This window comes from Halomonas sp. TH-94, assembly GCF_057473365.1.
In genome coordinates this window covers 1-56,401 of record NZ_JBYCKL010000059.1, presented here as the reverse complement: position 1 = coordinate 56,401, position 56,401 = coordinate 1, and the positions used below count along the sequence as shown (strand labels likewise).

Annotated in this window: 54 protein-coding genes and 1 tRNA gene (1 of these 55 cut by a window edge); 24 read left to right on the top strand and 31 right to left on the bottom strand. The window is 64.0% G+C overall.

Features of this window, described 5'->3' with window-relative positions; all coding sequences use genetic code 11:
* The 5 genes from AC2VNO_RS11620 to prfB all read right to left on the bottom strand — a co-directional run.
* Positions 1 to 64, bottom strand: the beginning of a protein-coding gene (locus AC2VNO_RS11620; protein WP_486934271.1) for a BolA family protein. Its footprint begins 245 nt before the window's first position; the window shows 64 of its 309 coding nt (coding positions 1-64); its start codon is at positions 62 to 64; its stop codon lies off the left edge, out of view.
* A gap of 27 nt (positions 65 to 91) precedes the next feature.
* Positions 92 to 1,525 carry an MFS transporter gene (locus AC2VNO_RS11615; RefSeq protein WP_486934270.1) on the bottom strand — a complete coding sequence of 478 codons (1,434 nt, stop codon included), beginning with the start codon at positions 1,523 to 1,525 and terminating at the stop codon, positions 92 to 94.
* Between the two features lie 76 nt (positions 1,526 to 1,601).
* Positions 1,602 to 1,988, bottom strand: coding sequence for a hypothetical protein (locus tag AC2VNO_RS11610; protein WP_486934269.1), 387 nt, complete (start codon positions 1,986 to 1,988; stop codon positions 1,602 to 1,604).
* A gap of 248 nt (positions 1,989 to 2,236) precedes the next feature.
* Positions 2,237 to 3,787 (bottom strand): lysine--tRNA ligase, encoded by a 1,551-nt coding sequence (gene lysS / locus AC2VNO_RS11605; protein ID WP_486934268.1) that lies wholly within the window; start codon positions 3,785 to 3,787, stop codon positions 2,237 to 2,239.
* 68 nt (positions 3,788 to 3,855) lie between these two features.
* A protein-coding gene (gene prfB / locus AC2VNO_RS11600) for a peptide chain release factor 2 (RefSeq protein WP_486934267.1) occupies positions 3,856 to 4,954 on the bottom strand; the annotation gives its coding sequence in 2 pieces (ribosomal slippage) (positions 3,856 to 4,878 and positions 4,880 to 4,954; 1,098 coding nt in all).
* 260 nt (positions 4,955 to 5,214) lie between these two features.
* Between prfB and AC2VNO_RS11595 the strand changes: the two genes are divergently transcribed.
* Genes AC2VNO_RS11595 through AC2VNO_RS11580 form a run of 4 tightly spaced genes read left to right on the top strand, consistent with a single transcriptional unit; the run spans position 5,215 to position 10,292 of the window.
* A complete protein-coding gene (locus AC2VNO_RS11595) occupies positions 5,215 to 6,807 on the top strand; it encodes a peptide ABC transporter substrate-binding protein (protein WP_486934266.1) in 1,593 nt (530 codons plus the stop codon).
* 49 nt (positions 6,808 to 6,856) lie between these two features.
* Positions 6,857 to 7,783 (top strand): oligopeptide ABC transporter permease OppB, encoded by a 927-nt coding sequence (gene oppB / locus AC2VNO_RS11590; RefSeq protein ID WP_486934265.1) that lies wholly within the window; start codon positions 6,857 to 6,859, stop codon positions 7,781 to 7,783.
* The gene (locus tag AC2VNO_RS11585) at positions 7,773 to 8,669 is read left to right on the top strand and encodes an ABC transporter permease (RefSeq protein WP_486934264.1); all 897 of its coding nucleotides are present in this window, start codon (positions 7,773 to 7,775) and stop codon (positions 8,667 to 8,669) included. Before oppB ends, AC2VNO_RS11585 begins: the two co-directional genes overlap by 11 nt.
* A 12-nt stretch (positions 8,670 to 8,681) precedes the next feature.
* Positions 8,682 to 10,292, top strand: coding sequence for an ABC transporter ATP-binding protein (locus AC2VNO_RS11580; RefSeq protein WP_486934263.1), 1,611 nt, complete (start codon positions 8,682 to 8,684; stop codon positions 10,290 to 10,292).
* A gap of 77 nt (positions 10,293 to 10,369) precedes the next feature.
* Here the strand turns inward: AC2VNO_RS11580 and AC2VNO_RS11575 are convergent, their stop codons facing one another.
* On the bottom strand, positions 10,370 to 11,716 hold the full coding sequence (locus tag AC2VNO_RS11575) for an OmpP1/FadL family transporter (RefSeq protein WP_486934262.1): 1,347 nt from the start codon (positions 11,714 to 11,716) through the stop codon (positions 10,370 to 10,372).
* Positions 11,717 to 12,011: 295 nt separating this feature from the next.
* Between AC2VNO_RS11575 and AC2VNO_RS11570 the strand changes: the two genes are divergently transcribed.
* The 3 genes from AC2VNO_RS11570 to AC2VNO_RS11560 all read left to right on the top strand — a co-directional run bounded on the left by AC2VNO_RS11570 (position 12,012) and on the right by AC2VNO_RS11560 (position 15,605).
* Positions 12,012 to 12,458, top strand: coding sequence for a MerR family transcriptional regulator (locus AC2VNO_RS11570; RefSeq protein ID WP_486934261.1), 447 nt, complete (start codon positions 12,012 to 12,014; stop codon positions 12,456 to 12,458).
* Positions 12,455 to 15,055 (top strand): heavy metal translocating P-type ATPase, encoded by a 2,601-nt coding sequence (locus tag AC2VNO_RS11565; RefSeq protein WP_486934260.1) that lies wholly within the window; start codon positions 12,455 to 12,457, stop codon positions 15,053 to 15,055. Before AC2VNO_RS11570 ends, AC2VNO_RS11565 begins: the two co-directional genes overlap by 4 nt.
* Positions 15,056 to 15,185: 130 nt before the next feature.
* A complete protein-coding gene (locus AC2VNO_RS11560; protein WP_228577170.1) occupies positions 15,186 to 15,605 on the top strand; it encodes a VOC family protein in 420 nt (139 codons plus the stop codon).
* Positions 15,606 to 15,644: 39 nt separating this feature from the next.
* On the opposite strand, the gene AC2VNO_RS11555 is transcribed toward AC2VNO_RS11560, so the two are convergent.
* From AC2VNO_RS11555 to ffh, 11 genes are all read right to left on the bottom strand, one after another.
* Entirely contained in the window at positions 15,645 to 16,262 is a 618-nt protein-coding gene (locus AC2VNO_RS11555) for a YitT family protein (RefSeq protein ID WP_486934259.1), read from the bottom strand.
* Between the two features lie 103 nt (positions 16,263 to 16,365).
* Positions 16,366 to 18,171, bottom strand: a complete 1,806-nt coding sequence (locus tag AC2VNO_RS11550; protein ID WP_486934258.1) for a single-stranded-DNA-specific exonuclease RecJ — start codon at positions 18,169 to 18,171, stop codon at positions 16,366 to 16,368.
* A gap of 307 nt (positions 18,172 to 18,478) precedes the next feature.
* The gene (thrC, locus tag AC2VNO_RS11545) at positions 18,479 to 19,873 is read right to left on the bottom strand and encodes a threonine synthase (protein ID WP_486934257.1); all 1,395 of its coding nucleotides are present in this window, start codon (positions 19,871 to 19,873) and stop codon (positions 18,479 to 18,481) included.
* 4 nt (positions 19,874 to 19,877) lie between these two features.
* On the bottom strand, positions 19,878 to 21,194 hold the full coding sequence (locus AC2VNO_RS11540; protein WP_486934256.1) for a homoserine dehydrogenase: 1,317 nt from the start codon (positions 21,192 to 21,194) through the stop codon (positions 19,878 to 19,880).
* 103 nt (positions 21,195 to 21,297) lie between these two features.
* The gene (locus tag AC2VNO_RS11535; RefSeq protein ID WP_486934255.1) at positions 21,298 to 22,053 is read right to left on the bottom strand and encodes a DsbC family protein; all 756 of its coding nucleotides are present in this window, start codon (positions 22,051 to 22,053) and stop codon (positions 21,298 to 21,300) included.
* A gap of 3 nt (positions 22,054 to 22,056) precedes the next feature.
* Positions 22,057 to 22,959 (bottom strand): site-specific tyrosine recombinase XerD, encoded by a 903-nt coding sequence (gene xerD / locus AC2VNO_RS11530; protein ID WP_486934254.1) that lies wholly within the window; start codon positions 22,957 to 22,959, stop codon positions 22,057 to 22,059.
* Positions 22,960 to 23,090: 131 nt separating this feature from the next.
* Positions 23,091 to 23,447: a 50S ribosomal protein L19 gene (rplS, locus tag AC2VNO_RS11525; RefSeq protein WP_228577152.1), complete on the bottom strand. Its 357-nt coding sequence runs from the start codon at positions 23,445 to 23,447 to the stop codon at positions 23,091 to 23,093.
* 167 nt (positions 23,448 to 23,614) lie between these two features.
* Positions 23,615 to 24,376 (bottom strand): tRNA (guanosine(37)-N1)-methyltransferase TrmD, encoded by a 762-nt coding sequence (trmD, locus tag AC2VNO_RS11520; protein WP_486934290.1) that lies wholly within the window; start codon positions 24,374 to 24,376, stop codon positions 23,615 to 23,617.
* Between the two features lie 38 nt (positions 24,377 to 24,414).
* Entirely contained in the window at positions 24,415 to 24,984 is a 570-nt protein-coding gene (gene rimM / locus AC2VNO_RS11515) for a ribosome maturation factor RimM (RefSeq protein ID WP_486934253.1), read from the bottom strand.
* A gap of 23 nt (positions 24,985 to 25,007) precedes the next feature.
* Positions 25,008 to 25,256, bottom strand: coding sequence for a 30S ribosomal protein S16 (gene rpsP / locus AC2VNO_RS11510; protein ID WP_486934252.1), 249 nt, complete (start codon positions 25,254 to 25,256; stop codon positions 25,008 to 25,010).
* Positions 25,257 to 25,500: 244 nt separating this feature from the next.
* On the bottom strand, positions 25,501 to 26,919 hold the full coding sequence (gene ffh / locus AC2VNO_RS11505) for a signal recognition particle protein (RefSeq protein ID WP_486934251.1): 1,419 nt from the start codon (positions 26,917 to 26,919) through the stop codon (positions 25,501 to 25,503).
* Between the two features lie 287 nt (positions 26,920 to 27,206).
* Between ffh and AC2VNO_RS11500 the strand changes: the two genes are divergently transcribed.
* Together AC2VNO_RS11500 and AC2VNO_RS11495 are read left to right on the top strand one after the other, a co-directional pair.
* Positions 27,207 to 28,007, top strand: coding sequence for a cytochrome C assembly family protein (locus tag AC2VNO_RS11500; protein WP_486934250.1), 801 nt, complete (start codon positions 27,207 to 27,209; stop codon positions 28,005 to 28,007).
* Between the two features lie 75 nt (positions 28,008 to 28,082).
* Positions 28,083 to 29,369: an HlyC/CorC family transporter gene (locus AC2VNO_RS11495; protein ID WP_486934249.1), complete on the top strand. Its 1,287-nt coding sequence runs from the start codon at positions 28,083 to 28,085 to the stop codon at positions 29,367 to 29,369.
* Here AC2VNO_RS11495 and AC2VNO_RS11490 read toward each other — a convergent pair whose 3' ends face one another.
* Positions 29,370 to 30,086 (bottom strand): 1-acyl-sn-glycerol-3-phosphate acyltransferase, encoded by a 717-nt coding sequence (locus AC2VNO_RS11490; protein ID WP_486934248.1) that lies wholly within the window; start codon positions 30,084 to 30,086, stop codon positions 29,370 to 29,372.
* Positions 30,083 to 30,700, bottom strand: a complete 618-nt coding sequence (locus AC2VNO_RS11485) for a TetR/AcrR family transcriptional regulator (protein ID WP_486934247.1) — start codon at positions 30,698 to 30,700, stop codon at positions 30,083 to 30,085. Before AC2VNO_RS11485 ends, AC2VNO_RS11490 begins: the two co-directional genes overlap by 4 nt.
* Positions 30,701 to 30,857: 157 nt before the next feature.
* Between AC2VNO_RS11485 and AC2VNO_RS11480 the strand changes: the two genes are divergently transcribed.
* Both AC2VNO_RS11480 and AC2VNO_RS11475 read left to right on the top strand, forming a co-directional pair.
* Entirely contained in the window at positions 30,858 to 31,541 is a 684-nt protein-coding gene (locus AC2VNO_RS11480; protein ID WP_486934246.1) for an SOS response-associated peptidase, read from the top strand.
* A complete protein-coding gene (locus AC2VNO_RS11475; protein ID WP_486934245.1) occupies positions 31,538 to 34,420 on the top strand; it encodes an insulinase family protein in 2,883 nt (960 codons plus the stop codon). Before AC2VNO_RS11480 ends, AC2VNO_RS11475 begins: the two co-directional genes overlap by 4 nt.
* Before the next feature lie 67 nt (positions 34,421 to 34,487).
* Here AC2VNO_RS11475 and sbcB read toward each other — a convergent pair whose 3' ends face one another.
* The 4 genes from sbcB to minC form a co-directional block, all read right to left on the bottom strand.
* Positions 34,488 to 35,978 carry an exodeoxyribonuclease I gene (gene sbcB, locus AC2VNO_RS11470; protein WP_486934244.1) on the bottom strand — a complete coding sequence of 497 codons (1,491 nt, stop codon included), beginning with the start codon at positions 35,976 to 35,978 and terminating at the stop codon, positions 34,488 to 34,490.
* 96 nt (positions 35,979 to 36,074) lie between these two features.
* Entirely contained in the window at positions 36,075 to 36,326 is a 252-nt protein-coding gene (minE, locus tag AC2VNO_RS11465; protein ID WP_010630224.1) for a cell division topological specificity factor MinE, read from the bottom strand.
* Complete coding sequence (gene minD, locus AC2VNO_RS11460) at positions 36,323 to 37,141, bottom strand: septum site-determining protein MinD (RefSeq protein WP_228577118.1); 819 nt, start codon at positions 37,139 to 37,141, stop codon at positions 36,323 to 36,325. Before minD ends, minE begins: the two co-directional genes overlap by 4 nt.
* 52 nt (positions 37,142 to 37,193) lie before the next feature.
* A complete protein-coding gene (gene minC, locus AC2VNO_RS11455) occupies positions 37,194 to 37,922 on the bottom strand; it encodes a septum site-determining protein MinC (RefSeq protein WP_486934243.1) in 729 nt (242 codons plus the stop codon).
* Between the two features lie 278 nt (positions 37,923 to 38,200).
* Between minC and AC2VNO_RS11450 the strand changes: the two genes are divergently transcribed.
* Entirely contained in the window at positions 38,201 to 40,984 is a 2,784-nt protein-coding gene (locus AC2VNO_RS11450) for a DUF349 domain-containing protein (RefSeq protein ID WP_486934242.1), read from the top strand.
* Between the two features lie 62 nt (positions 40,985 to 41,046).
* Here the strand turns inward: AC2VNO_RS11450 and phbB are convergent, their stop codons facing one another.
* The gene (gene phbB / locus AC2VNO_RS11445) at positions 41,047 to 41,793 is read right to left on the bottom strand and encodes an acetoacetyl-CoA reductase (RefSeq protein WP_486934241.1); all 747 of its coding nucleotides are present in this window, start codon (positions 41,791 to 41,793) and stop codon (positions 41,047 to 41,049) included.
* A 198-nt stretch (positions 41,794 to 41,991) separates the two neighbouring features.
* Between phbB and AC2VNO_RS11440 the strand changes: the two genes are divergently transcribed.
* Positions 41,992 to 42,068, top strand: a tRNA-Met gene (locus tag AC2VNO_RS11440).
* A gap of 156 nt (positions 42,069 to 42,224) precedes the next feature.
* Here the strand turns inward: AC2VNO_RS11440 and AC2VNO_RS11435 are convergent.
* From AC2VNO_RS11435 to AC2VNO_RS11425, 3 genes are read right to left on the bottom strand one after another with little or no spacing between them, the layout of a single operon-like run.
* Complete coding sequence (locus AC2VNO_RS11435) at positions 42,225 to 43,118, bottom strand: protein phosphatase 2C domain-containing protein (RefSeq protein ID WP_486934240.1); 894 nt, start codon at positions 43,116 to 43,118, stop codon at positions 42,225 to 42,227.
* A complete protein-coding gene (locus AC2VNO_RS11430; protein ID WP_486934239.1) occupies positions 43,108 to 44,091 on the bottom strand; it encodes a kinase in 984 nt (327 codons plus the stop codon). Before AC2VNO_RS11430 ends, AC2VNO_RS11435 begins: the two co-directional genes overlap by 11 nt.
* Before the next feature lie 29 nt (positions 44,092 to 44,120).
* Positions 44,121 to 44,789: a VWA domain-containing protein gene (locus tag AC2VNO_RS11425; RefSeq protein WP_228577101.1), complete on the bottom strand. Its 669-nt coding sequence runs from the start codon at positions 44,787 to 44,789 to the stop codon at positions 44,121 to 44,123.
* A 196-nt stretch (positions 44,790 to 44,985) separates the two neighbouring features.
* Here AC2VNO_RS11425 and AC2VNO_RS11420 point away from each other — a divergent pair, with 196 nt between their 5' ends.
* Positions 44,986 to 45,918 (top strand): tetratricopeptide repeat protein, encoded by a 933-nt coding sequence (locus AC2VNO_RS11420; RefSeq protein ID WP_486934238.1) that lies wholly within the window; start codon positions 44,986 to 44,988, stop codon positions 45,916 to 45,918.
* A gap of 78 nt (positions 45,919 to 45,996) precedes the next feature.
* Here the strand turns inward: AC2VNO_RS11420 and AC2VNO_RS11415 are convergent, their stop codons facing one another.
* On the bottom strand, positions 45,997 to 47,175 hold the full coding sequence (locus AC2VNO_RS11415) for a MalY/PatB family protein (RefSeq protein WP_486934237.1): 1,179 nt from the start codon (positions 47,173 to 47,175) through the stop codon (positions 45,997 to 45,999).
* 36 nt (positions 47,176 to 47,211) lie between these two features.
* Between AC2VNO_RS11415 and AC2VNO_RS11410 the strand changes: the two genes are divergently transcribed.
* The 7 genes from AC2VNO_RS11410 to AC2VNO_RS11380 all read left to right on the top strand — a co-directional run bounded on the left by AC2VNO_RS11410 (position 47,212) and on the right by AC2VNO_RS11380 (position 50,980).
* Complete coding sequence (locus AC2VNO_RS11410; RefSeq protein WP_486934289.1) at positions 47,212 to 47,646, top strand: hypothetical protein; 435 nt, start codon at positions 47,212 to 47,214, stop codon at positions 47,644 to 47,646.
* 29 nt (positions 47,647 to 47,675) lie between these two features.
* Positions 47,676 to 48,491, top strand: coding sequence for a hypothetical protein (locus AC2VNO_RS11405; protein ID WP_486934236.1), 816 nt, complete (start codon positions 47,676 to 47,678; stop codon positions 48,489 to 48,491).
* A gap of 67 nt (positions 48,492 to 48,558) precedes the next feature.
* Complete coding sequence (locus AC2VNO_RS11400) at positions 48,559 to 48,972, top strand: acyl-CoA thioesterase (RefSeq protein WP_486934235.1); 414 nt, start codon at positions 48,559 to 48,561, stop codon at positions 48,970 to 48,972.
* Positions 48,969 to 49,439: a Cys-tRNA(Pro) deacylase gene (gene ybaK / locus AC2VNO_RS11395; protein WP_486934234.1), complete on the top strand. Its 471-nt coding sequence runs from the start codon at positions 48,969 to 48,971 to the stop codon at positions 49,437 to 49,439. The genes AC2VNO_RS11400 and ybaK overlap by 4 nt, the downstream gene beginning before the upstream one ends.
* An 89-nt stretch (positions 49,440 to 49,528) precedes the next feature.
* Positions 49,529 to 49,858 carry a hypothetical protein gene (locus AC2VNO_RS11390; RefSeq protein ID WP_228577083.1) on the top strand — a complete coding sequence of 110 codons (330 nt, stop codon included), beginning with the start codon at positions 49,529 to 49,531 and terminating at the stop codon, positions 49,856 to 49,858.
* A complete protein-coding gene (locus AC2VNO_RS11385) occupies positions 49,830 to 50,351 on the top strand; it encodes a DUF501 domain-containing protein (RefSeq protein ID WP_486934233.1) in 522 nt (173 codons plus the stop codon). Before AC2VNO_RS11390 ends, AC2VNO_RS11385 begins: the two co-directional genes overlap by 29 nt.
* A 77-nt stretch (positions 50,352 to 50,428) precedes the next feature.
* Positions 50,429 to 50,980 (top strand): LOG family protein, encoded by a 552-nt coding sequence (locus AC2VNO_RS11380; RefSeq protein WP_486934232.1) that lies wholly within the window; start codon positions 50,429 to 50,431, stop codon positions 50,978 to 50,980.
* Between the two features lie 45 nt (positions 50,981 to 51,025).
* On the opposite strand, the gene AC2VNO_RS11375 is transcribed toward AC2VNO_RS11380, so the two are convergent.
* Complete coding sequence (locus tag AC2VNO_RS11375; protein WP_228577075.1) at positions 51,026 to 51,526, bottom strand: hypothetical protein; 501 nt, start codon at positions 51,524 to 51,526, stop codon at positions 51,026 to 51,028.
* Between the two features lie 48 nt (positions 51,527 to 51,574).
* The gene (locus AC2VNO_RS11370) at positions 51,575 to 52,096 is read right to left on the bottom strand and encodes a tetratricopeptide repeat protein (RefSeq protein WP_486934231.1); all 522 of its coding nucleotides are present in this window, start codon (positions 52,094 to 52,096) and stop codon (positions 51,575 to 51,577) included.
* 242 nt (positions 52,097 to 52,338) lie between these two features.
* Between AC2VNO_RS11370 and AC2VNO_RS11365 the strand changes: the two genes are divergently transcribed.
* Positions 52,339 to 53,370: an NADP(H)-dependent aldo-keto reductase gene (locus AC2VNO_RS11365; RefSeq protein WP_486934230.1), complete on the top strand. Its 1,032-nt coding sequence runs from the start codon at positions 52,339 to 52,341 to the stop codon at positions 53,368 to 53,370.
* 117 nt (positions 53,371 to 53,487) lie between these two features.
* Positions 53,488 to 54,267: a peroxide stress protein YaaA gene (gene yaaA, locus AC2VNO_RS11360; RefSeq protein ID WP_486934229.1), complete on the top strand. Its 780-nt coding sequence runs from the start codon at positions 53,488 to 53,490 to the stop codon at positions 54,265 to 54,267.
* Between the two features lie 28 nt (positions 54,268 to 54,295).
* Here yaaA and AC2VNO_RS11355 read toward each other — a convergent pair whose 3' ends face one another.
* Positions 54,296 to 54,871: an isochorismatase family protein gene (locus AC2VNO_RS11355; protein ID WP_486934228.1), complete on the bottom strand. Its 576-nt coding sequence runs from the start codon at positions 54,869 to 54,871 to the stop codon at positions 54,296 to 54,298.
* 97 nt (positions 54,872 to 54,968) lie between these two features.
* On the opposite strand from AC2VNO_RS11355, the gene AC2VNO_RS11350 reads away from it, so the two are divergent.
* Entirely contained in the window at positions 54,969 to 55,781 is an 813-nt protein-coding gene (locus AC2VNO_RS11350; protein ID WP_486934227.1) for a Tim44 domain-containing protein, read from the top strand.
* The last annotated feature ends 620 nt before the right edge of the window (positions 55,782 to 56,401 follow it).

The window sequence follows — 56,401 nt, the reverse complement described above, 5'->3', positions numbered from 1 at the left end:
CCACCGTCACAAAGGTGGGCTCGAGGGCCTGCAGCTTCTCTTCGATGACCGCCTGAATGCTCATGTGGGCTCCTCGATCATGGGTATGGCGTCATTGTACTCGCTTGCTCGTTGACTGCACCCCCGCGGGGGACTTGCCGGCCGCCCCTGCCTGGGCGGCGCCAGCCGATGACATCCGCGCCAGACTGGCCACCAGAGCGAGCAGGCAAGCCAGGCAGCCGACCCACAGGGTGACCTGGACCGGCGCGTTGGCCGCCATGAAGGCGCCCACCAGTGCCACACCGAGAGACTGCCCTACGGTCCGCGTGGTGCTCAGCACGCCCGAGGCGCTGGTGCTCAATTCGCGCGGTGCACTGGTCATCATTTCGCGATTGTTGGGCGGCTGGAACAGACCGAAGCCGATGCCGCACAGCGCCGTGCGCCAGAGGCTGTCGGTCAGGCCTGCATCCATGGGTAGCACTGCCAATGAAGCCAGCCCCAACATCAGCAGCACCAGCCCCAGGCTTGCCATGACGCTGGGATTGATGCGATCGGCCAAGCGCCCCGCAATGGGTCCGACCAGCATGATGGCCAACGGCCAGGGCGTGAACAGCCAGGCGGTGTGCAGCGGCGAAAACCCCATCTCCTGCTGATAGAGAAAGGAGAGCGCAACGAAGGCGAGCCCCTGACCGACGAAAGCCAGCCCCGAAGCGGATACCGCCAGGCGAAAGCGTGCCACCCGAAACAGCGCCGGGGGCAGCAGAGGGTGGCTGGCGCGGCGCTGGCGACGCAGGAAGAGATAGCCGACCACGACGCTGAGTGTGAGCCAGGCAATGGCCTGCCACAGCGGTGCGCCATGGGCCAACGTGTCCATAGCCATGAAGAAGCTGCCGAGCATGATGACCGACCCCAGGGCGCCGCGACCGTCGAAACCGCCACGGCGCCCCTTCTCCCGGGGCAGTGCACGCCACGCCAGCCACAGCGAGACGACCCCCAGCGGCAGGTGCAGGGCAAACAGCCAAGGCCAATCCGCTACCGACAGTACCAGTCCGCCCAGTGCCGGGCCGGCCGCGTAGCCGCCCGCCACCACCAGCGCGGAGAGCCCCAGCGCGCTACCCAGCAGCCGCGTGGGGAAGATCGAGCGATAGAGCGCGGGGCCGATGGAGAGCGTGGCCGCCGCGCCCAGCCCCTGCAGGGCGCGAAATACCAGCAGCCACTCCAGGCTGCGCGAAAGCGCCGCACCCAGCGAGGCGAATACGAACAGCGCCAGACCTGCCACGTAGAGCCGGCGGCGGCTGACCATTTCACTGAAGGAGGCACACACCAGCAGGAAGGCGGCGCAGACGATCTGGTAGAGGTTGGTGACCCACACTGCCCGGGCATCCGATATCTCCAGGTCACGCGCAATGGAAGGCAGCGCGATGTTGACCATGGTGACGTCGACCACCGCCATCAGCGTGCCCAGGATCAGCGCCAGTACCGCCAGTCGTCGCTCGGGTCCCGGCAGGCCGTCATCGCCGGGTCGGGTAGTGAAGAGTCGGCTCATCCTGTTTCCATTACTGCGGGAGCGTAACGAGAAAACCGGCCGCAGCCGGTTCTCGAAGATCAACGAAGGAAGCGGATCAGTCTTGATCGGTTTCCAATAGCAGCGAATCGTCGACCTCGGAGATTTCCAACGCCGTCTCGTCGTCCAGATCGATGGCGAGATAGCTGTGCTCGATCTGCACGAAACGCTGGAAGAGCGCCCAGTCCAGGGCTTCGGGCCACTGCCGCTCATCCTCTTCCCAGGCGCGCAACTCGGTTTCGAGAATCTCCAGGTAGCGCTCCCGCACGAAGGCTTCCAGCGCCTCCGGCGTGTCCATCTCGGGAATCAGATAGACCGTGCTTTCACGCTCGACGTCGTCCAGGGTGAGGTCGTCGTCCCCCATGGTGGGTTCAAGGGCATTGATCCAGTCCACGAAGTGCCGGGTCGGCCTGACGCTCAGGGCGGAGCGGTTGAGCAGTTTCATCGCGGTCTCCTCGACGTCGAAACGGTGATCATTATGGGCGCTAGCGCCGCCGCTTACCAATACTTCCGCCGGTTGGCAGAGAAGCCCGGGCTTGATCTGTCAGAAGAGGTAACGCGACGGGGGAATGCCGGAGAGGAGGTCCGGCGCCATGGATGGCGCCGGTAGCTCCCAGGGATGGGCTCGGTGCGCCTCCTCGAAGGCATGTCCCCCGTCGCTTCAGCGGCTTGCCTGGCCGAAGCGCAGCCCCTTCATTCCACCTCAGGACGCATGGCCGGGAACAGCAAAACATCCCGGATCGAGGCGCTGTCGGTGAACAGCATCACCAGACGATCGATACCGATGCCTTCGCCGGCAGTGGGCGGCATACCGTACTCCAGCGCGCGTACGTAGTCGGCATCGTAGTACATCGCCTCCAGATCGCCGGCATCCTTCTCCGCCGCCTGGGCGCGGAAACGCTCAGCCTGATCCTCGGCGTCGTTGAGCTCCGAGAAGCCGTTGGCGATCTCGCGGCCGCCGACGAAGAACTCGAAGCGCTCGGTAACGAACGGATCGCGGTCGTTGCGCCGCGCCAGCGGGCTCACCTCGGTGGGGTAGTCGGTGATGAAGGTCGGATCCTTCAGGCGATGTTCGACGGTCTTCTCGAAGATCTCGATCTGAATCTTGCCCAGGCCCCAACCATCCTTGACGTCGATGTCCAGACGCTCGGCGATCTGCCGCGCGGCGGCCTCGTCGGAAAGCGCCTCGGCGTGGATGTCCGGGTTGAATTCGAGGATCGAGTCGAACACGCTGATGCGCTTCAGCGGCTTGCCGAAGTCGTACTCGAAGCTCTCGAGTATCTCGCCCTCGGCATTGCGTACGGTATTGACCACGGTGGTGGTCCCCAGCACCTTGAGCGAGATGGAGCGCAGCATCTCTTCTGTAAGGTCCATCAGGTCATGATGGTTGGCATGGGCCTGATAGAACTCGACCATGGTGAACTCGGGGTTGTGGCGCGTCGACAGCCCCTCGTTGCGGAAGTTGCGGTTGATCTCGAAGACCTTCTCGAAGCCGCCCACCACCAGGCGCTTGAGGTAGAGCTCCGGCGCGATGCGCAGGAACATGTCGATATCCAGCGCGTTGTGGTGGGTGATGAAGGGCCGCGCCGTGGCACCGCCGGGAATCGGCTGCAGCATGGGGGTCTCCACCTCCATGAAGCCGCGCTCCTCGAAGAAGCGACGCATGGCGCTGATCACCCCGGCGCGGGTTTCGAACACCTTGCGCGAATCGGGATTCATGATCAGGTCGACGTAGCGCTGGCGATAGCGCGCCTCCAGGTCGGTCAAGCCGTGGAACTTGTCAGGCAGCGGGCGCAGGCTCTTGGTCAAGAGCTTGGCCTCTTCCATCATCACGTAGAGGTCGCCCTTGCCCGACTTGTGCACCGGGCCACGGCCGGCCACGATGTCGCCGATGTCCCACCCCTTGATCTCCTCGAGCAGCTCTTCCGGGAGGCCCTTCTTGTCGACGTAAAGCTGTATCACCCCGCTGGGATCCTGGATCACCAGGAACGGTCCGCGCTTGCGCATGATGCGTCCGGCCACCGCTGCCGGTCGGTTCAGCGCCTCCAGTTCCAGCTTGTCCTTGTCGCCCAGTTCGGCAATCAGTTCGGCCGCCAGGCTGTCGCGGCGAAAATCGTTGGGGAAGGCGCTGCCGCCGATGGCAGCGGCGCGCTCACGCCGTGCCGCCAGCTTGGCCCGACGCTCGGCGATCAGGCGGTTCTCGTCGATCTGGGGGCTATCCGGGGAAGAGCTCTGATTTGCCATCTCGCTACCTGTTAGCAGTCACAATTGCGGTGTAGTAAACGCGGCTCGATCCGCGCGAGCGCAGCAGGCTATAGCCCTTGTTTCAAGCTGGCTTCGATGAAGGCGTCCAGGTCGCCATCCAGCACCCGGTCGCAGTTGCTCGTCTGCACGCCGGTACGCAGGTCCTTGATGCGCTGGTCATCGAGCACGTAGGAGCGGATCTGGCTGCCCCAGCCGATGTCGGACTTGGCATCCTCCGCCTCCTGCTTGGCGGCATTGCGCTTCTGCATCTCGTGTTCCCACAGCTTCGCCTTGAGCTGTTTCATGGCGAAATCGCGGTTGGCGTGCTGGCTGCGCTGGCTCTGGCAGGCCACCACGATACCGGTGGGCTCGTGGGTGATACGTACCGCCGAATCGGTGGTGTTGACGTGCTGGCCACCCGCGCCGCTGGAGCGATAGGTGTCGGTACGCAGATCCGCCGGATTGATCTCGACCTCGAAGTTGTCGTCCACCTCGGGTGACAGGAACACTGAAGCGAAGGAGGTGTGGCGGCGGCCGCCGGAGTCGAACGGGCTCTTGCGTACCAGGCGATGCACGCCGGTCTCGGTGCGCAGCCAGCCGAAGGCGTGATCGCCCTGCACGTGAATGGTGGCCGATTTGATGCCCGCCACTTCACCCGCCGACACCTCGACGATCTCGGTCTTGAAGCCGTGGTGCTCACACCAGCGCAGATACATGCGCAGCAGCATGTTGGCCCAGTCCTGGGCCTCGGTGCCGCCGGAGCCGGCCTGGATGTCGAGATAGGCGTTGTTGGCATCCATCTCGCCGGAGAACATGCGCCGGAATTCGAGCTTGGCCAGGCTCTCCTGAAGCCCGTCGAGTTCCTTCTGCACTTCGGCGACGGTGTCCTCGTCCTCTTCCATCTCGGCCAGTTCGAGCAGGTCGCGGCTGTCCGCCAGGCCCTGGTCGAGCTGATCGATGGTCTCGACGATGACCTCCAGCGACGCGCGCTCCTTGCCGAGCTTCTGGGCGTAATCCGGGTCGTTCCAGACGTTCGGGTCTTCCAGCTCGCGGGAGACTTCCTCTAGCCGATCCTTGCGTTCGGCATAGTCAAAGATACCCCCTCAGGACGTCTGTCCGCTCGGACAGGTCCTTGATGAGGTTGTGAATGGGGTTGGTTTCCAGCATGGGCTCGCTCGCCTGATTCGCTAGGGGAAATCGGCCGCCACCCGAGGCGATGAGGCCCCTTCGGCATACGGCACGGAAAAGGCGCTTATTGTAGCGAACTTGCCCGGGAGGCGCATCCTCACCGAATGGCACTGTCAGCGATCGCTTACGCATTGCCTAGCTGAAGTCTCACAGGGAAATACTGGTTAAATCTACTAAGGTGGAGGCGAGTTGGCAGTGGATTTGCCATCCAATAACAAGATACAAGGAGTAACACACTAATGATCTCGATCGATCGTCTCCGTCTCCCCCCGCTGTTCCGCACCGCCGTTCTGGCGAGCAGTCTTCTCGCTCTGCCGCTCCAGGCCGACACGCTGCGTATCGCCATCATGGGGGAGCCCGCCTCTCTCGACCCCCACAAGATCAGCGGCGTTTGGGAGAACGACGTGGCAGGCGACCTTTTCGAAGGATTGATCACCGAAGCCGCCGATGGGGAACGCATCCCCGGCGTGGCCGAGTCGTGGGAGATCTCGGAAGACGGCACGGTCTACACATTTCAGCTTCGTGACGATGCGCGCTGGTCGGACGGCGAGCCGGTGACCGCCGATGATTTCGTCTTCGCCTTCCGCCGCATCCTCACCCCGGCAACGGCCGCCGACTACGCCTACCTGCTCTACCCGGTCGAGAACGCCGAGGCGGTCTATAGCGGCGAGCAAGATCCCGAAACGCTGGGCATCGAAGCGCTGGATGACCGTACCCTGCAGATCACTCTGGAGCGCTCGACCCCCTACTTCCTCGACCAGCTCTCCCACTACACCGCCTACCCGGTGCCCAAGCACGTGGTGGAAGAGCACGGCGACCGCTGGTCGCGCCCCGGCACCATGGTTTCCAACGGCCCCTTCAAGCTACAGCGCTGGCAGTCGCAGACGCGTATCGAGGCGGTACGCAACGAGCACTTCCACGCTGCCGACAGCGTCGCGCTCGACCAGGTGATCTACTTCCCCATCGAGGAGCGCAACACCGCCCTAAACCGTTTCCGCGCCGGCGAGATCGATGTGGCGAGGGAGTTCCCGACCCAGCAGTACCGCTGGCTGCGCGACAACCTTCCCGATGCGACCCACACGGCTCCCTACCTCGGCATCTACTACTACGTGCTCAACTCACGCGAGGGCCACCCCACGGCCGATCCCCGCGTACGCGAGGCCCTGAGCCTGGCGGTGCGCCGCGAGGTGATCACCGAGCAGATCCTGGGAACGGGAGAGGAGCCGGCCTACAGCTTCGTCCCGCCCGGCGTCAGCCACTACGAGCCGGCAACGCTCGAGTTTGCCGAATTGACCCAGGAAGAGCGCACCGAACGCGCTCGTGAGCTGATGAGCGAAGCGGGCTATGGCCCCGACAACCCGCTGCAGCTGCGTTTGCGCTACAACACCAGCGAAGATCATCGCAAGGTCGCCATCGCCATCGGCGCCATGTGGGAACCTCTGGGCGTCGAGGTCGATCTGTTCAACTCCGAGGTCGCCGTTCACTATGCCGACCTGCGCCAGGGCGACTTCGATGTGGGTCGTGCCGGCTGGATCGGCGATTACAACGATGCTCAGAACTTCCTCAGCCTGCTGGAGGGCGGCGTGGCCAACAACTACGGCGCCTACCGCAACGAGGAATTCGACGCGCTGATGCGGGAGGCTGCCAACACCCAGGATCTCGACCGGCGTGGAGAGATCATGGCCGAGGCCGAACGACTGGCACTCGCCGACAGTGCCACCCTGCCCATCTATTACTACGTCTCTCGCAATCTGGTGAACCCTGCATTGCAAGGCTGGGAAAACAACATCGAGGACATCCATCGCTCGCGCTGGGTCTCCTTCGAAGAGTGATACTTTCCAAGCCTGACGAGGCCCCGGGCGACCGGGGCCGGGAGACGCCATGCTGACCTATTTCTTCAAGCGCCTGTTCCAGGCCGTTCCCACCCTGCTGATCGTCATCACGCTGTCGTTCTTCCTGATGCAGCTGGCACCGGGGGGACCGTTCGACGGGGAGCGGCAGCTGCCGGCCGAGATAGAAGCCAACCTGCGTGCGGCCTACAACCTCGACTTACCCGTATGGCAGCAGTACTTCATCTACCTGGGCAATCTGCTGCAGGGCGATTTCGGCCCCTCCTTCCGCTACAAGGACTTCACCGTCACCGAGCTGATCGCACAAGGGTTTCCGGTCAGTCTCGAACTCGGCCTATGGGCCATCGCACTGGCCATTGCGCTAGGCCTGCCGCTGGGTATCGTGGCTGCGCTACACCGTAACTCGAGCATCGACTACCTGGTGATGGGCACCGCACTTGCCGGGGTCGCCATCCCCAGTTTCGTGATTGCTCCGATACTGGCACTGGTGTTCGGCGTGCTGCTGGCTTGGCTGCCCGTGGGCGGCTGGAACGACGGCCACTGGCGCAACATGGTGCTACCGGTAGTGGCACTGTCGATCCAGCAGATCGCCTATATCGCCCGCATGAGTCGCGCCAGCATGATCGAGGTGCTGGGCAGCCACTACATCCGCACGGCACGCGCCAAGGGACTTTCCGAGCGGGAGGTGATCTGGAGGCATGCCTTGCGACCCTCCCTGCTGCCGGTGATCTCCTACCTGGGGCCGGCCATCGCCGGCATCATCACCGGCTCGGTGGTCATCGAACAGATATTCGGCATTCCCGGGATCGGCCGCTATTTCGTCCAGGCGGCGCTGAACCGCGACTACACCCTGGTGATGGGCACCGTGGTGTTCTACGGCATCCTGATCGTGCTGCTCAACCTGATCGTGGATCTCCTCTATTCCGCCCTCGACCCGCAGATTCGCTATGACGACTGAACACACCGCGACCCACCCAGGCGCCGGCGCACTGCCGGCGGGAGAAAGCCTGGGACGCGACGCCTGGCGTCGCCTGAAGCAGAACCGAGCTGCCATGGTCAGCCTGGTGCTGTTGATTCTCATCGCCACTGCCTGCCTGGTGGGGCCCTGGCTTACTCCCTGGGGGCTCAACGAGGTCAACTGGAACGCCTTCACCGCGCCGCCCAGCCTGGCGGACGGCCACCTTGCCGGCACCGATGCCAACGGTCGCGACTTGCTCACACGCACGTTCTACGGCGGTCAGATTTCGCTTTCGGTAGCGCTGGTGGCCACCTTCGTCTCGCTGGTGATCGGTGTACTGTACGGTGCCGTGGCCGGCTACCTGGGCGGCCGGGTCGACAACCTGATGATGCGCTTCGTCGACATCATGTATTCGCTGCCGTTCATGTTCCTGGTGATCCTGCTGATGGTGGTGTTCGGCCGCAACATACTGCTGATCTATGCCGCCATCGGCGCCGTGGAGTGGCTCGACATGTCGCGCATCGTGCGCGGCCAGACCCTGGCGCTGAAGCGCCGTGAGTTCGTCGAGGCGGCGCGCGCCCTGGGGGTAAGATCGCGCACGATCGTCATGCGCCACTTGATTCCCAATACCCTAGGCCCGGTGGTGGTCTACGTCACACTGACCGTGCCCAAGGTGATTCTGCTGGAGAGCTTCCTGTCGTTCCTGGGGCTTGGCGTGCAGGAGCCGATGACCAGCTGGGGCGTGCTGATCAGCGAGGGCGTGGACATGATGCAGAGCGCCCCCTGGATGCTGCTGGTGCCGTCGGTCTTTCTTGCCGTCACCCTGCTGTGCCTGAACTTTCTCGGCGATGGGCTGCGCGACGCCCTCGATCCCCGCACACGCTGAATGGAGGCCGTCATGCCGAATCCACTACTGGAACTCGACCGTCTGCAGGTCGATTTCGAGCTTCACAATGGCCGGGTGGCCGCGGTGAAGGAGGTGAGCTTCTCTCTTGATGAAGGCGAGACCTTGGCCCTCGTGGGGGAGTCCGGCTCGGGAAAATCGGTCTCCTCCACCGCCATTCTGCGCCTGTTACCGGAATTCGCTTCGACCCGGGGTGCCATTCACTGGTATGGCAGCCAAGGCAAGGAGGATCTGCTGAGCGTCAACCCGCGGCGCATGCGCCGCATTCGTGGCAACGAGATCTCGATGATCTTCCAGGAGCCGATGACCTCCCTGAATCCATTGCAGCGTATCGGTCGCCAAGTACGCGAAGTACTCGACAAACACACCACGCTCAACGGTCAGGCGGCGAAGCGGCGGGTGATCGAGCTGTTCGAGCAGGTCGGCATCCCCGAGCCGGAGCGACGGGTATCGAGCTACCCGCACGAGCTTTCCGGCGGCCAGCGTCAGCGCGTGATGATCGCCATGGCCTTGGCCTGCGAACCGCGGCTGCTGATCGCCGACGAGCCCACCACGGCGCTGGATGTCACCGTGCAGGCGCAGATCCTGACGCTGCTCAAGGAGCTGCAGAAACAGTACGGCATGGCCATCCTGTTCATTACTCACGACCTGGGCATCGTCAGGCATTTCGCTGACCGCGTTTGCGTGATGCGGCATGGAGAAGTCGTCGAGAGTGGGCCGACAAAGGAGCTGTTCACTGCGCCCCGGCACGACTACACACGAATGCTGATCGATGCCGAGCCCCATGGACGTAAGGCGCCGGTACCGGACACCGCCCCGGTGATCATGCAAGCCCGCGACCTAAGGGTCCGCTTCGCCCTGAAGAAGCGCCTGTTTCGACCCAGCGACTATTTCGAAGCCGTGCGCGGCATCGACCTGACCATTCGACAGGGCCAGACGGTGGGCATCGTCGGCGAGTCGGGCTCCGGCAAATCGACCCTGGGCAGGGCACTACTGCGGTTGCTGGCGAGTTCGGGCGACGTGCGCTTCGAGGACACCGACCTGACCCATCTGGACAGCAGCACGCTACGCCCGCTGCGTTCACGCATGCAGGTGGTCTTTCAGGACCCTTTCGGTTCGCTCTCGCCGCGCCTGACGGTGGGCGAAATCGTCAGCGAAGGGCTACGCGTGCACTACCCGGAGCTGACCCGACGACAGCGTATCGAGCGCGTGATCGAGGCGCTCGAAGAAGTCTCGCTGGACCCCGCTACCCGGCAGCGCTACCCCCATGAGTTTTCCGGCGGCCAGCGTCAGCGCATCGCCATCGCCCGGGCGCTGGTACTCAAGCCCCGCTTCCTGCTGCTGGACGAGCCCACCTCGGCGCTGGACCGCTCGGTGCAGGCCACCGTGATCGAGCTGCTGCGCAGCCTACAACAGAGGCATGCGCTGACCTACGTGTTCATTAGCCACGACCTCGCCGTGGTAAGGGCGCTGGCGGATACCGTGATGGTGATGAAGGAGGGCCGTGTGGTCGAGCAGGGCGAAACCGAGGCGCTGTTCAGCGCGCCCCGTGAAGCCTATACCCGCGAGCTGATCCGCGCCGCCTTTCTCGATCAAGCGGCCTAGCAGTAGCGGAACGAACAAGGCCCGGCAGTTGCCGGGCCTTGAACGAACGATTGACTTATATCAAGCGTTTGACTGACTCAGAAGCGGTAGGTCAACTGAGCGCCGAAACCATGGGCTTCGTTCTTGTAGTCGGCGGAATAAGTAGAAGACACGCCTTCTACTAGGCCCCCGGTGCCAGGATTGAAGACCGAATCACCTCTTTGTTGATCAACTCGGGTGCTACGCTCCGTCAAGTAGGAGTAGGCGAAGTCCAGCGTCAGATTGTCCATGGGCGTCCAACCGGCACCGACGGAGAAGATGCGGCGGTCGTCGGAAGGAATCCGTGCGCTGCGGTACTGATCGCTGGTAGGCGTAAAGTCAAGGGTGAGGCCGGCACGCAGCGCCAGCTGCGGATTGAGCTGGTATTCACCGCCGACGCCATAGGCCCAAGCGTTGGAATAGTCCTGCTGCTCAAAGGTAATGGGGGGACCATCCGCATCGTTGGGATCGACCACGCGGATTTCATCGAAGCGGCTCCAGCGGACCCAAGAGGCACCTGCCATGAGCTTCAGGCGGTCGCTCATCTGCTGGGTCACGGAGAAGTTGATCGTTTCGGGAGTTGTCAGGTCCAGTTGAGCATCTCGATTCAAACGCTCAGGGGCAAACGTATCTACAAGCCCGGAGGGATCCGTTGCACGGTAGTCCCCCGTCAGGGTGTAGCTAACCTTGGAGCGATACGTCAAACCAAAGGTAGTTTCCGGCACCGGCTGAAACATGACCCCGAGGTTGTAACCCCACGCATCGTCGTCACCCTCGATACGGGCATCGATATCAGCGTCGGTATTGTTTGGGCTAAAGGGGTTCGCCACCTGCCGGCGCAATTCACCGTCCACTCGGTTATAAGTGATACCCGCACCGATGGACCACTGATCGTTGAAGCGATAGGAGACAGTGGGCTGGGCACTGACGACGCGCAGCTCGGTGTAATTGCCCAGGTTACGTCCAACGAAACTATCTTCGTATTCGGTCTTGGAACCGAACGGCGCATAGACACCGAAACCGAAGGCCAGTTGCTCGTTGACCGGATGCGCATAGAAGGCGAAGGGAATCAGCGTGCCCGGCACCATATCGCCTTCCGAAGTACCCTCGATGGGCACAGGACCGAAACCAAAGTCTCGTGTTGCCTCGGCATTGCGGATCCGGCTATTGACGTTCAGATAGGTGCCGCCAGCGGTGATCTGCGCGCGGTCGAGGAACGACATGCCCGCCGGGTTGCCGAAAACGATGGTGGCATCGTTGACGTTGGAGCTCCGGCCCGCGTGGCCATAACCCTGGCCGCTTACGCTCTGCTCGTTGATCTGGTAACCGCCGGCGTTGGCCTGGCTGGCGAAGGCGGCGGCGGCGATGGCCACGGCCCAGGTGATCCTGTTGAACTTGTTCTGCATGTTTCGACGTCCTCTTCCAGATACGAGCTGGCGCTGGTTATTGTTCCGCTCTCAGCGGAGCGGTGCCCTACCAAGCCAGTTTTCGCCAAACCGCAGCCCGGATCAAGGCCAAACGTTCGTTTTAAAGCCTGAAAACGTCATACTTTAGTCCTGTTCAAGCGTAATTCATTGAACTTTTCACCGGGCCTACGCTTACCCGCCCCTTTTTACGGTATTCGGACAACCTGCTTGACCTTTGTGTTACCCATAGGTTTTACACTGCCAGGCATGGTCCCCAACCACAGGAGACTCTGCCATGAAGGTTAGCGAACTGGCCCGATGCGCCGAGGTCACTGCCGAGACGGTACGCCACTACACGCGCGAAGGCTTGCTGCACCCGAAGCGCGACCCGGAGAACGGCTATCAGCTTTTCACCCAGGCTGACCTGGAGCGGCTGCGCTTCATTCAGCGCGCCCGAACACTGGGATTCAGCGTAGCCGAAATCAATGAAATCCTGGCCCATGCCGACCAGGGGGATTCGCCCTGCCCCATGGTGCGCGACCTGCTGGCCAGCAGACTGCCGCAGATCCGTAACCGCATCCGCGAACTGGAAGCGCTGGCATCACGCATGGAGCAGGCGCTCGACGCCTGGGCCGAGATGCCCGACGGCACCCCTGACGGCCATAGCCTGTGCCGCCTGATCGAAAGCTTCCCCGAGGCGACGCACTCCCACTGCTCCCGAGCCGCCGAGGAAAGGCAATGAACAGCTACGAACACGAGCGCAGCGTCCCCGGCATGAACTGCCAAGGCTGCGTGAAGCGCATGCGCGAGGCGATCCAGGCCCTCGACCCTGAGGCCGAGGTCTCCGGTTTCCCCGCGGAGAAACGCCTGGTGGCAATCACCACCCTCGACGCTAGCCGACTCGATGCCGCCCTCGAGGCGGCAGGCTATCCGCCCGGGGCAGTATCCAGCGGCGAGCCCGACGAAACAGCAGACAAGACGCCAGCCGCCGCAGTCGCTTCCCGGGAAAGCGATGCTGAGCTGGCGCCGCGCCGCGAGGGCGGCGTGACCCACCGCCTGTCGATCTCGGGCATGACCTGCGCCAGCTGCGTGAAGAGCGTTGAACAGGCCCTTTCGCGCACCCCGGGCGTGGCTACCGCCTCGGTGAATTTCGGCACCCGGGTGGCTCAGGTGCATGGCCGTGCCGACACCGAGGCACTGGTGAAGGCGGTGCAGGCAGCCGGCTACGATGCCGAACCCATCGTCGACCTGCGCCAGGCCGAAGAGGCGCGTACTGCCAAGGATGCCGAGACCTATAAACGTCGGCTACGAGGAAGCGCATGGTCGCTGGCACTCGCCGTGCCGCTGATGGCCAGCATGTTCGTCTACCATCCGCACCCCATGGGCATGGGACGGCTCTACTGGCTGGTGATCGGCCTGCTGACGCTGGCAGTACTGGCTGGCCCCGGCCGGCACTTCTTCGTCAACGCCTGGAAGAACCTCAAGCATCACCAGGCCAATATGGACACTCTGATCGCCATGGGTACGGGCACCGCCTGGCTCTACTCCATGGCGGTGGTGGCCTTCGCTCCCTGGCTGCCGGCAGTGGCGCATGGAATCTACTTCGAGGCCTCGGCGATGATCATCGGCCTGGTGCTGCTGGGCAACGCGCTGGAGCTGCGCGCCCGCGGCCGCACCAGCGAGGCGCTAAAGCGCCTGCTCGACCTGCAGAGCCGCACGGCGCGGGTGATCCGCGACGGCGACGAGCGCGAGCTGCCCATCGAGGAGGTGCGTCAGGACGACCATATCCGCGTGCGGCCCGGCGAGCGGCTGCCGGTGGACGGCGTGGTGACCAGCGGCGCCAGCCACATCGACGAGTCGATGCTCACCGGCGAGCCGCTGCCGGTGAGCAAGGGCGAGGGCGACGAGGTCAACGCCGGTACGGTGAACGGCCGCGGCGGCCTGGTCTATCGCGCCACCCGCGTAGGTACCGACACCCGTCTGGGACAGATCACCGAACAGGTGGCGCTGGCGCAGAACTCGCGTCCGCCCATCGGCGAGCTGGCCGACAAGGTATCGAGCATCTTCGTGCCCACGGTGATGATCGTCGCCGTGCTCACTGCACTGGCTTGGTTCAACTTCGGCGCCGAGCCGCGGCTGATCCACATGCTGGTCACCGCCACCACGGTACTGATCATCGCCTGTCCCTGTGCGCTGGGTCTGGCCACGCCCATCTCGACCATGATCGGGGTGGGCAAGGCCGCCGAGCACGGTGTGCTGGTGAGAAGCGGCGAGGCGCTGCAAACCGCCAGCCGCCTCACCACGCTGGTGGTGGACAAGACCGGCACCCTGACCGAGGGCAAGCCACGCGTTACCGAAGCCCGCTTTCTCTCCGGCGAAAAGCGCTCGGGCGACGCGCTTCCGGACGACGAGACGCTGCTGCTGGGGCTGGTGGCGGCGCTGGAGCGCGGCTCCGAGCACCCCTTGGCAGCCGCCCTTTTGACGCACGCCGAACAGGCCGGCGCCGAGGCCGCGGACATCAGCGACTTCGACAGCGTCACCGGGGGCGGCGTCAAGGCCACCGGGCCTGGCGGCGAAGCTCTACTGCTGGGCAATGCGCGACTGCTGCGCGAGGCCGGTATCGACCTCACCGCCGGCAATGAGCTTGCCGGCGAACTGGAGCGCAAGGCACGCACCGTGGTCTATCTCGCCGTGGCGGGAAGACTCGCCGCGCTGTTCGGTATCAGCGATCCGCTGCGGGCCGATACCGTGGCGGCGGTCAAGCGGCTTCAGGCCGATGGTCTCAAAGTGGTGATGCTCACCGGTGACAACGAGCACACCGCGGCGGCCATCGCCCGCGAGGTCGGCATCGACGACTTCCGCGCCGGGCTTCTGCCCGAGGACAAGCATGCCGAGATAGAGCGCCTGCAGCAGGCTGGTGAATTGGTGGGCATGGTAGGTGACGGCATCAACGACGCCCCGGCCCTGGCCCGGGCCAACGTCGGCTTCGCCATCGGCCAGGGCACCGACGTGGCCATCGAGAGTGCCGGCATCACGCTGATGCGCAGCTCCCTGCACGGCATTGCCGATGCCATCGAGATCAGCCGCATGACCCTGCGCAACATCAAGCAGAATCTGGTCGGCGCGTTCGGCTACAACGTGCTGTGCATCCCCATCGCCGCCGGCGTGCTCTACCCCTTCACCGGCATGCTGCTCTCCCCCATGATCGCAGGCGCGGCCATGTCGCTCTCCTCGATCACGGTGGTCAGCAACGCCAATCGGCTGCGCCTGCTCAGGACCCGCGGCGACCACCAAGGCGAACGCCCGACGCAGACCGCGTCGAAGGAGGTACTGTCATGAGCTGGATCGTCAACCTCGCGGGCCTGACCCTCATCGCCGCCATCGTATGGTGGTTCTGGTGGCGCCGCTGAGCCGGCCCACCGAGAGCACCTGCTAAGCTGAAAGCATATGGCTGAAGGGGAGTGATGCCATGCCTGGACTCAATGGCGTGCTGGAAACCGCGCTCTACGTCGACGACATGGACCGGGCGCGGGTCTTTTTCGAAGGGGTGATGGGGCTCGAGCCTTTCAACGCCGACCACCGCTTCACCGCCTATGACGCCGGTGCCGGCTCGGTGCTGCTGCTTTTCCTCAAGGGTGAGACGCTGGAAACCGTGGTGCTGCCCAATGAGATGGGAACCATTCCGCCCCACGACGGCAAGGGGCGGGTACACCTTGCCTTCGCCATCGCACAGCGGGAACTTGGCGCCTGGGAGCGTCAGCTAGACGATCACGGGGTTGCCATCGAAGGGCGCACTCACTGGCCCCGCGGCGGCAAGAGCCTGTACTTTCGCGATCCCGACGGCCATCTCATCGAGCTGGCGACGCCGGGCGTCTGGCCCAACTACTGACAAGAGCCTGCCCACCGTGCGGCCGAGCGCACACTCTTGTCAGCTCACACCCATATAGCGGCCTGGCTTGTGATTCAAGGCAATGATCAGGTTGAGCGCCACCGCCCCCAGCACCGAGAGCCCTACCCTGTCGGCCGGCAGCACCAGGAAGGCGGCGAGCATGATCAGCCCGTCGATGCCGAGCTGCACGTAGCCTGCTCGCAGGCCATAGCGCCCTTGCAGGTAGAGCGCAAGAATGTTGATGCCGCCGAGGCTGGTACGGTGGCGAAACAGCACCAGCATGCCGATACCGATCAGACTCCCGCCCATCAACGAAGCGTAGAGCGGATTGAGGGAATCGAAGCTCACCCACTTGCCGGTCAGCTCGGAGAACAGCGATACCAGCGCGATGGCGACGAAGGTACGCAGGGTGAACGACCAGCCCATGCGTTTCACCGCCAGGTAGTAGAACGGCAGATTGATCAGAAAGAACCATATCCCGAAGCGCCAGCCGGTGGCGTACTGCAGCAGGAAGGCCATGCCCGCGGTACTGCCGGTGAGCAGCAGCGCCTGGGTGTAAAAGCTGACACCGAGAGCGACGAATAGCGTGCCCACCAGCATGGCCATCAAATCTTCATAGGGACGATGGGGGTCGGTGGGGAGATCTTGTGGATCCATTCACGTTTCCTTGGACAGGAGAAGGCAAGCCAAACGGAGCGGATTCTAGCGTCTGAGCTCAAGGAAATCATTGACCGCGCTCACCGCAGCGCGGATTAGCCCGTCAGTGTTCCAGCGGTTCGGCGTACTCCACCATCAGCTGCAGCGACTCCTGACCCCGCCAACGGTTACGGCTGAGCCGGAAGGCACAGCGCAGCTTGTCGCCCATGTCGAAGGGGGGCAGCTCCCCGGGGGTGAGCGCGCGAAACCAGATCGCCTTGAGGCTCGTCACGCCCGTAGAAAGGTGCATCGAGAGATGGGTGCCTTCGGCACCTACCGAGCGCATCGACTCGATCAGGAACTCGCCATCGAACAGCGGGGCATCGAATTCACGCCCGTAGGGCCCCAACGCCTCGAGTTCGCCCAGCGTAGCCAGTTGGAACTGCTCCGGCAGAAGCGAACCGTCGGTAAGCACATGGGGGAAGAGTTCGGCACCGGCCAGTTGCTCGTCCACCGCCTGCAGGAAAGCTGCACGGAAGCTTTCCAACCGATCGGCCGGCACGCCGACCCCGGCCGCCCCGCGGTGACCGCCGAAACGCGGCAGCGCCTCGGGGGCGAGTTCGAAGGTGCGCTGCAATGCGTCGCGCAGGTGCAACGCCTCGATGGAGCGTCCCGAGCCGGTAAGCATGCCGGGGGCTGCCGCCGGCGTCAGCACCAGCGCGGGGCGCCCAAAGGACTGCACCAGGCGCGAGGCGACGATGCCCTGCACGCCCGGATGGCCGCTTTCGAGGAACACCACCAGCGCCACCTGATCGGCTTCGAGCTGCGGCATGGCCAGGGCACGGGCCTCTTCGACCATTTCCGCCTCGATCGCCTTGCGCGACTGGTTGTCGTCATCCAGCGTCTGCAGGTGGCGTATCGCGGTACTGTCATCCGCCGCCAGCATGAAGTGCAGCGCGGCGTAGGGGTCGTCGAGGCGAGAGCGGGCGTTGATCCGCGGCCCCATCTGGAAAGCCAGCGTCTCGGCGGAAAACGGTACGCTGTCCTCTCCCAGGCGTGTCGCCATGGCGCGCCAACAGGCAGCCTCCATGCGATTGATCAGTGTCAGGCCATGGCTGACCACGGCGCGGTTGGCCGGGCTCGCCCCCAGCGACACGCAGTCGGCCACGGTGCCCAGCGCCACGTAGGAAAGCCAGGCGGAAAGTTTGGGCGTCGTGGTGGAAATCGCGCCCCACTCGATCAGCACACTGCGGGTGAGCGACATGACCAGCCAGGCAACCATGCAGCCGGCAATGGTGCGGTCGGGGTATTGGCAATCGTCGCGCGTCGGATTCACCACCGCATGGGCCGAGGGCGGCGGCCCTTCCACCGGCAGGGCGTGGTGGTCGCTCACCACCACGTCGACACCCGCCGCCTTGAGCCGGGCGATGCGCGGCTCGTCGGAGCTGCCGCAGTCGGCAGTGATGACCAGGCTCGGTCGTGGCTCGAGCCCCAGGGTGCGCTCCACCAACGGCAGACTGATGCCGTATCCGTCGTGGATGCGGTGCCCGATAAGGCTGTGAAGTCGCGACTCCGGAACCCCGAAGAGCTCAACCAGGGTACGCCGGATCACCACGTGGGAAGTGATGCCATCGACATCGTAGTCGGTGAGGATGCCGATATGCTCGCCGTCCACTACGGCCTGGGCGATGCGCTCGGCGGCGCGTCGCCCGTCGGCCAGACGCTCCGGGTGCTCGAGATAGCGCAGGCTGGGCTGGGTGAGCGGTGCAAGCTCCCCGTCGTAACCGGCAAGGCGGCCGGCCAGCACTCGGGCCTGCAACTCGCTTAGCCCTTCGGCGAGCGCGCGGGCGTAGAGTGCCTGATTGCGGGGGCGCAGGAGCAGCCGCGGTTTGAGTCGGGCGTGCAGATCGGGCGGCGCGGTCGCGTCCAAGCGTGGCTCCTGTTGCATGACGGGTTTTGCGGCCGGCTCATGGTATCTCGGCGCGGCCTCTCGGGCTGCCTCGAAACGAAGGGCGCAGGGCCTATCTTAGCCGACACTGACCACCGCTCGGGCTAGCCGGCGACAGGTCTACGAGGAGGCGCTGTAAACCCATCCCTGGGCGCTACTTTTGCCATCCATGGCAAAAGACCTCCTCTTCGACCTGTCCCCTATGCCCTCGCTACCTCGGCGGGCACATTCTGGGAGTTAGCAACGCCTTCCCGGGTTGATCCGGCGCCCCTCGCCTCAGCTTCGGCCTTCAGTGCTGGCGCCGGTTCTCGGCCACGAACGCCTGCACCTTAGCCAGCTCCGCCGGCAGCACGGTGTAACGCTCCTCGCGCTCCAGCAGGTCGTCCATGTGCGGCGGCAGCGGCACACCGGGGAAGCCCGCCTTGACCACCGCCTCGGCGAACTTGGCCGGGTGGGCCGTGGCCAGGGTGATCATCGGTGTGGCGGCATCGGCCCGGGCGCGCTCGGCGGCGCGATAACCGGTAGCCGTGTGCGGGTCGAGCACCTCCTTGGTACGGTGGTGCGCTTCGCGGATCACCTCGAGGATGGTGGTGTCATCCACGCTGTGGCTGGCGAACAGCGCCCGCAGCCGCTCCAGCGGCGCCTCGGCCAGGGCCGTGGGCTCGCTCTGGAAGCGTTCGAGCAGTGCCGCCACGGCATGGCCGTCGCGCTCGTAGGCCTCGAACAGCAGGCGCTCGAAGTTGGACGACACCACGATGTCCATGGAAGGCGCCAGGGTCGCCTTGAGTTCCTGCTTGGAGAAATCGTTTTCGGAAATCGTGCGATGCAGGATGTCGTTGGCGTTGGTGGCGATGATGAACTGCTTGACCGGCAGACCCATGCGGTAGGCCATGTAGCCGGCGAAGACATTGCCGAAGTTGGCCGAGGGCACGCAGAAGCTGACCTGACGATGCGGCGCACCCAGCGCCACACCGGCCGCCACGTAGTAGACGATCTGAGCCATGATACGCGCCCAATTGATCGAATTCACCGCCACCAGACGAGTGCCTGTGAGGAAACCCTGGTCGGCGAAGCTCGCCTTGACCATGGCCTGGGCATCGTCGAAGTTGCCTTCGATGGCGATGTTGAAGACGTTGTCGGCAAGTACCGAGGTCATCTGGCGGCGCTGCACCTCGGAGACGCGCTTGTGCGGGTGCAGGATGAAGATATCGAGGTTGTCGCAGTGGCGGCAGCCCTCGATCGCCGCCGAGCCGGTATCGCCCGAAGTGGCACCCATGATCACGGCGCGCTCGCCGCGCTTGGCCAGGAAGTGATCGAGGATACGGCCCAGCAGCTGCAGAGCGACGTCCTTGAACGCTAGCGTCGGGCCGTGGAACAGCTCGAGCAGGAAGTGATTGGCGTCGAGCTGGTTGAGCGGCACCACGGCGTCGTGGCTGAAGGTGGCGTAGGCGTCGCGCACGATACCGCGGAACGTCTCGTCGTCGATCTCGCCGTTGACGAATGGCTGCATCACGCGAAAGGCGATCTCGGCGTAGGAGAGCCCCGCCATCGCCGCGAGATCCTCGCGCGTAAGCTGGGGAATCCGCTCCGGCACGTAGAGGCCGCCATCGCTGGCCATGCCGGTCAGGACGACCTCTTCGAAGGAGAGCGCAGGCGCCTGCCCGCGGGTACTGATGTAGCGCATGCCCTTACTCCTGCTCGTCCAGAGACTCGACGCGAATCCGCGTGACCGGCCCGGCGATGTCGGCCATCGCCTCGATCTGACGGATCGCCTCGTTCATGTGCTTCTCGCGGCAGCTGTGGGTCAGCAGGATGATCGGCACCAGCTCGCCCTCGGTGGCTTCCTTCTGCACCAGTGCCTCGATGGAGATGCCCTGCTCGGAAAGGATGGTCGCCACGCGCGCCAGCACCCCGGGGCGGTCCACCGCCAGCAGCCTGAGATAGTAGGCGGTGACGATGTCCTCCATCGGCAGGATCGGCATGCCGCCGTCGCCTTCGCCGATGCCGCTGAAGGCCAGGTAGGGCACTCGATAGTGATGATCGGTGGTGATGTCGCGGGCCACGTCGAGCAGGTCGGCGACCACCGCCGAGGCGGTAGGCTCGGAGCCGGCACCGGCACCGTAGTAAAGGGTCGGACCGACGGCATCGCCCATGATGGCGATGGCGTTCTTCACCCCGTGCACATTAGCCAGCAGCCGCTCCTTGGGAATCAGCGTCGGGTGTACGCGCAGCTCCAACCCATGCTCGGTGCGCTTGGAGATTCCCAGGTGCTTGATGACGTAGCCCAGGTTGTCGGCCTGTTGCACGTCATCGAAAGTGACTCGGGAAATACCCTCGGTATAGGCCTTTTCGAACTGCAGCGGAACGCCATAGGCGATCGAGGCGAGGATGGTGAGCTTGTGGGCGGCATCGATACCTTCGACGTCGAAGGTCGGGTCGGCTTCGGCGTAGCCCAGCGCCTGGGCTTCGGCGAGCACGTCCTCGAAGGCGCGCCCCTCTTTACGCATGTGCGTCAGAATGTAGTTGCCGGTGCCATTGATGATGCCCGCGACCCACTCGATGCGGTTGGCACCCAGCCCTTCACGCAGCGACTTGATCACTGGAATGCCGCCGGCCACGGCGGCCTCGAAGGCGACGATCACACCCTGCTCATGAGCCGCCTTGAAGATTTCGTTGCCGTGCACGGCGATCAACGCCTTGTTGGCGGTGACCACGTGCTTGCCGTTGGCGATGGCCGTAAGCACCAGCTCGCGGGGGATGTCATAGCCACCCAACACCTCCACGAGGACGTCGACGTCTGGGTTGCGCGCCACCTCGAAGACATCGCTGGTGGTCTTGATACCGGTGAGGTCGCACTCCGGGTTGGTGCTGCGCAGTGCCACCTGCTCAATGACGATCGGACGGCCGGCACGCCGCGCAATTTCGTCGGCGTTGCGCGTCAGCACGTTGAAGGTGCCGCCACCGACGGTACCCAGCCCACAGATTCCCACTCTCACCGGTTTCAATGTCCTGCTCCCCTGATAGTGTCAATGTCCAGCGTTCACGTAAAAATTGGCAGCTCTCTGTCTGCCGTCACTTGTCATTCCACTCGTCACTCAACTCTTCCAATCACTCGGCCAGACCAAGCATGTCGGCCAGGCGCTCGGCGGGTACGTAGCCCGGCACCAGCCTGCCGTCGGGCAGAACGATGGCTGGCGTTCCCTGCACGCCCACCGCCATGCCCAGATGATACTGTGACTCGACCGGATTGTCGCAGTCGCCGCTTCCCGTCAGCGCTTCCTCCCGCTTGGCTGCATTCATGGCTTCACTGGCATTGTCGGCGCACCAGATCTGCTCGAGGATACGCGCGCCCTGTGAGTTCATGCCGGCGCGCGGAAACGCCAGGTAGTGCACTTCGATGCCCATCTCGTTGAGCTTCGGCACCTCCTCGTGGAACTGCCGGCAGTAGGGGCAGGTGGTGTCGGTGAATACGAAGATCTTCGCCCGAGACTCGGCCGTGGTGCGGAACACGACCCGCTCGCTCTCGGGCACCCGGACGAGCTGCTCGGCGCGCTCGTCGTTACGCGACTGCTCGGTCAGGTTGGTCAGCCCGCCCTCGCCGTTCTCGTAGAGATCGCCGACCAGAAAGAACTTGCCCTCGGCATCGCTGTAGAAGGCTTCACCGGTTTCCAGGCGTACCTGATAAAAGCCCGGCAGTGGGGTTTCGTGAACGCTGGCCACCGGCATTTGCTGGCCATTGACTTCCAGGCGCTCTGCCAGTCGTTCGGCGCCGCTGGCCAGCGCGGCGGCAGGCAACAGGAGCGCGGCGAAGGGAACTGCCAGAGTGAACAGGGAAACGGCAAGGCGATGAGTTAACGCAGTCATGGTTCAGCCTCGAGGATGATGGTCGGCGTGCAGGGCTTCGAGTCGCGCCTGCGCAACGTGGGTATAGATCTGCGTGGTCGACAGGTCACTGTGGCCGAGCAGCAGCTGTACGACACGAAGATTGGCCCCATGATTCAATAGATGTGTGGCGAATGCATGCCGCAGCGTATGTGGCGACAGCGGCCGCATGATGCCCGCCGTGCGCGCATGTGTCTTGATCCGGTACCAGAACGTCTGGCGCGTCATACAGTTATCGCCACGCCCGGGAAATAGCGCCGGCCGTGTCACGTCGGTCATCAGCGCGCCACGGGCGCTACGCAAATAGCGTGTCAGCCAGTGTACGGCCTCTTCCCCTAGTGGGACCAGTCGATCCTTGTCGCCCTTGCCGCGCACCCGCACCACGCCCTGGCGCAGGTTGACGGCATCCACGCTGAGACCCACCAGCTCCGACACGCGCAGTCCGCAGCCGTAGAGCACCTCGAGCATGGCTCGGTCGCGCAGGCCGATGTCGGTGGCAAGGTCGGGGGCAGCCAGCAGGCGCTCCACCTCATCCTCTTCAAGGGTGTCGGGCAGGTTGGGACGCACCCGCGGCAAACGCACCTCGGCCAGCGGATCGCGAGCGATACGCCCCTCGATCAACGCCCAGCGGTAGAAGCCGCGCAGAGTCGATAGCAGCCGAGCATTGCTGCGCAGCTGGTAGCCCGCTGCGCGGCGCTCCTCGAGCCAAGTTGGCAGCAGAACTTCGTCTGGCGCGAGCAGTTCGCTGCCCGCCTCTCCCAGGCGTGTAGCCCAGGCCTCCAGATCGCGCCGGTAAGCCGCCAGGGTGTGCTCGCTCGCGCCACGCTCCAGCCACAGGGCATCGAGGAACGTTTCGATCAGGGCGAGGGCTCGGGTGTCACACGTCATGCCCTACTCTCCTTACGCTGGCACCACCCAAGACAACGAAGCCCCGCCCCGCGTGAGCGGTGACGGGGCTTGGCGACACAACGAAGTGCGAGCGGGCCGTGGCACACGGGCTCGGCCCAGGCACGCAATCGTTACGACAGCTTTTCCTTGATACGAGCAGACTTGCCGCTGCGCTCGCGCAGGTAGTACAGCTTGGCCTGGCGCACGTCACCGCGACGCTTGACCTCGATGGAGTCGACCAGCGGGCTGTAGGTCTGGAAGGTACGCTCGACGCCGACACCGTGGGAGATCTTGCGCACGGTGAAGGCGGAGTTGAGGCCGCGGTTACGCTTGCCGATCACCACACCTTCGAAGGCCTGAAGGCGCTCGCGGTTGCCCTCCTTGACCTTGACCTGAACGATGACGGTATCGCCCGGGGCGAAAGGCGGCACCTGCTTGCTCATCTGCTCGGCTTCGAGCGCCTGGATCACCTTGTTCTTGCTGCTCATGACAAAACTCCTCGATATTCGGCATCGCCACTGTCTAGAGGTAAGGGCGATGCGTGATCCCGGCGCTCGAACCTGACTCGAGAGCGCGGGAGATGGTGGGTGACGCAGGTCCACGGCTCTGTGAAGCCGGTGTCCTGCACCGCCGCCCTGCCAACCCGATAGGTGAGCTATCCGGTAGAAAGGGCGTATTCCTCGATGAACTCCTCGAGCAGCTTCTGCTGCTCGGCATTCAACGACCTGCCTTCCAGCAGGTCGGGGCGCCTCAGCCAGGTCCGCCCCAGCGACTGCTTGAGCCGCCAGCGCCGGATCTCGCCATGATGCCCGCTGAGCAGTACATCCGGTACCCGCCGCCCGTCGATCTCCTCGGGACGCGTATAGTGCGGGCAATCCAGCAGCCCCTCGTTGAAGGAGTCCTCGACCGCGGAATCATGATGTCCCAGCACACCGGGAACCAGTCTTGCCGCGGCGTCGATCAGTACCATGGCGGGCAGCTCACCGCCGCTCAGCACATAGTCGCCGATCGACCATTCCTCATCGATGTCGCTCTCCACGATGCGCTCATCGATGCCTTCGTAGCGGCCGGCCACTACCACCAGTGGCGGTCCGGCAACCAGCTCGCGTACGCCCTGCTGATCGAGCCTGCGCCCCTGGGGGGACAGGTAGATGACCCTGGGCCGCTGCCCCGTGGCCTCGCTCGCCCGCTCGCGGGCGGCATGAATGGCCGCACGCAGGGTGTCGACCTTCATCAACATGCCGGGACCACCGCCATAGGGTCGGTCGTCCACGGTGCGATGCCGATCGGTGGCGTAGTCGCGGGGGTTCCAGAACTCCAGCGCTACGCGCCCCTGGGCGACTGCCCGACCCGTGACGCCGTGCAGGGCGATGGCCTCGAACATCTCCGGGAAGAGCGATACCACGCCGACCCACATGCCCAAGGACTCGCCAGGCTGGGTATCAACCTCGGCGCTCAAAACTCCGGATCCCAGTCGACGGTCATGCTGCCGCCCGCCAGATCCACCTCGATGATGACATCGTCGGGCAGGAACGGTAGCAGGCGCTCACGGTCGTCGATGGATGGCGGAGTACCCTGTGGGTCGCCCCTGACCACCAGCACGTCATTGGCACCGGTTTCGAACAGATAACCGACGCGCCCCAGCACCGCGCCTTCGCGAGTCACGACGGTGAGCCCTTCCAGCTGGTGCCAGTAGTACTCATCGCCGGCAAGCTCGGGCAAGTCGGTCTTGGGCAGCAGAATCTCGGCGCCGGCCATCTGCTCGGCAGCTTCGCGCGAGTCGATGCTCTCCAGCAGGGCAACCAGCCCCTTGCCTTGACGCCGCCCCTGTATCAGCCGCACACGCCTCTGGACAGCACCCTGTCTCAGCACCCACTCCGGGTACTCGAGAATGCCTTCCATCGGGCTGGTGTGGGAGTAGATCTTGATCCACCCCTTGACCCCATAGGGGCTGGTCAGCTTGCCCAGCACCACATGGTCGTCGCGATGGACGTCGCGTTCGCTGCGTTCGACCTGCTCGCTCATGACGTCACCGGTACGCGACAGGCTCAGGCCTGCTTGCGGGCTTCCTTGACCAGTTCGGCCACGCGGTCGGACATCTGCGCGCCCTGGTCCTGCCAGTGAGCAATACGCTCCAGATCGACGCGCAGACGCTCTTCCTGACCGCGGGCGATCGGATTGAAGAAGCCCAGACGCTCGATGAAACGGCCGTCACGGGAGTTGCGTGAATCGGTCACGGTCAGGTGGTAGAAGGGACGCTTCTTGGCGCCACCACGTGCCAGACGAATGGTAACCATGGCGATGACTATCCTTCGGTTGAGGTTACGTTTAATACCGATATGCGCCGGACCCGGCTAACGGCCGGGTTCTCGGCATCTGCCAGGAAAGCGGGTCCGTGGACCCGCTTTCGCGTCATTCGGTCACTTTCCTTTACAGGCGTGCAGCCGGGCCGAAGCCACGGTCCTGCCATGAAGACGCAGCATTCTACGGAAATCAGCCCCGCTTTGAAACCCTTTTCTCGGGCCCCGCCGCGTAGTGGCCTTACCGCCAAGGGAAGCCGCCGGGGCCACCCATACCGCCCATGCCACCCATGCCGCCGGGGCCACCAGGACCGCCGCCGCCCATCATGCCGGACATGCCGCGCATCATCTTCTGCATGCCGCCCTTCTTGCCCGCCTTCTTCATCATCTTCTGCATTTGCTTGTGCTGCTTGAGCAGGCGATTGAGATCAGGCACTTGCAAACCGGCGCCGGCAGCGATGCGCCGCTTGCGCGAGCCGTTGATGATATCGGGCTTGCGGCGCTCCTGGGGCGTCATCGAGTTGATCAGCGCCTCGAGCTTGCCGAGTTCCTTCTCCGGGCCCGGCCCCTGAGCCAGCTCTGCCATCTGCCCCATGCCTGGCAGCTTACCGAGCAAACCGCCCATGCCGCCCATCTTCTTGAGCTGCTGGAGCTGATCGCGGAAGTCCTCGAGATCGAAGCCCTCGCCCTTCTTGACCTTCTTGGCCAGCTGCTCGGCTTTCTTCTTGTCGACGGTGCGCTCGGCTTCCTCGATCAACGAGAGCACATCGCCCATACCGAGAATGCGCGAAGCCACCCGATCCGGGTGGAAGGGCTCCAGGGCGTCGATCTTCTCGCCCACGCCCATGAACTTGATCGGCTTGCCGGTGATATGGCGTACCGACAGCGCGGCACCGCCGCGGGCATCGCCGTCGGCCTTGGTCAGGATCACACCGGTCAGCGGCAGCGCCTCGTGAAACGCCTTGGCCGTATTGGCAGCGTCCTGGCCAGTCATGGCGTCGACCACGAACAGGGTTTCCTGCGGCTGGCAGGTGCGATGCAGCTCGGCGATCTCGGCCATCATGGCCTCGTCGATGGCCAGGCGACCGGCGGTGTCGACGAGGAGCACGTCATGAAACTGGATCTTGGCATGCTTTATCGCCGCCTGGGCGATGTCTACCGGCTTCTGATCGCTGCGCGAGGGAAAGAAATCGACCCCCACCTCACCGGCCAGCGTCTCGAGCTGGTCGATGGCCGCCGGGCGATAGACGTCGGCGGAGACCACCAGTACCTTCTTCTTTTCTCGCTCCTTGAGGTAGCGGGCCAGCTTGGCCACCGACGTGGTCTTGCCCGCCCCCTGCAAGCCGGCCATCAGCACTACCGCAGGCGAACCCTTGAGCGAGAGGCCCTCGTTGGCCTCGCCCATGATCGCCTCGAGCTCCTGCTGGACGATCTTGACGAACTGCTGCCCCGGCGAAAGGCTCTTCGATACTTCCTGACCCACGGCGCGCTCGCGCACCCGCTCGATGAATTCCTTGACCACCGGCAGGGCGACGTCGGCTTCGAGCAGCGCGCGGCGCACCTCGCGCAGGGTGTCCTTGATGTTGTCCTCGGTCAGGCGTGCCTGACCCTTGATGGACTTGAGCGTATGGGAAAGGCGCTCACTGAGATTCTGGAACATATGCCACTCCGGCTGTCAGGCTGTCGGTTCGGCGCGTCGATCGCGGCGTTTTGGGTAGCACCTGCGGCAAAGCGTCACGCTCGTCGCGAATGACGCCCTTCGGCGACGGAACAGCCCGAATAAAGCGGTTTTAGAGTCTGGAGCACATTATACGCCCTGCGGCGACCAGTCTCCATGCATGCGGTCCTCGTGCACGGCTGTGCGCCGCAGCGAGGATTGGGTATAGTGGCGAGTGCAGACTCCCCATCCACTCGAGATGCACTGGCGACGGCGCACGGACGACACTGATGCAGGCGCTACCTCTGGCCATCATGGCCCTCATCCTTTACCTGGGCGCGGCCTCCTGGCAAGGCCTCACGCTGCTGCGGCGTGTACCGCAGCGGCCCACTCTGGTGCGCGCGCTGGGCCTGCTGGGCCTGCTGTTTCATCTTCCCGTGGCCTTCAAGCTGATCGATCAGAGCCCCGGCCTGATGCCGGGCCTGTCGACCAGTGCCGTGGTGCTCACCGCCATCATGGTAATCCTGCTGCTCGCCGTGAGCCTGGCCAAGCCGGTCCTCAGCGTGGCCGTGGGCCTGTTCCCCGTGTCCGGCCTGGCGCTGCTGCTGGCCGTGGGCCTGCCGAGCCCGGAGCGCACCGGCGGCATGACCCCGGGCATCGCCCTGCATGCCATGAGCTCGGCGCTGGCCTTCGCCATCATGTTCATTGCCGCCTGCCAGGCCATGCTGCTCGGGCTACAGAACCATGCCCTGCGTCACCACCGCATTCGCGGCGTGGTGCAGGTGCTGCCGCCCCTTACCACCATGGAGCGAGTGCTGTTCGAGCTGATCTGGGCCGGCATGGCGCTGCTCACCCTGTCGATCGCCAGCGGCTTCGCGTTCGTCGAGAGCATGTTCGCTCAGCACCTGGCTCACAAGACCATCCTGTCGCTGGCCGCTTGGGTTATATTCGCCATTCTGCTGATCAGCCATCATGTGCTGGGCTGGCGAGGCATGCGTGCCGTACGCTGGACCCTCGGCGGCTACGCCGTGCTTCTGCTGGCCTATTTCGGCAGTAAATTCGTGCTCGAGGTCATTCTCAACCGCACCTGAAACATAGGTCGCCTTGACACTGGCGGACCTAATCCCTACAAACGGGGCTGACACGCCAGCGAGGATTCAACCACCTTGAGCGACGACTTCCCATTGGGATTGCTGTTCAGCCTGCTTTTTCTGCTCGTCTGCCTTTCCGCGTTCTTCTCGAGCTCCGAGACCGGCATGATGTCGATCAACCGCTACCGCCTCAATCACGAGGCCAACAGCGGAGACAGCCGGGCCCGTCGTGTCCTGCGGCTGCTTGCGCGCCCGGACCGACTCATTGGCGTGATCCTCATCGGCAACAACCTGGTCAACAACCTGGCTGCCGCCATCGCCACGGTACTTGCCATTCATTTCTTCGGCGAGGTGACCGGGCCGGCCATCGCACCGCTGCTGCTGACCATCGTGATCCTCATCTTCGCCGAGGTCAGCCCCAAGACCTATGCCGCGATCAAGCCCGAACGCATCGCCTACCCCGCCTCGCTGATCCTCGAACCGCTCCTCAAGCTGCTCTATCCGCTCGTATGGCTGGTCAACGCGATCTCAAACGGCCTGCTGCGGGTGCTCGGCGTGAAGGAGATCGAGGGCGGAACCCACAGTCTTTCCCGCGACGAACTGCGCACCGTGGTGCACGAAGCGGGCACTCTGATTCCTCATCGCCACCAGGCGATGCTGCTGTCGATCCTCGACCTGGAGAACGTCACCGTCAACGACATCATGGTGCCGCGCCACGAGGTGGTGGGGATCGACCTCGATGACGAGCTGGACACCATCCTGGCCCAGATTCGCACCAGCCAGCACACTCGATTGCCGGTATTCAAGGGCGACATCAACAACATCATCGGCATGCTGCATCTGCGCAATGCCGCGCGCTTCCTGTCGCGGGCCGAGGTGACCAAGGCGTCGATCGTGCAGGAGGCCCGGGAACCCTATTTCATCCCCGAGTCGACCCCGCTGCATACCCAGTTGCTCAACTTTCAGAAGCAGAAGCGGCGCATCGGCATCGTGGTGGATGAGTATGGCGATGTGGAAGGCCTGGTAACGCTGGAAGACATCCTCGAGGAGATCGTCGGCGAATTCACCACCGACGTGGCTGGGCAGGATCAGGAGATTCATCGTCAGGATGACGGCAGCCATGTGATCGACGGCACCGCCACCATCCGCGACATCAATCGTGCGCTGGGCTGGAAGCTCCCCACCGATGGCCCCAAGACCCTCAACGGCCTGATCCTGGAGCATCTGGAGGCTTTCCCCGATGGGCCGACCTGTCTGCAGATCGGCAGTGTGCGCATGGAGATCATCGAAGTTCGCGACAACTTGATCACATCGGCACGCTGCTGGCAGGCGGTTCGCGCCGGTCGTCAGCGCCAAGTCTGATCAGCGACGCGAAGGCTCGGCGATAGGCTGGACCCAACCGTCGGCCTCGGCCTTGAGGGCACGCACCTGACTCTCGAGCCGGTCACGCTGAGCCAGCCTGGGTGGGATCGGCCTGCCGAAGTTGAGCGCCACCTTGGCACGGAAGCGGCGCGGCCGCCCGGAGAGGGCCGGGCCATTGCCGTGAGAGGTCCAGGACCCCCATAGTCCGGCAAGGCCTGCAGGAATCACCGGCACGGGATCCCGGGCAAGGATCGTCTCGAGGCCGCGCCGGAAGGCGTGTACCTCGCCGTCCGGCGTCAAACGCCCCTCGGGAAAGAGCATCACCACCTCACCGCTGCGCAATGCCCGACTGACCTCGTCGAGCGCACGCCGCACGCTGCCGGGATCGCGTCGGTCGGACTCCACCGGAATCGCACCTACCAGTCGGAACAGCCAATTGAGCCAGGGCGACTCGTAAATAGGCCTGTCCATCAGAAAGCGCAGCGGGCGCGGACTCGCCCCACCAATGACCAGTGCATCCATGAAGCTGACATGGTTGCATACCACCACGGCCGCGCCTTTGGCAGGTATGTGATCGAGCCCGCGCAGGCGCAGCCGGTAACAGCAAATGACCAACAGGAAGATGAGATAGCGAATGAACGGCCGCGGTGCGCGAAGAATGCGCCAACCTGCCACCAGCACCAGCAAGGCGATCAGCCCGAAGAGGACAAGCTTCACGCGATATCGGACCTGTTATGCAGACCGGCGAGAATGGTGGCCAGCAGTTGATCGAGCAGCTCCGGCACCTCGAGCTGCTGACCTTGCCAATAGCCCAGACGCTCATTGAGCCCCAACTGCACCAGACCGTGCACGCTGCCCCACAGAGTACGCCCGAGCCGCCTGGCCTCGAGATCGCCCAGCGCCGGCTGATACTCCTTGAGGCCGTTCTCGACGCGCAGGAAGAGCGCCTCGATCATGTCGGACTGACGCTGATCCAGCTCGCCCTCCTGGGCCAGCGGATAATCGAACAGCAGCTGCCAGCGAAAGGGCTCGCGCTGGGCGAACTGCCAATAGGCCAGCGCCAGGGCGCGCATCTGTTTTTCCGGCGCAACGCCCTCGGTCAGGGGTTCGATGACCATGCGCAGGCGCGCCAGGGTTTCGATGTTCACGTGCTGCAGGAGGTTGCCGAAGCTGCCATAGAGCTTGAGCAGGGTGCTCGGGGCACAGCCCACCTCACGTGCCAGGGCCCGCAGCGAGAGCGCATGCACAGGGTTACCCTGCAGCCAGTCATCGCAAGCCGCCATGACCTGGGCATGGAGCGCTTCGGGCGCATGCTGTCGGGGACGAGCCATCGAGTTCCTCGCAGGAAGTATAAGTCTCGTGGGCGGATGCTAAGCAAGATAGCGTAGGATAGCGCACATCGAACACTGTTTTCGACCATTGCGAGTCAAGCCTTTTCAGCGCTCTTCGACTTGGCTACTCTGACGCCACCCGCCATCAGGAGACTTCATGGTCGGCCGCCTCTACGTTCCCCCGCTCGACTTGAAGCCCCTGCTGCCCGAGCTGCGCCAGGAGTCGCCGCTGCTGACCGCCATGAACCTGGCTCCCAGACGCCCGCTGTCGATCCTACGGCGGGAGGCGGACAGCACCTTCATGGGCCTCGCCTTCTGGGGCCTGACGCCTTCCTGGTTGACGGTACTCGACCATGCCCCGCACTGTGCTCGCGCCGAGTCGCTCGATGCCCGGCCCATGTTTCGTGAAGCCTTCGCTGCGCGGCGCTGCCTGATACCGGCGGGCGGGATCTACCTGTGGAAGATGCAGCCGCGCTTCAAGCAGCCGTTCCTCGTTACGCGCGTCGACCGAGGGCCGCTGCTGCTGGCAGGGATCTGGAGTCGTTACCACACGACGCTGACGGAATATGCCGACTCGATGGCACTGGTGACGGTGCCGACCAATGACTTCCTTGCCCCGCTGGGCGACAGGCTTCCGGCCATGATCGGCGCCGAAGACGCCCCGCAGTGGCTCGACCCGAATACGCCGCCCAATACCGCACACGCCCTGCTGCGTCCCGCTCCACGGGAACTGTTGGGCGCCTTTCCGGTATCAAGAAGGGTGAACGATCCTGCCAATCAGGATCCCGCCTGCGCACATCCCACAGGTCCCATGCTGCGCTGGAACGAACAGGAGACATGATGCCCAAGCCCTGCCAACCCCGCCCTCGTAACGAACGCCAGCTACTGCGCTCCTGGCTGGCCGGCGTGCTGCTGACCGGCCTGCTGACGCCTGGACTCATCCTGGCGCAGCCGACGGATGGCGCCGCCACAGACGAGGCGATAGACGAAATCGTCGAGCCTCATGTCAGTCCGCATGACAGCCGCGACTATCGAGTACTGATACTCGAGAACGGCCTGACGGCGTTGCTGGTCAGCGACGTGGAAGCCGATCGTGCCGCCGCCTCGATGAATGTCGGTGTGGGCAGTGCCCAGGATCCCGAAGACCTGGCCGGGCTCGCTCACTTCCTCGAGCACATGCTGTTCCTTGGCACCGTGCCCTTCCCCGAGGCCGATGCCTACCAAGGTTACCTGCGGCGTCACGGCGGCAGTCACAACGCCTTCACGGCCCCACAGGACACCAACTACTTCTTCGAGATCGAGCCTGCCGCGCTACCCGGCGCTCTGGATCGCTTCAGCCAGTTCTTCCTCACGCCGCTGTTCAATCCCGACCAGCTCGAGAGCGAGCGCAATATCGTGCACTCGGAGTACATGGCACGGATCCGCGACGATGGCCGCCGCGAAAACGACGTACTCAATCAGGTACTCAACCGCGAAAACCCCACCACGGGTTTTTCCGTGGGCAGCCGCGAGACGCTGGCCGACCCGGACGAGGGCGAACCCACCCTGCGCGAGCGAGTCATCGATTTCTACGAACGCTACTACGACGCCAACGTCATGCACCTTACGCTGGTCGGCCCGCAGCCGCTTGACGAGCTCGAAACGATGGTGGCAGAACGCTTCGCCGACATTGCCGACCGGGGCCTGGAACGCCCGGTGATCGAGGAGCCGCTGATCGAGGCCGAGGCCCTGCCCCGCCAGGTGGAGCTGCAGTCAGTCCGCGACAGCCGTCACGTTCGCTTCATGTTCCCGGTACCGGATCCTCTCCAGCACTATCGTCACAAGCCCGCCGACTATCTGGCCCATCTCCTGGGGCATGAAGGTGAGGGCAGCCTGTTTGCCGTTCTGCGCGATGCCGGTCTGGCCGATGGGCTATCCGCCGGGGCAGGGCGCGGCGACGAGCGTCACGCGCTGTTCACCGTCAGCGTCAGCCTGACACCGGCCGGTGCCGAGCGTATCGATGAGATCGAGGCCACCCTGTTTGCCGCCATCGAGCAGATCCGCGAACAGGGACTGGAGGCGTGGCGCTACGACGAGCAGGCTCAGCTTGCCGAGCAGCAGTTCCGCTTCCAGCAGCATGGTTCCGCCCTGCAGAGCGCCATGCGCCTGTCGATGAACCTGGCGCGGTTCCCGGTCGAGGACGTACAGTACGCCGCTTATCGTATGGATGGTTTCGAGCCCGAACTGGTCGCTGAGTATCTCGACGCACTTCGCCCCGAGTCACTGCTGCGTATCTACAGCGGCCCCGAAGTGGAGGGAGAGCACACGTCGCCCTGGTTCAACACGCCCTGGCGCGAAGTGGAGCCTGCAGCAAACACCTCTCAGCCCCTCGCGGGCCTCGCCCTGCCCGCGCCCAACCCGTTCATCGCCGAAGACCTGACACTGCTCGAGGCACAGGACGCACGCCCCTCACAGCTGCTGGAGGAGCCTGGCTTCAGCCTCTGGCACATGGCTGACGCCAGCTTCAACACACCCAAGGTCGAGTGGCGCTTCAGCCTGCAGAACCCCAGCGCCAGCAGCGACCCTCGCCACGCCGTACTCTCTCACCTGCTAGCCACCTGGCTGGACGACAGTCTCAACGAGGAGTTCTATGCCGCACGACTGGCAGGGCACGAGGTGCAGGCGTACCCTCACGCTCGCGGCATTACGCTGGCCTTTTCGGGCTGGCGCGATCGCCAGGACCGAGTCATGCACCGTACTCTCGAGCAGCTGATGGAAGGCGATATCGACGAAGCGAGCTTCGAGCGAGTGCGCTATCTGCTGCAGCGTGAGTGGCGCAACGCCCCTCAGGCGGCGCTGTTCCGTCAAGGTCACCGGACTCTGGCCGAGGCGCTGATGCGCCCTCAATGGCCGACTCAGAGCCTGCTGGAGGCCAGCCGCGAGCTGACGGTGGAGGATCTGCGCGATTACCGTGAGGCCTTCCTTGGCGAGCTGCGTTTACAGGCTCTCGCCATCGGCAATCTCGATGCCGACCTGGCCAGCCGCGAGGGGCGGCTGGTGGCCGAGATGCTGCAGCCGCAGCTCCCGCAGGACGCGATTCCCGACCTGACGCCACTGCGCATCGATGACGACCTGCCAAGGCTGCACCCGCTGACGAGCCGCGAGGAGTCGCTGGTGTTGCGTTACCTGCAGGGCAGCGATCGCTCGCTCGACAGCCAGGCGCGCCTATCGGTACTGGGCCAGGTCATCGACACGCCTTTCTACCAGCGTTTGCGCACCGAGGAGCAGCTGGGCTATGTGGTCAGCGCCGGCTATTCGCCGCTGCTCGACGCCCCGGGACTGAGCCTGCTGGTACAGTCACCCGATTCCACCAGCGGTGAAATCGAGAGCCATATCGACGCCTTCCTCGACGCCTTTGGCCAACGTCTGGCGGAAATGGACGATGCCGACCTGGCGCCCTATCGGCAAGCGGTGCACGATAGCCTGCTCCAGCGCGACACCAGCCTTCCGGGCCTGACCAACCGGCTATGGCGAGCCCTGTCGTTCGGCGACACCGGCTTCGACCGTCGTGAGCGGCTGGCTCAGCGCGTCCTGGCCGTCACCGCGGAGGACCTGCGCGAAACCTGGCCGGAGTTGATGGCGGCAGCGAGTGCCACCATTGCCTACGACCCAGGTGACGAACCCAGCGATGTCGCGGCCCTGACCCGGCACCTTCTGCCGCTACCCGAAGCCGACTACTGAACCCGGCTCATTACCAAAACAGTGCGCCCGGCCAATGGCCGGGCGCATTCGTATCCGCTGTCGACGTTCAGCCGAAAGCTTGGGCCGGCATCATCGCTTCCACGTGCATCACGAGCTCTTCGAGAATCAGGCGATCACGATCGCTCAACGCGACCTGATTGAGACGCTCGATTTCTCGCGCGAAGTCCTTCAGCGTAAAGCCGGACACGGCCGCATCGTTCATGCGTTCCCAGCGGTAAGCCTCCCAGCGTGCCTGCTCCTCACTACTCAAGGTGTCGGGATAGCTGCGCGCGCGAAAACGAAACAGCATCTCTTCCAGGCGTGGATCCTGGAAGGCGAACCGCGCATCGACGAGATCCCAGGGCGAGGCGTCGCGAACCCGCTGCATCTCACGGCGATCGGCTGGCGAGAAGAACCCGCCGCTGTAGAGCATCAGGTCCGGGTCGTGAGGGCCCTCCGGGGGCGGCTGGGCGAATACCGCGGCCACCTTCCGCCCCACATCGGGGCTGGCCATGAGACGCTTCCAGTGGGCGCGACAGGCCGCCAGATCGAGCCCCAGGCGTGAGACGATCTCGCCGTACTCTCCCTGCCTCGGGCCATCGGCGTCCTTCAGTGCCGCGCTGGGCAAGATCACCGGACTGCGATTGATATGGATGACCTTGAGCGGAATCCGCGCCTCGCCCTCGGCGAGATCGTCACTGCTGACGAAAACGCGCTGGCGAATCTGCTCGGGATCCATCTCGATCAGAGCCTGGGGGTCCACGGAGAGGTCGTAGACGATGACACCATTGGGGTTGGTGGGGTGCTCGGCAAGCGGCATCACCAGCGCACTGCAACCCCGGCTGGCGGGGTAGCGACGCGATACGTGCAGCACCGGTTTACGCCCGGGAATATCGAGACGTCTGGCCACCTCGCGCTTGCTGCGCAGCGCCAGCAAGTGATCGAACAGACGCGCATTGCGCTGCTTGAGAAGGCGCGCCAGGGCGATGGTGGCGCGCACGTCGGCCACCGCGTCGTGAGCGCCCTGATGGGCAATGCCATTGGCGGCCGTGAGGTCCTCGAGCCGGAAGCTGGGCGAGCCGTCCTCGCGGCGCGGCCACTCGATACCAGCCGGACGCAGGGCATGGAAGGTGCGCACTGCGTCGATCAGATCCCAGCGCGAATTGCCGTTCTGCCATTCACGCGAGTAGGGCTCGAGCAGGTTGCGATAGAACAGGCAGCGGCTTACTTCGTCATCGAAGCGCAGCGAGTTGTAGCCCAGCGCACAGGTGCCTGGCTCGCTCATCAGTGCGTGGATGCGACCGGCAAACTCCGCCTCAGGCAGGCCGCGCCGACGGGCCTGCTGCGGCGTGATACCGGTGATCAGGCAAGCCTGGGGCTGCGGCAGATAGTCATCGGCCGGTTTGCAGAAGAGTTCCACCGGGTCGCCGAGCTCGTTGAAGTCGGCGTCGGTGCGTATCGCGGCAAACTGCGAGGGTCGATCGCGGCGAGGATCGGCGCCGAAAGTCTCGTAATCGTGCCACAGAAAGGTCATCGGGGCGGCATCTGGCTTCGCCATGGGCGCGGTGTCTCCTGACTGCGTCCTGAGCGGCACAGCCTATCACAGCCCCGCCCGCGACTCAGCCGAGGATACGCTATGTGAACGCTCTTGCTCCTAGCTGCGCGGCAGCGTGACGTTGAGCTCCAGTACCGAACAGTTGTCTTCGCTGTCCAGGCTGATGTTGATGGCGTCGTCGTCCACCTGGACGTAACGGCGGATCACCTCCAGCAGCTCCTTTTCCAGCATCGGCATGTAGTCGGGCTGACCGCGCTGGCTGCGCTGATGCGCCACGATGATCTGCAGCCGCTCCTTGGCTACCGAGGCGGTCTTTTTGCGTTCACGCTTGAGAAACTCCAGCAACTTCACCGGCGACCTCCTCCGAACATGCGGCTCAGCAGGCTCTTCTTCTGGGTTTCGTGGAAGCGCAACGGCACTTCCTCACCCAGCAGGCGCGAGACGGTATCCATGTAAGCCTGCCCCGCATCGCTATTGTCGTCGTGGGTCACGGGCACGCCTTGGTTGGAGGCGCGCAGCACCGCCTCGGACTCGGGAATCAGGCCGATCAGGTCGATGGCGAGAATTTCACGAATGTCGTCGAGGTTCAGCATATCGCCGTGATCCACTCGCGCCGCATTGTAGCGAGTGATAAGCAGATGCTCCTTGATGGGCTCATCGCCACGCTCGGCGCGACGTGTCTTCGAAGCCAGCAGCCCCAGGATGCGATCGGAATCGCGCACCGAAGAAACCTCGGGGTTGGTGACCACGATTGCCTCATCGGCATAGTGCATGGCCAGTTGGGCGCCACGCTCGATCCCGGCCGGGGAGTCGCACAGGATGTAGTCGAAATCCTTGCTCAGCGTTTCGAGCACCTGCTCGACTCCCTCGGAGGTCAGCGCATCCTTGTCCCGGGTCTGTGAGGCCGGAAGGATGTGCAGGTTATCGACCCGCTTGTCGCGGATCAGCGCCTGGTTGAGGCCGGCCTCGCCCTGGATCACGTTGACCAGGTCATAGACCACGCGTCGCTCGCACCCCATGATCAGGTCGAGGTTACGCAGCCCCACATCGAAATCGATGACAACCGTCTTGTTCCCCCGCAGCGCAAGCCCAGTGGCGATAGCCGCTGCGCTGGTCGTCTTGCCGACCCCACCCTTGCCTGAGGTCACTACGATGATCTTGGCCAAGTTATTCGTTCCTTTGGATAACGATGAAAGACAAAAGCTGCAGGGGCCGCGGCTAAACGAGAGATGTTATGCCCAGCTGAGCATCGCGCAGTACGACCTGCACCGAGGCGCCCAGCAGATGCGGATCGATGTCCTCGAGCCGCTTGTAGGTACCTGCCACCGAAAGCAGCTCGGCACGCAGCTCGCGGCAGAAGATACCGGCATCGGTATCGCCATGGATACCGGCCAGTGCACGACCGCGCAGAGCGCCATACACGTGGATGCTGCCTGCCGCCAATACCTCCGCCCCAGCATTGACGGCACCGATGACCACCAGATCGCCCTCGGGCGCACTGACCTGCTGCCCGGAGCGAACCGTACCGCGGTAGATGCGGCCGCCGCTCGACGCGACGGACTCGCTGGCCGCCGCCACCGCCTCGATGGGCGGCACCTCTTCAAGGGTGCGAGCACGTGGCACGTCGGTAGGCGGAAACCAGCCCAGCCCCAGCGCCCAGGCCGACTGCTTCACCGGGTCGGCGCCACCGCGTACGGCCACAGGCAACAATTTGTGAGACCGGCAGACCGCACATATCCGCTCCAGGGCGAGGTGGGGCTCATCCAGCTTCTCGACGCTCAGCACCACAGGAGTATGTTGAAAGAAAGCGGGGGACTGGCTGAGTTTCCCTGCCAATTGCTCACGAATCCGTTCAGGATCGGCGCTTGCCAGCTCCATGACGGTCATGGGCAGCATGCCCCCCTTGAAGGTGAATGCCATCTCTGCCCTGTCCACTTTGAGGCTCATTGCCGGACTCCACTCGGGTGTTGTCGGGTCGTGGGACTAAAGCTAAGCGACTCCCATCCCCCCTGCAACTGGTGATACGGCCAGCCGTAGCTCTCCGGCTCTAGCCGACGCTTGTCGGTGCTTATCGCTACTGACTCGCACCCTGCTGTTCCGCCATACTTTTCCACAGCCGCGGTGCGTGATTAGATAACATACATTAGACGAAAGACGCCGCTTGGACAGTAACAATAACGGCCTGCGCAGTCTCCACGTTGCGCCACTCACTCTCAGGATGCCTCATGCCCGGATTTCTCAGCCGCCTCTTCGCCCCGCGCTGGCAGCACCCCGATGCCCAGGTACGGCGGCAGGCCGTCGATCGGCTCGACCCGGCTCGGCCCGAGCAGCAGCAGGCACTGCAAGCGCTGTGCCTCGACTCCGATGTCGCGGTTCGCCAGGCGGCACTGGAGAAGGTCGATTCGATCGACACTCTGCTTACATTGACACGGCAGCAGCCCGACCAGCCAGAGCTACATCGACGACTGGTCGCCCTGCTGACCGGCCAGGCCGGTAGCCTGGAGCTGGCCCAGCGCCTGAAATTCGTCGAAGGGCTCGACGAGCGCCTGCTACTCTCTCGCGTGGCATTGGAGGGTGACAACCAACAGCTGCGCCTGGCCGCCGTGGCACGCCTGACGGAGGAGGCGGACCTTATCGAGCAGGCCTGCGACAACGGTATCGCCGCGGTTCGCCATGCCGCCGCCGCACGCGTGACCAGCGAATCAGGCCTACAGCGCCTGGCCCAGCAGGCACGTCGTGACCGCCAAGTGATGCGCCAGGCGCGTGAGCGGTTGAGCCGACTACGCGCCGATGCCGCCACCCTGGTGGCCGCTCGCGAACAGCGCGACGGCCTGCTGGCAAAGCTCGAAGCCCATGCACGAGCCCCTTGGGAGCCACTCTATGCCGGCCGCTACCGACACCTGGCACGCGCCTGGGAGGCCCTCGCCGACATGCGCGACGCCGAACAGGAGCGCCGCTTTCAGGAGGCATGCCTGCGCTGTCGCAAGATCATATCCGACCATGAGGCTCAGGAGCACGCCAGTGCCGAAACGGACCGCCGCCGTGAACGGGCGGCTGAAGCCCGCGAGTCGCTGCTCGAAGCGTTGGAAGAGAGCCTGGCCAGCCTGCCCCGTGGCGACCGCCTGACGGGGCAGGACATTGCCAGCTTGCGCTCGCAGAAAGTGCTGTTGGCCAACCGCTGGCAGACCCTCTCCGACCTCCACGTCGCCGACGAGGTGCTGCGCCAGCGCTACGATGCCGTATTGGCCGATTATGATCATGTGCTACGCACCTGGGAGCGCCTTGAAGAGCATTCCGCTGATATCGAGCAAGCTATCGAGGAGCAGGATGGCGAACGCCTGGCGGCCGCCATCGACGCCTGCCAGTGGCCTGACGCGCTTCCTCCCGCCCCCCTGTTGAGCCGAGCTCAGCAGATGCTTGCCGGCCAGAAGCAACCCGATGAAGAGGACATGGCGGCACGTCTCGAGCGTTTCGCCCAAGACCTGTCGCAACTGGAGAAATTGCTGGATCGAGGCGCCTTCAAGGGGGCCAGCCGGCTGCACCAGAGCCTGAAACATCGAGCCGATACGCTGCCGTCATTGAAGCTTCGTCCTCACCAGGCAACACTCAAGCGTCTCGGTGCAAGACTGGCTGAGTTACGTGATTGGCGCGGTTTCGTTGCCGGCCCCAAGCGCGAGCAGCTGTGCCAGGCCATCGACCAGTTAGCCAACGACACTGCCGTCACCGATGCCGAGCTAGACCGTCGTCATCGCCAGCTGGTGCGTGACTGGAAAGACCTGGGAGATGCCGCCGCCAGCCGCGAGCTCTCGGAGCACTTTCGCAGCGCCTCGGATAAGATCCACGAGCGTCTAACACCCTGGCGCGAGCGTCAGACCCAGGAGCGAGAGCGCAATCTCGGCGCACGCATCGCCCTTTGCGAGCAGCTCGAAGCCCTGCTCGAGGCACCTGCCGAAGACGCCGACCCGGACGCGCTGCGACGCATCCGCGACCAGGCTCGCGAGGAGTGGCGCCGCCACTCACCGGTGCCACGCGACCAGGCCCAGGCCATTGGGCGGCGCTTCGGCAGGATTCGCTTCGCCCTGCAAGGCCTGATAGACCAGCGCGCCAAGCAGGTGGCCGACGCTAAGCACGCGCTTATCGAAGAGGCCCGCAGCCTGGTCGAGCGCCCGCTTTCTTCCGACGGTCGCGCAGCGCAAGCCAAGGCCCTGCAGCAACGCTGGCGAGAGCTGGGACGGGCTCCACGCGGAGAAGAGCATGCGCTGTGGCGCGAGTTTCGCGCAGCCTGCGATCAGATATTTGCCCTTCGCGACGCCCAGCGTGACGATCGCACCCAAAAAGCGCGCCAGCGGCTGGATGAGATGCAGGGGTTAATCGATCGCCTGGATGCCTGGCAACCGACCCGCTCCGCCGACAGCCGCACGCTGGAAGAGGCGATCGATCAAGCGTCGGCCCTGGAGCCGCTGCCCTCGGGGCGGCGCACGGAAGGCATGCGACGCCGCTGGAGCGGAATCGTACGTACCCGCCGCGAGCGGCTGGCTCGCTTGGCAGTAATGGAGGAGATACAACGCTGGCAGGCCAGCCGACCGCTGCTCGACGCCCACCTGGCGGCAGATGCCGACTGTCTCATGCGGGAGGAGTGTATCGAGATACCGCTCGAGGCAGCGCCAGGCCTGCCCGAGGATATGCATAGCGCGCACGCGCAGCGCAACGCATCACGGCGAAACCCGCCGCCTGCGGAGGTGGTTGGCGAGCAGCTCGCACGCCTGCGTGTCCACCTGTCGCTGCTGGCCATGGGGCGCATCAGCCAACATGACGAGCCGCTGCGCCTGGCGATTCAGGTCGAACGTCTCAATGAAGGCCTGGGCCGCGAGTTGAGTCGTGCCGAAGAGGTGCGCATCGTGTTGCGCAACCTGCTGGCCACCGGCCCGGTTTCGCCCGAGCAGTGGGAACGGGAAGTGGGCGAACTCGATTCATTGCTTACACGGCTCACACGCCTGCCGCCGCCCTGAGCGAAGCCAGCAGACATGAAAAAGGGAGGCCTTCGCCTCCCGCCAGCGTCTTCCGACAGCCTTCACCCCATGAATTGGCCGCCGTTGATATCGATATTGGCTCCGGTGATGAAACCGGACTCCTTGTCAGCCAGGAACACCACCAGGCGTGCAATCTCCTCTGGCGTGCCATAGCGCTTGACCGGAATGGTCTCGCGGATGGCTTCTCGCACATTCTCGGGAATCTTCATGATCATGTCGGTGGCGATGTAGCCAGGTGACACGGTGTTGACGGTGATGCCCTTGGTGGCAGTTTCCTGGGCCAGCGCCATGGTCAGACCGTGCATACCGGCCTTGGCCGCCGAGTAGTTGACCTGACCGAACTGGCCCTTGCGACCGTTGATCGAGGAGATGTTGATGATGCGCCCATGCTTGTTTTCGAGCATGTTCTCGATAACGCTGCGGCAGGTATTGAAGACGGTGTTGAGGTTGGTGTCGATCACCTCATGCCACTGTTCGGGCGACATCTTCTTCATCGTGCCGTCACGGGTAATGCCGGCACAGTTGACCAGAACACTGATGGGCCCATGCGCTGCCTCGATCTCCTTGACCCCGGCCTCACATGCCTGATAGTCCGTCAGATCGACCCCCGAAAGGGAAATGTTGTTGTACCCGTCAGCTTTCTGGGTTTCGAGCCAGGTCTTGGCCTTTTCCGGATTGTGGTAACCCGCCACCACGTGGTAGCCCGCTGCCGCCAGAGCGCGACAGATCGCCGAACCGATCCCCCCGGTTCCGCCGGTGACCCACGCTACGGGTGCTGATTGAGTCATATTCCGTCTCCCTGATCATGACACTTTGTAGTCGCATTGCTTGACCTAACGCAGCAGGCCAACGATAACAGGATGCTGGCTGAAGGCATCGCCTTCAAGCTCCCTTTTATGATTATGGACATTAGCACCGCACTTGCACGAACAACGTCGCATGCCTTGACACAGCGCAGAAAATACGTAGAATACGCCACACGTTGATGCGGGGTGGAGCAGTCTGGTAGCTCGTCGGGCTCATAACCCGAAGGTCGTCGGTTCAAATCCGGCCCCCGCTACCAAATACGAGAACCGAGGCCAAAAGCCTCGGTTTTTTTATTGCCCCACGTCGGCAATTGCCCCCACGCGGCATTGAACCGACGACCGTCGGTTCGCTCTTCGTTTCAAGCTCAGCGGCCCCGCTCCCCAATACGAGAACCGAGGCCAAAAGCCTCACCTCACAGAAAATCCAATCCACGGGCTGCCAACGCTATGCTGCGGTCGTCACCACTGGTACCGCGACAGAAGCTCTCACTGTAGAAGCGACGCACAAGATCTCGCTGGCGCAGCGTTCCACGGCGCAGGTCATCCAGCCAGTGGTTGATCTGCCCCGACACGGACACTCCATCATGCGATACCAACTTTTCGGCAGCGCCATCGCTCATCAGGGCAATGCCGGTCAGGCTTGCCATCGCCTCGCAGCCATACTGCACCTGCCCGAAGGTCAATTGATCGTCGACGAAGCGTGTCTGATTGGCAAACTCCCCTTTGCCACGCTCCCCCAGCGTAAAGAGCTTCGGCATAAGCTCGTACGACTCGTCCCCTTGGCCCTCGCTTGGCTCTTCGGTCTTTTCCTCTTCAACTTCCGCCAAGGGTACTGCGCGCTCCACCACGAGCTCCCCATCGCCCACCTTGAGCCATAGCAGCCTCTCGCGCCCCATCAGTGCCAGCAGCAGGGTGCAACGCAGGTCGCGCGCCGCCCGCCCCTGCTCGGCAGCGCGGTCCATCAGCGTCCCCCTGGCGTGGCTAAACAGCAGTTCGGCAAATTGCTCCAGAGCTACCGGGGAAGGCGCTTCTTGCGTATCGAGCAACCAGGCCAGCTGCGCCTCGAGAGAATCGGCAAGACGCAACATGCCGGTAACCAGCGTACGTGCCCCCAGGTCCGACGCCGGCGAGCTGCCGGCACCGTCGGCCACTACCAGCACGGGGCGCGGCTGCGATACCCCGCCTGCCGCATCCTGGCAGGGTATGGCCGGCACCTTCTCCAGGTGAGCCAGGCCGGCGGTGGCGACAGCCAGAACCGACCAGCGCGATGTCGTCTCACAGGTAAGAGCGGGAGACTCAGCGGGCATGCAGCACCTGCGTGCGTTGCGGTCTGCCAGGAGTCGTGAGGTGCACGGCGTGCTTGCCCGCTGCCAGCGCGTCGCGATAGTCGCTCAGGGCTGCATGCCACTGTGCCAACGTGGCGCGCTGAATGGGCGCGTCGGCTCCTACCGTGAAGGTGGTGACGAACATGTCGCGGATGGTATCGGGCAATTCGCGCCAGAGTTCGTACCACACGCCTTGAGGCACCTCGCGCTGACCGCGCCCATAGGCGAAGTTGCCTCGCCTCAGGTTGCGCACCGGGTCGTCACCGCCCACGATGTCGTAAGGGTGGCGCCCCAGCATCAAGCACTTGAACAGCACGATCGCCAGCGAGAAAGCTTCGCTGCGCGGCGTGCGCACGGTATGGCGAAAGGAGACGCCCTGGTGCTCCCTGGGTGTCATGTCGGGACTGCCCACGGGGCAGGGGTAAAAGGTGCCTTCCACCCGAAGTTGAAAGCTGTCGCAGTCGATCAGCGTGACCTGATCGGACGAAGGTACGCAGAACACATTGTTGAGGTTGTAGTCACCGATGCAGACCCCGGCCTCATGCAGCTGCTGAACGATCTCGACGAAGCGAATCAGGTAGCCAACGAGACGGCGGCGGTCGAGCCCGGGAAAATAGCGCTGATAGAGCAGAGCGTGGGCAAGGAAGCTCATTTTCACACCACGCGCCCGATACATGGCGAAACCGATCCAGCGATGCTGCTCGTCGAAGACTCGGATCAGCGGCCAGCAAACGTCGCGGGTCATGTGCGCGTCGCGTAGGCTGCGCATGGCCTCGACCTTGCGATGCAGCTCCTCGCCGCGCTTGTCGAGCACCTCGGAGTAGTACCATTTGACGATCACGTCAGGACGGTCGCGCAGGGCGAATATTTCGCCCTCGCCGCCGCGCTCGAGACGCTTGCCTAGGCGTCGCTGCTTGCCCTGAGAATCGGTGACCACTCGCGACCGTGCTAGCACTCGACCTCCTTCGACGTCATGCGATCGTCCTAGATGCTGTCCCAGCTGTCGGTGGGTGGCAGTTTGACCTGATCGGTAGTGGACGAAGAGGCCGACACCCGACTCATGCTGGCCGAAAGCCAGAGGAAGAATTCGCGAAATTTCAATCCGTCGAGACGCTTGGCCGGTCGCGTGGAGAAGGCACTGAGCGCTTCGAGATCGGCCTCTTCGACGCCAACCGGCACCACGACCAGCTTACGCTGCTGAGCAAGGGTCCGTGCGCGCGCCGATACGGCCTGCCACTGGTCCGTCGGCACGCCGTCGCTGATCACCACCAGCCAAGGCTGGTAATAGGCCACACCGGCCTTGCGGTAGGCTTCGGTGCGCTCTTCGAGCCGGTCCAGCGCCAGCTCCATGGCTCCGCCCAGCGGAGTGAGGCCCGAGGCGGTGAACTGCCGACACTGGGAAATGTTCATCGCCGTGGTAAAGGGCAACTGCTCGGTCACCTTGCCCCCGGCGGTGATGACGCCGAGCTCGACCGAGCAGGCCGCCATGTCGTCTTCCTGAATGGCCGAGATGAAAGCCTGAACCCCGGCATTCAGTTCGCGAATCGGCGGACCGAACATCGACGCAGAGGTGTCCAGCACCAGCATGCACGCGCAGCGAGGTGAAGGGTTGTCGATCAGGTCGCTGTCGCCATTCAGTCGGTAAGTTGCCATCCCACGTTCCTCGAGTCTGGGCGTCCGACCCCGTTACGGCCGAACGAACATGAGACTATCACAGCCCCGGGCCGGATGCCGCGCCCACCACGATCTGTTGGCCAACGCGGCACAAGCGAACTTTCCGTCCACTTGAATCCGGCCGCCTTTACCCGCATCTTTCGAACAAACTCACCCCTTACACAAGGCCAACGCCATGTCCATCGTCGACCCACGCAGCGGTGCTCCCCTGACGGCACCCCAAGACGCTACCGCTTCCGCTCCGCAGGAAGCGCCCAGTGATGAGCAGCTGATCATCGATGTGGACCGCAACAACATCCAACAGCTGCTGGAATTCTCCATGCAGGTGCCGGTGCTTCTCGATTGCTGGGCCCCCTGGTGCCAACCGTGCAAGGTCCTGATGCCGATCCTGGAGAAGCTGACGCGGGAGTATCGCGGTACTTTCATTCTAGCCAAGCTCAACATCGAGGAGAATCAGGAGATTGCCGCCCAGCTCGGCGTGCGCTCGGTGCCGGACGTCAAGCTGATCAGCCAAGGCGGGCTGGTGGATCACTTCCAGGGCGCGCTGCCCGAAAAGGAGATTCGCGAATGGCTGTCACGCTACTTCCCCGCCCCCGAAGATGCCCCTGCCAGCCCCGAAGAGCAGGCCGCCGAGGCCTTGGCCCAGGGCGACACCGCCACCGCCCGCGCCCTCTATGAGCAGCTCGTACAGCAGAGCCCCGAACACTACCCCTATCAAGTGGAACTGGCCCGTACGCTGGTGGCGGAAGGTCGCAGCGACGAAGCGCTCGCCTTGCTCGACGCTCTGCCGCCCGAGGAGCGCGACTCGGCGGCGGCCCGTGGCGTGCGTGCCAGTATCGAGTTTCGCGAGGAGGCGCCTGACGATGAAGAGCTGGCTGGTCTGGCCGGGCGGGATGACAGTGAGGCGCAGTACAAGCGGGCGCTGCGCCAGGTCGCCGATGGCGACTACGAAACCGGTCTCGAGGGGCTGCTGGCAGTGATGCGCAAGGATCGCGGCTACGAGGACGACGCGGCGCGCAAGACCCTGTTACGCGTGTTTGACGCGCTGGGGGCCGACCACCCACTCACCGTCACTTATCGTCGCAAACTCTTCACTCTGCTGTACTGACGAAAACGGGTAAAACCCGGTAAAGGCGAGCGGCAGGGCCGGCCACGACTGGCCGCTCCTGCCGTCGCACGCATTCGCTCAGCGCTTCAGCGCGCCGTCGAGTCGGCCCAGGGCCTCTTCCAACTGTGACGCCGTGGTCCCGAAGTTGAGCCGAACGAAACCCGGCCAGCCGAAATCGGCGCCATCCGAGAGTGCCACCCCGGCTTTATCCATCACGATCTCCTGAGGCGCCCCTTGGTAGGCGGCGAGGCCTTGGGCATTGCGCATGTCCAGCCAGGCCAGGTAGGTCGCCTCCGGTGCACTCATGGCTACCCCCGGCCACCGTTCCACCCGTTCGATCAGCATCTGGCGGTGTCCTCGCAAGGTCGTCAGCAACGCCTGGCGCCAGGGGTTGCACTGAGCGTAAGCAACCTCGGCAGCGACCAGGCCCAGCACGTTGACATCCGGCAGCAGGCCGCGGGAAGCCGCCGCGAAGCGCTGCCGCAGCGAAGCATCCGAAATGATGGCGCAGGCAGCGGTAAGGCCGGCAAGATTGAAGGTCTTGGAGGGTGCCCACAGCGTGATGATGCGTGCTGCAAGTTCGGGGAACGCCGCGGCCAGCGGCCGATGTACGGCACCTTCATCCAGCAGCAGGTCGCAGTGCAGCTCGTCGGAGACCACCAATAGGTCGTGACGTTCGACCAGCGCCGCCAGGCCGGCAAGCTCCTCGTGGCGCCACACGCGCCCGGTGGGGTTGTGCGGCTGGCACCAGAGCAGAAGCCGCGTCTCGGGCGTGATTGCCGCCTCCAGCGCCGCCAGGTCGAGTCGCCAGGGTTCGCCGGGACCGGACGGTTCGGCAAGTGACGCCTGCTGGGCCAGGCGCCCGGTACGCTCGGCCACCTTGAGGAACGGTGGGTAGATCGGCGTGACCGTCAGCACGCCATCACCCGGCTCGGTCAGCGCCAGACTGGCCACGTGCAGCGCTGGCACCACCCCGGGGATCCACAGCTGCCACTCCGGCTCGATCGCCCAGCCGTATTCCCGGGCGCTCCATTCGCAGAGGGTGCGCTTGAGGCTCTCGGGAACCACTCCGTAACCATATACACCGTGGTCGACGCGTGCTTGGAGCGCCTCGATCACCGCCGCAGGAGAGCGGAAATCCATGTCCGCCACCCATAGCGGCAGGATACTGGCATCATAGCGATGCCACTTCTGCGACGGCCATTCGCCCCGTTCGGGGTGGCGCCGCTCGATGGGCGTGGCAAAATCGAACTCCATGATCTCTCCTCGGGAAACAGCGTTATGAGCGAAACCATGCCGGAAAGCGGGTTCTATGCCAAGGTACGCCGCGGCATGCCTGCCCTGCTCGACCAATGGCGCCTGCTGGGTCAGGGAGAGCCGGACCGCCTCGCCCTGATCCTGACCGAAACGGCTCGCGTGGCCCGCCTGGGCGAGCCCGGCGCCACGCCCGATGGCGACACGTTGGCGGCCTGGAGCCAGCCCGACGCAGGCGACGACATTCCGCTGTGGGCAGCTCGCACTGCCGCCTTCCTGCTCATCCAGATGCCGGCGCGCCCTGTGCCGACGAGCGACGATGAGGCCTGTGCCTGGGCTTACTGCTGGCTGCGCAATCGTGAGTTCGCCAGCGTGGATGAGGCCCGCACCGCTCTGCCTGACCATCTCCAGGAAGCTCTGACCCATGCAGTTGGCGCTGCCTGGGCAGATCGACAAGGGCTGCGGCTGGTCTAGCCTCGCCACTTACATTACAAGGAAATCCTATGGACGTCCCCTTGAGCTGGCAGCTGGCCAAGCTCGCGGTATCGATCGGTATCGTGCTTGGACTTTCGATGGTCGCCGAGCGTGTCAGCACCCGCGTGGCGGGACTTCTCGCCGGTTACCCGCTGGGTACGGCGATTGCACTGTTCTTCATCGGGCTGGAGATCTCGCCGGGCTTTGCCGCCGAAAGCGCCGTGTTCAGCCTGGCGGGGTTCACCGCCACTATGGCACTGGGGGGCGGCTATCTCATCTGCGGACGCCGCGATGGGTTGATCGGCGTGCTATACGGTACCGCGGGCGGCCTCGTCGCCTGGTGGTTCACGAGCCTGGTGCTGACGCGCTTCGAGTTTGACCGAGTGAGCGGCACCCTGGTCACGCTGCTGGCTATCTTCGTCTTCACCTGGCTCTATCGCCGCCTGCCGGAAACGCGTGCCTCGGTGCGTCGCGGCGGTTCACGCTGGCAGCCGCTTGTGCTGCGCGCCTCGCTCGCCACCGCCATCGTCTTTATCGTCACCGGCCTGGCTCACGTATTGCCGCCTTCCTGGGCAGGTATGCTGGCGGCCTTCCCGATCTCCATGTATCCGCTGCTGGTCATCCTGCACCTCACTCACGGTGCGGCGCCGGCGGCCACGGTGATCAAGCATTATCCCGCCGGGCTCGGGGCGCTGCTGTGCTATACGCTCTGCGTGTCGCTCACCTATGCCACCCTAGGCCTGCTATGGGGCACGTTGGCGGGATTTGCCGTGGCCACTCTATGGCTGCTGGGATGGATGCGGTTACAGGCCTGGCACAGTGCAAGACAGGCCCCAGGCGCTTGACCTAGCGTTTGCTCGGGGCAATGCTGTCTGCCTCAGCAACGCTACAAGACCAAAAAAGGAAACCTTCATGTTCGTGCGTTCCGTCGAGCCCGCCTTCTATGACACCGACGCCCTTGGCCACGTCAACAACACCCGTCTGCCGGCCTGGTTCGAGCTGGCACGCAACGACCTGTTTCGCCTGTTCACCCCCGACCTGGATCCACGCAAGTGGAAGCTGATCATGGCGCGCATGGAAATCGACTATCGCGCCGAGCTGCACTATGGCAACGATATCGAGATTCGCACTTACGTTTCGCGTCTCGGCAACAGCTCCTTCACCGTCACTCAGGAAGCCTGGCAAAAGGGGGCACTGACCAACCTGGGCCATACCGTCATGGTTCACTTCGATCACGACGCCAAGCGCGCCGTACCCATCGAGGGTGAATTGCGCGCCGCACTCGAGACCCACTTGCGGACGGAAGAGGAGCCGACCGACGCATGACACCGGCGGTCAAGGTGTTGGAGCGCGACGGCGCCGCCTTCGAGCTGCTCAGCTATGAACACGACCCTCGTGCGCCCGCCTATGGCGAAGAGGCGGCCAATGCCCTGCAGCTCGATCAACGTACCGTGTTCAAGACGCTAGTTGCACGCCTCGACGACGGTCGCCTGGTAGTGGGCATCGTGCCGGTCGTCGCCCAACTCGACTTGAAGGCGCTGGCCAAGGCAGCGGGGGCTCGACGTGCCAACATGGCCGAAGCCGCTGCCGCCGAGCGTGCGACTGGCTATGTGCTGGGCGGCATCAGTCCGCTGGGCCAGAAGAAGCGCCTACCGACGTTTCTCGACGTCAGCGCCGAGACGCTCGCTTGCGTGCACGTCAGCGGCGGGCGTCGCGGCCTGGAAATCGCCTTGGCCCCTGCCGACCTGGTCCGGCTGTGTGGCGCAACTCCAGTGCCCTTGGCACGTGGTTGAGCCCACCATGAGCCGATTTCGGTCGTCTGTGGTCAAAAACCCATGACCCGTCTTTGAGGCGGGCCATTCACCGCCGCCAGGAGTCCATCATGGCCATCCGCTACAACCTCTGGCTCGATCCCGACAACGTGGCTCAGCACCGCGAAGTGGAAGCGGACCTGGAGCGCTACTTCATGGAGCGGTTCGCCGACTACCCGCATATCCGCTTGTTCGGCGAGGACCCCTACGATTATGATGCGCCGTTCAATCGCCTCTATGACGTGCTGATGGCACGGGCCAATGAGTACTGCGAACGCCAGTGGCGTGGCTACGTGCCCTCGCCCGAGCAGCTCAACCGGACCTTCTTCCGCGCCGTGGGCCGCTCCAACAAGTTCGTACGGGACCGCTACGATGGTGATACAGACCGACCAGATGCCTGATACACGCCAGCTCGCCATCATCGCCGAGCAATTGGGGCGTGCACCGCGGGGCATCGAAGCGGTGGCGGCCGTGGATGGAGAGAACACTCCTCTGGTGCTGCGCATGGCGCCCATCGTCGATGGCAAGCCATTCCCCACTCTCTACTGGCTCAGCTGCGACCGCCTCAAGGTCGAAATCTCGCGAATCGAAGCCAGCGGCGTGATCAAGCAACTCGAAGCCAGGCTAAGAGACGACCCCGATTTCCTTGCGGCTTACCACGCCAGCCATCGCGATTACGTGGCAGCGCGCTGGCACCACATGAGTGACGCCCAGCGCGCCGAAGTCGAACGGCTCGGTTACGAAGGCGTAATGCGCGAGCGCGGTATCGGCGGGATTACCAACTGGGACCAGGTGCGCTGTCTGCACACCCAGTATGCCCATCACCTGTGCGGCCACAACGTGGTCGGCCAGTGGCTCGACGCCGAGTTCAACGTGGCCGCCTGTCTGCCCTGACGTTCTCTCAACCCGTTGCCCAAACTCTCCCCAGTGGCCGTCAGCTGCTAGGATAGGGGCTTTCCGAGGAGAAGCGCATGTCGAGATTCTGTGTCTACCTGGGCTCCCGCGATGGCCGGAGCCCAGCCTTTCTTGAAGCCACCCGAGCGCTCGGACACGAGCTGGCCCTGCGCGGCCACGGGCTCGTCTACGGGGGCGCCCGTATCGGTCTGATGGGAGCCCTCGCCGACGCCGTACTGGAAAAGGGGGGAGAAGTGATCGGGGTGATGCCCGACCACCTCGTAGAACGCGAACAAGCCCACCAAGGGCTGCCAACGCTGATACGCGTCAACAACATGCACGAACGCAAGGCCAGCATGGCCGCCCATGCCGATGCCTTCATCGCTTTGCCCGGCGGCATCGGCACCCTGGAAGAGCTGTTCGAAGCCTGGACCTGGCAGTATCTGGGGCTCCACGACAAGCCCATCGGCCTGCTCGACACCGCCGGTTTCTACTCGCCGCTGTTGGGCTTCCTCGACAGTACGGTGGAGCACGGCTTCCTCAACTCACGCACGCGCGACTGTCTGGTGGATGCCGAATCACCCACAGCACTGTTGGACGCACTGGAAGCCAGGCTTACCAGGAGCTGAGACCGCTCACTCCAGCTACCCAAGGGAAAAACATGTTGCTCGAGCCTAGCCCCCGGCAGCCTGCTCGAGCGTACGCAGGTAGGTCAGCTGCAACAGGCGAGCATCGTCGCCGGCACGGTGCCGGCTGATCCCCAGCTCCTTCACCAGCGCCTCACGGGTCGTGTGCCAAAGGGCGAGTTGGCGCTCGCTGAGGAGTATGCGCAGCGCCTCCAGGCGGAAAGCGGGTAGCATGCCGGCATGATGGAACAGCAGCGACAGCCAGGTATTGTCGTAGCCCCAGCTGTCGCTGTAGGCCAGGCCTATCTCGCCAAGCTCATCGTTGAGCCAGCGCGCCACCTGGTCTATCGGCAAGCCCTCGCGCAACAGGCGCGCCCGGGAGATACCGTGCAGCAGCTCGGCTTTGGGATCCCAGTGGGTCCACTCATTCAGGGGTAGGACGAGAAAGGCGCAGCTGCTGCCGTCGGCCCGTGCCAGGCCGATTTCGATGGGGTAGCTACCGCGCCCGAACCCGGACGCCTCGATATCCAGCAGTGTGGGCAGCGTCACGAATGGGCATATCCTCGAAAGCAGGGCTGCTTGGCTTGGCAGAAGGGGTTAGTGTCGGGCCTGAACATCGTCATTGTCCAGCTCCACGCTTTCTTCCAGGCCCGCATGACGGTCGGCAAGGGTCTGCCAGCGCTCGGCCTGAATGCGATCGACCGGTAACCCCAACTCACCCAAACGGTACGCTCTGGCCAAGCGATTGGCGGCCAGCGGATGGCCTGCCTCGCCGGCTCGGGCATACCAGGTGACGGCTCGCTCCTCGCGACGCGGATACTGGGCACAGCCAAATTCGAGAATCCTGCCGGCTTGGTATTGAGCCTTGAGGTTACCGGCCTGAGCAGCCTCGAGAACGTAGCGCGCACCGCGTGCCTTGTCCTGGGGGCTTACCCCACGCTGGAACAGCATGTGCCCGTAGAGCGACAGAGCGCCAGGATGACCGGCGTCGGCACAGCGCTCGAAGAGATGCATGGTCAGACGCTGGGTCCGTGGAGAACGAGGTAGCCAACGCGTATGGAATAACTGTTCTGCAAGACGGTATTCGAGTCGGGTGAACAGTGATGATGCCTGCGTCATTGTGCAAACAACCTTGCTTTCGTCTTGAAGCCGGCGACATGACGTGGCCCCACCCTGTGGTCTCGTCATGGCCTGTCTTGAGCTCGCCGCGGAACTCCGCCGGGCCCGCCTGAGGGTCGCCAGCATACGCCCGCCCCGGCGCCGACTCAACCCCCTAGATTTGCTGCCTTGGTAGGCCTCGGCTAGCATGGCTTGGAATACACAACCAGAACGTGACCGAACCCACCCTTACAGGAGCGACGATGCAGACGCGACCGCTTGGTGACACGGGCATCGAGGTCAGCCGCCTGTGCCTGGGCACCATGACCTTCGGTGAGCAGAACAGCGAAGTCGAAGCCCATGAGCAGCTCGACCGTGCCGTAGCCTTCGGCATCAACTTCATCGACACTGCCGAGATGTACCCGGTACCGCCCCGCGGCGAGACGCAGGGGCTTACCGAGTCCTATATCGGCAGCTGGCTCAAGCGGCGCGACAGTCGCGATGACGTGATCATCGCCACCAAGGTCACCGGCCCCGGGCTCGAACACATTCGTGGCGGTACCCGTCTGACTCGTGAGCAGATTCGCCAGGCACTCGATGCAAGCCTCAAGCGCCTGAAGACCGATTACGTCGACCTTTACCAGCTTCACTGGCCCGAACGTTCGACCAATTATTTCGGCAAACTGGGCTATGAGCATGACGAAGAGGAAGCGACTTGCTCGCTGGAAGAGACGCTTGGTGTGCTCAAGGAGCTGGTCGATGCCGGCAAGATTCGCGCTATCGGTCTTTCCAACGAAACCCCATGGGGTGTGATGAAGTCACTGCAGCTCGCAGAGCGACTCGGCCTGCCGCGGATCGTCTCGGTCCAGAACCCCTACAACCTGCTCAACCGGGCCTTCGAAGTCGGCCTGGCCGAGATCGCCCATCGCGAAAATGTCGGCTTGCTGGCCTATTCCCCGCTGGGCTTCGGTGTGCTTTCAGGCAAATACCTCCAGGGGGCACGTCCGCAAGACGCTCGCTTGACGCTCTTCGAACGTTTCAAGCGCTACACCTCACCGCTGGCAGAAGAAGCTACCCAGGCCTACGTCGATATCGCACGCGAGCACGACCTGGACCCGGCGCAGATGGCGTTGGCCTTCGTCAACTCACGCAGCTTCCTGACCAGCAACATCATTGGCGCCACCACGATGGAGCAGCTCGAGGACAACCTGAACAGTGAGTCGCTCAAGCTCGAGCAGAGTACGCTCGATGCCATCGAAGAGGTGCATCGGCGCATCCCCAACCCCTGCCCTTGAGTGATGCCGATTACGAGTATGGCGACGGGCTATCGCGGCGATAGCCCCGTCTTCCAGTCACTGCTGATATAATTGCACTCAATCCCGATTCGCCTTATTCAGGTACAGGAGTGCTCCATGCTGAGCGTGATCTCGCCGGCCAAAACGCTGGACTTCGAGACCCCGGCCACTACGCCCCTTCACTCGCAGCCGGACTTTATCGATCATAGCCTACGGCTGATAGGCATCCTGCGCGACTACTCGCCGCAGCAGCTCAGCGAGTTGATGGGAATCAGCGACAAATTGGCAGGGCTCAATGCAGCTCGCTTTGCCGAGTGGCGGCCGCCCTTCACCCCGGATAATGCCAAGCCGGCCGCCCAGGCCTTTCAGGGAGACGTCTATGTCGGCCTGGAAGCTCATCGCTTCAGCGAGGACGACAACGCCTTCGCCCAGCAGCATCTGCGCATTCTCTCGGGGCTCTATGGCCTGCTGCGTCCCCTCGATCTGATCCAGCCTTACCGCCTCGAGATGGGTACGCGCCTGCCCAACCCCGCCGGCAAGGACCTCTATGCTTTCTGGCAGGGCACGCTGACCGAAGCGCTCGACCGTGCCATTGACGAAAGCGGCTCCAAGGTCTTGGTGAACCTGGCCTCCAACGAGTACTTCAAGGCCATCGATGCCAAGCGGCTCGATGCCAGGGTGATAACACCGGTATTCAAGGATGAAAAGAACGGCAAGTACAAGATCATCAGCTTCTACGCCAAGAAGGCGCGCGGCCTCATGGCAGCCTGGATGATCCGCCAGCGGCTGGACGACCCCGAGGGCCTCAAGGGGTTCGATGAGGCAGGCTACGCCTTTAATTCGAGCATGTCAGAGGGTGACACACTGGTGTTCACTCGCCGCGAAGCGCAGCACTGAATTCATATAAGACGCCCTGCTCGCAGCCTTAGAAGAAACGCAGCGGTCGCGCCGAACGTGGCTTCAGGAAGCGCTTGTGGATCTGGCGAAAGCTCTCGTCGTCGCAGCGATCGAGCCACTCGTAAGCCACCATGTCGGCGCTGACCGCGATGGCGCCCGCCGTTGTCATCCGCTCCCGGGCGAGTCTCGCCTCCTCCGCCCGCCGGCTGACCGCTGCCTCGCTTAGCCAGTACACCTCGTAGCCCGCTTGCAGCAGCCCGAGCCCTGTCTGCATGACGCAGATATGCGCCTCGCTGCCGCACAGGACAATCTGGCGCCTGCCGCTCTTCTCCAGCGCACCGGCAAAGTCAGCCTCGGCGTGAGCATTGAAATGTACCTTTTGCCAGAGCTGGTGGTTTGGCAGCGCCTCCAGCAACCGCGGTTCGCTGCCTCCCAAGCCTTCAGGGTATTGCTCGGTCAGCCAGACAGGTATGTTCAGTTCGCAGGCCACACCACCCAGCCAGGCCGCCTCGGTAACCGCCTGATCACCCGCGTCGATGACCGGCAACAGGCCAGCCTGGAGGTCAACGATCAACAGCAGGCTGTCTTGTCTCGTCAAGCGCATGTTCTTCCCCTTTTATCATCACTTCCGACAGCATAAGCCGGTAGAATGGGGGTTCCAAATTTCTCTTACCCTCCCCGAATTACAGAGGAACCACGCAATGCGTCATTTCCTTGTCATGATGATGGTCGCCATGATGGGCTTCGGCCTGGCGATCGAGCATGCCGAAGCTCGCCGCATGGGCGGCGGCGGCAATGTAGGCAATTTCTCCCGCTCGGCCGACCGTCCGGCTGCCGCTCCCAACCAGGCCGCCCCGGCACGTCAGGCGCAGCCCAACCAGGCGGCAGGCTCACGCATGCCCGGCATGCTCGGTGGAATGCTGGCAGGCGGCTTGCTGGCAGCGCTGTTCTTCGGCGGTGCCTTCGATGAGTTGCGCCTGATGGATATTCTGCTCATTGCCGGTCTGGGCTTTCTGCTGTTCCGGTTGCTGGCGCGCCGCCGCACCGCCGTAGCCGGTGGCCCCCAACCGGCCGAGCGTCAGCCGCACGCAGCGCCCCAGGCTTTCCAGCCGGCGCCCGGTGCCACCTTGGGCAGCACCTTCGACAGCCTGCCTGAATGGTTCGACCGCGAACGCTTCCTGGCCGGCGCCAAGGAGCACTTCATGACCCTGCAGCGTGCCTGGGACAATAACGATTTCAGTGGTATCCAGGAGTACGTCACTCCGGAGCTCTACAACCTGTTGCGTGAAGAGCGCAGCAAACACCCGGCCAACAACCGTACCGATATCGTGCGCCTGTTTGCCGAACTCGGCGATGTGCGCGAAATCGGCAAACAGGCCGAGGCCACCGTCATCTTCCATGGCATCCTCGACGAGAACGGCGAACAGAACGAATTCAACGAGACCTGGCACCTGATACGTGAAATGCGTGATGGCGCCCCTTGGTACCTGCAAGGGATCGAACAGCGCGATTGATTCGAGACCCATGATGAAAAAGGCCGACAGCTGTCGGCCTTTTTTATTTCTGCTCGCCTAGTTCACGTAATAAGTGACGCAGGCAAGGCGTAATAATCCGCTTCTCCCTGTACATAACGCTCTGAGCTAACCAATAGTGCCCCCCAAGCTCTTCCGTATTCGGGGTGTGGGGGAAGATACCTGACGCTATTTGCACCGGCCCGGTAAGCAGCGCCCTGCTACGCGACTTGCCCTACGGGTCTGGACTCGCAGTTTCCGTCCGTCCCCGACAGGCGGGTCCGTGGGTGGCCACCAAACGGCGAAACCCAGCCTCTTTCGAAGCTGGGTTTCTGAATAGATGCCTGACGTTCGGGCCGGCGGGCGGCGCTTCGCTCCTCTCGCATGGGGGTGAGAGCGCCCGGCCCTTCGCACACCGCCGCGAGGGCGCTCGAACGCCCCGAGCCGGCGAGGGGCCGGTCCGCGAAGCGGCCCCGCGAAACGGAGAACGGGCCAACCCCATGCCCATGAAAAAACCCCGAGCTCTTTAGGAACTCGGGGTTTTTGGAATAGATGCCTGACGATGACCTACTCTCGCATGGGGAGGCCCCACACTACCATCGGCGCTGAGTGGTTTCACTGCT

Coding starts and splice junctions, on each gene's coding strand:
- sbcB (WP_486934244.1), bottom strand. CDS start 35,978: ATGGCGAAGCCAGATGCCGCCCCGATGACCTTTCTGTGGCACGATTAC.
- AC2VNO_RS11355 (WP_486934228.1), bottom strand. CDS start 54,871: ATGCGCTTGACGAGACAAGACAGCCTGCTGTTGATCGTTGACCTCCAG.
- AC2VNO_RS11585 (WP_486934264.1), top strand. CDS start 7,773: ATGACGACTGAACACACCGCGACCCACCCAGGCGCCGGCGCACTGCCG.
- AC2VNO_RS11500 (WP_486934250.1), top strand. CDS start 27,207: ATGCAGGCGCTACCTCTGGCCATCATGGCCCTCATCCTTTACCTGGGC.
- AC2VNO_RS11420 (WP_486934238.1), top strand. CDS start 44,986: ATGTCCATCGTCGACCCACGCAGCGGTGCTCCCCTGACGGCACCCCAA.
- AC2VNO_RS11555 (WP_486934259.1), bottom strand. CDS start 16,262: ATGGATCCACAAGATCTCCCCACCGACCCCCATCGTCCCTATGAAGAT.
- AC2VNO_RS11615 (WP_486934270.1), bottom strand. CDS start 1,525: ATGAGCCGACTCTTCACTACCCGACCCGGCGATGACGGCCTGCCGGGA.
- lysS (WP_486934268.1), bottom strand. CDS start 3,787: ATGGCAAATCAGAGCTCTTCCCCGGATAGCCCCCAGATCGACGAGAAC.
- AC2VNO_RS11580 (WP_486934263.1), top strand. CDS start 8,682: ATGCCGAATCCACTACTGGAACTCGACCGTCTGCAGGTCGATTTCGAG.
- AC2VNO_RS11610 (WP_486934269.1), bottom strand. CDS start 1,988: ATGAAACTGCTCAACCGCTCCGCCCTGAGCGTCAGGCCGACCCGGCAC.
- AC2VNO_RS11575 (WP_486934262.1), bottom strand. CDS start 11,716: ATGCAGAACAAGTTCAACAGGATCACCTGGGCCGTGGCCATCGCCGCC.
- AC2VNO_RS11435 (WP_486934240.1), bottom strand. CDS start 43,118: ATGCCCGCTGAGTCTCCCGCTCTTACCTGTGAGACGACATCGCGCTGG.
- AC2VNO_RS11425 (WP_228577101.1), bottom strand. CDS start 44,789: ATGGCAACTTACCGACTGAATGGCGACAGCGACCTGATCGACAACCCT.
- AC2VNO_RS11415 (WP_486934237.1), bottom strand. CDS start 47,175: ATGGAGTTCGATTTTGCCACGCCCATCGAGCGGCGCCACCCCGAACGG.
- phbB (WP_486934241.1), bottom strand. CDS start 41,793: ATGACTCAATCAGCACCCGTAGCGTGGGTCACCGGCGGAACCGGGGGG.
- AC2VNO_RS11405 (WP_486934236.1), top strand. CDS start 47,676: ATGGACGTCCCCTTGAGCTGGCAGCTGGCCAAGCTCGCGGTATCGATC.
- minC (WP_486934243.1), bottom strand. CDS start 37,922: ATGAGCCTCAAAGTGGACAGGGCAGAGATGGCATTCACCTTCAAGGGG.
- xerD (WP_486934254.1), bottom strand. CDS start 22,959: ATGACGTGTGACACCCGAGCCCTCGCCCTGATCGAAACGTTCCTCGAT.
- AC2VNO_RS11350 (WP_486934227.1), top strand. CDS start 54,969: ATGCGTCATTTCCTTGTCATGATGATGGTCGCCATGATGGGCTTCGGC.
- AC2VNO_RS11400 (WP_486934235.1), top strand. CDS start 48,559: ATGTTCGTGCGTTCCGTCGAGCCCGCCTTCTATGACACCGACGCCCTT.
- yaaA (WP_486934229.1), top strand. CDS start 53,488: ATGCTGAGCGTGATCTCGCCGGCCAAAACGCTGGACTTCGAGACCCCG.
- ffh (WP_486934251.1), bottom strand. CDS start 26,919: ATGTTCCAGAATCTCAGTGAGCGCCTTTCCCATACGCTCAAGTCCATC.
- AC2VNO_RS11385 (WP_486934233.1), top strand. CDS start 49,830: ATGGTGATACAGACCGACCAGATGCCTGATACACGCCAGCTCGCCATC.
- AC2VNO_RS11380 (WP_486934232.1), top strand. CDS start 50,429: ATGTCGAGATTCTGTGTCTACCTGGGCTCCCGCGATGGCCGGAGCCCA.
- thrC (WP_486934257.1), bottom strand. CDS start 19,873: ATGCGCTACATCAGTACCCGCGGGCAGGCGCCTGCGCTCTCCTTCGAA.
- rplS (WP_228577152.1), bottom strand. CDS start 23,447: ATGAGCAGCAAGAACAAGGTGATCCAGGCGCTCGAAGCCGAGCAGATG.
- AC2VNO_RS11570 (WP_486934261.1), top strand. CDS start 12,012: ATGAAGGTTAGCGAACTGGCCCGATGCGCCGAGGTCACTGCCGAGACG.
- rpsP (WP_486934252.1), bottom strand. CDS start 25,256: ATGGTTACCATTCGTCTGGCACGTGGTGGCGCCAAGAAGCGTCCCTTC.
- AC2VNO_RS11485 (WP_486934247.1), bottom strand. CDS start 30,700: ATGGCTCGTCCCCGACAGCATGCGCCCGAAGCGCTCCATGCCCAGGTC.
- AC2VNO_RS11450 (WP_486934242.1), top strand. CDS start 38,201: ATGCCCGGATTTCTCAGCCGCCTCTTCGCCCCGCGCTGGCAGCACCCC.
- trmD (WP_486934290.1), bottom strand. CDS start 24,376: ATGTGGGTCGGCGTGGTATCGCTCTTCCCGGAGATGTTCGAGGCCATC.
- AC2VNO_RS11560 (WP_228577170.1), top strand. CDS start 15,186: ATGCCTGGACTCAATGGCGTGCTGGAAACCGCGCTCTACGTCGACGAC.
- oppB (WP_486934265.1), top strand. CDS start 6,857: ATGCTGACCTATTTCTTCAAGCGCCTGTTCCAGGCCGTTCCCACCCTG.
- rimM (WP_486934253.1), bottom strand. CDS start 24,984: ATGAGCGAGCAGGTCGAACGCAGCGAACGCGACGTCCATCGCGACGAC.
- AC2VNO_RS11595 (WP_486934266.1), top strand. CDS start 5,215: ATGATCTCGATCGATCGTCTCCGTCTCCCCCCGCTGTTCCGCACCGCC.
- AC2VNO_RS11390 (WP_228577083.1), top strand. CDS start 49,529: ATGGCCATCCGCTACAACCTCTGGCTCGATCCCGACAACGTGGCTCAG.
- AC2VNO_RS11535 (WP_486934255.1), bottom strand. CDS start 22,053: ATGACTGCGTTAACTCATCGCCTTGCCGTTTCCCTGTTCACTCTGGCA.
- AC2VNO_RS11410 (WP_486934289.1), top strand. CDS start 47,212: ATGCCGGAAAGCGGGTTCTATGCCAAGGTACGCCGCGGCATGCCTGCC.
- AC2VNO_RS11475 (WP_486934245.1), top strand. CDS start 31,538: ATGATGCCCAAGCCCTGCCAACCCCGCCCTCGTAACGAACGCCAGCTA.
- AC2VNO_RS11565 (WP_486934260.1), top strand. CDS start 12,455: ATGAACAGCTACGAACACGAGCGCAGCGTCCCCGGCATGAACTGCCAA.
- AC2VNO_RS11480 (WP_486934246.1), top strand. CDS start 30,858: ATGGTCGGCCGCCTCTACGTTCCCCCGCTCGACTTGAAGCCCCTGCTG.
- ybaK (WP_486934234.1), top strand. CDS start 48,969: ATGACACCGGCGGTCAAGGTGTTGGAGCGCGACGGCGCCGCCTTCGAG.
- AC2VNO_RS11370 (WP_486934231.1), bottom strand. CDS start 52,096: ATGACGCAGGCATCATCACTGTTCACCCGACTCGAATACCGTCTTGCA.
- AC2VNO_RS11365 (WP_486934230.1), top strand. CDS start 52,339: ATGCAGACGCGACCGCTTGGTGACACGGGCATCGAGGTCAGCCGCCTG.